Annotated in this window: 56 protein-coding genes and 1 tRNA gene (2 of these 57 running past the window's edge); 30 read left to right on the forward strand and 27 right to left on the reverse strand. The window is 71.9% G+C overall.

Annotated elements, in window-relative coordinates; translation table 11 throughout:
* Positions 1-442: the 5' portion of an alpha/beta fold hydrolase gene (locus ROJ8625_RS11365; RefSeq protein WP_085792013.1), read on the reverse strand. 269 nt of this gene lie to the left of the window's left edge; only the first 442 of its 711 coding nucleotides appear in the window; the start codon lies at positions 440-442; its stop codon lies off the left edge, out of view.
* A 272-nt stretch (positions 443-714) separates the two neighbouring features.
* Here ROJ8625_RS11365 and ROJ8625_RS11370 point away from each other — a divergent pair, with 272 nt between their 5' ends.
* Positions 715-1896 (forward strand): BaiN/RdsA family NAD(P)/FAD-dependent oxidoreductase, encoded by a 1182-nt coding sequence (locus ROJ8625_RS11370; RefSeq protein ID WP_085792014.1) that lies wholly within the window; start codon positions 715-717, stop codon positions 1894-1896.
* 67 nt (positions 1897-1963) lie between these two features.
* Positions 1964-2626, forward strand: a complete 663-nt coding sequence (locus ROJ8625_RS11375) for a hypothetical protein (RefSeq protein ID WP_143535104.1) — start codon at positions 1964-1966, stop codon at positions 2624-2626.
* A gap of 28 nt (positions 2627-2654) precedes the next feature.
* On the opposite strand, the gene ROJ8625_RS11380 is transcribed toward ROJ8625_RS11375, so the two are convergent.
* Complete coding sequence (locus ROJ8625_RS11380; protein WP_085792016.1) at positions 2655-3230, reverse strand: YqgE/AlgH family protein; 576 nt, start codon at positions 3228-3230, stop codon at positions 2655-2657.
* Between the two features lie 190 nt (positions 3231-3420).
* On the opposite strand from ROJ8625_RS11380, the gene ROJ8625_RS11385 reads away from it, so the two are divergent.
* From ROJ8625_RS11385 to plsY, 10 genes are all read left to right on the forward strand, one after another.
* Positions 3421-4221: a protein-disulfide reductase DsbD domain-containing protein gene (locus ROJ8625_RS11385; RefSeq protein WP_085792017.1), complete on the forward strand. Its 801-nt coding sequence runs from the start codon at positions 3421-3423 to the stop codon at positions 4219-4221.
* A 54-nt stretch (positions 4222-4275) separates the two neighbouring features.
* Positions 4276-5097 carry a uracil-DNA glycosylase gene (locus ROJ8625_RS11390; protein ID WP_085792427.1) on the forward strand — a complete coding sequence of 274 codons (822 nt, stop codon included), beginning with the start codon at positions 4276-4278 and terminating at the stop codon, positions 5095-5097.
* The gene (locus tag ROJ8625_RS11395) at positions 5094-5513 is read left to right on the forward strand and encodes a hypothetical protein (RefSeq protein ID WP_085792018.1); all 420 of its coding nucleotides are present in this window, start codon (positions 5094-5096) and stop codon (positions 5511-5513) included. The genes ROJ8625_RS11390 and ROJ8625_RS11395 overlap by 4 nt, the downstream gene beginning before the upstream one ends.
* Complete coding sequence (gene moaB / locus ROJ8625_RS11400) at positions 5510-6052, forward strand: molybdenum cofactor biosynthesis protein B (protein ID WP_085792019.1); 543 nt, start codon at positions 5510-5512, stop codon at positions 6050-6052. The genes ROJ8625_RS11395 and moaB overlap by 4 nt, the downstream gene beginning before the upstream one ends.
* A gap of 96 nt (positions 6053-6148) precedes the next feature.
* Positions 6149-7627, forward strand: a complete 1479-nt coding sequence (locus ROJ8625_RS11405; RefSeq protein WP_085792020.1) for an efflux RND transporter periplasmic adaptor subunit — start codon at positions 6149-6151, stop codon at positions 7625-7627.
* Positions 7628-7632: 5 nt separating this feature from the next.
* On the forward strand, positions 7633-11025 hold the full coding sequence (locus tag ROJ8625_RS11410) for an efflux RND transporter permease subunit (RefSeq protein WP_085792021.1): 3393 nt from the start codon (positions 7633-7635) through the stop codon (positions 11023-11025).
* A gap of 71 nt (positions 11026-11096) precedes the next feature.
* Positions 11097-12047, forward strand: coding sequence for an aspartate carbamoyltransferase catalytic subunit (locus tag ROJ8625_RS11415; protein WP_085792428.1), 951 nt, complete (start codon positions 11097-11099; stop codon positions 12045-12047).
* Positions 12044-12595 carry a hypothetical protein gene (locus tag ROJ8625_RS11420; RefSeq protein ID WP_085792022.1) on the forward strand — a complete coding sequence of 184 codons (552 nt, stop codon included), beginning with the start codon at positions 12044-12046 and terminating at the stop codon, positions 12593-12595. Before ROJ8625_RS11415 ends, ROJ8625_RS11420 begins: the two co-directional genes overlap by 4 nt.
* Before the next feature lie 17 nt (positions 12596-12612).
* Positions 12613-13911 (forward strand): dihydroorotase, encoded by a 1299-nt coding sequence (gene pyrC, locus ROJ8625_RS11425; protein ID WP_085792023.1) that lies wholly within the window; start codon positions 12613-12615, stop codon positions 13909-13911.
* The gene (gene plsY, locus ROJ8625_RS11430) at positions 13912-14520 is read left to right on the forward strand and encodes a glycerol-3-phosphate 1-O-acyltransferase PlsY (RefSeq protein ID WP_085792024.1); all 609 of its coding nucleotides are present in this window, start codon (positions 13912-13914) and stop codon (positions 14518-14520) included.
* 183 nt (positions 14521-14703) lie between these two features.
* On the opposite strand, the gene ROJ8625_RS11435 is transcribed toward plsY, so the two are convergent.
* Together ROJ8625_RS11435 and ROJ8625_RS11440 are read right to left on the reverse strand one after the other, a co-directional pair.
* Positions 14704-15306, reverse strand: a complete 603-nt coding sequence (locus tag ROJ8625_RS11435) for an inner membrane-spanning protein YciB (RefSeq protein WP_085792025.1) — start codon at positions 15304-15306, stop codon at positions 14704-14706.
* A gap of 30 nt (positions 15307-15336) precedes the next feature.
* The gene (locus ROJ8625_RS11440; RefSeq protein WP_085792026.1) at positions 15337-16236 is read right to left on the reverse strand and encodes an EamA family transporter; all 900 of its coding nucleotides are present in this window, start codon (positions 16234-16236) and stop codon (positions 15337-15339) included.
* Positions 16237-16404: 168 nt separating this feature from the next.
* Between ROJ8625_RS11440 and ROJ8625_RS11445 the strand changes: the two genes are divergently transcribed.
* The gene (locus ROJ8625_RS11445; protein ID WP_085792027.1) at positions 16405-16893 is read left to right on the forward strand and encodes an MgtC/SapB family protein; all 489 of its coding nucleotides are present in this window, start codon (positions 16405-16407) and stop codon (positions 16891-16893) included.
* A gap of 13 nt (positions 16894-16906) precedes the next feature.
* Here ROJ8625_RS11445 and ROJ8625_RS11450 read toward each other — a convergent pair whose 3' ends face one another.
* Entirely contained in the window at positions 16907-17302 is a 396-nt protein-coding gene (locus ROJ8625_RS11450) for a GNAT family N-acetyltransferase (RefSeq protein ID WP_085792028.1), read from the reverse strand.
* A complete protein-coding gene (gene ftsY, locus ROJ8625_RS11455) occupies positions 17299-18639 on the reverse strand; it encodes a signal recognition particle-docking protein FtsY (RefSeq protein ID WP_085792029.1) in 1341 nt (446 codons plus the stop codon). The genes ROJ8625_RS11450 and ftsY overlap by 4 nt, the downstream gene beginning before the upstream one ends.
* 62 nt (positions 18640-18701) lie before the next feature.
* Here ftsY and ROJ8625_RS11460 point away from each other — a divergent pair, with 62 nt between their 5' ends.
* The 3 genes from ROJ8625_RS11460 (at position 18702) to ROJ8625_RS11470 (ending at position 20877) form a co-directional block, all read left to right on the forward strand.
* The gene (locus ROJ8625_RS11460; RefSeq protein ID WP_234984249.1) at positions 18702-19634 is read left to right on the forward strand and encodes a lytic transglycosylase domain-containing protein; all 933 of its coding nucleotides are present in this window, start codon (positions 18702-18704) and stop codon (positions 19632-19634) included.
* Between the two features lie 125 nt (positions 19635-19759).
* A complete protein-coding gene (locus ROJ8625_RS11465; RefSeq protein ID WP_085792030.1) occupies positions 19760-20248 on the forward strand; it encodes a twin-arginine translocation signal domain-containing protein in 489 nt (162 codons plus the stop codon).
* Positions 20249-20259: 11 nt separating this feature from the next.
* The gene (locus tag ROJ8625_RS11470; RefSeq protein WP_085792031.1) at positions 20260-20877 is read left to right on the forward strand and encodes a ferric reductase-like transmembrane domain-containing protein; all 618 of its coding nucleotides are present in this window, start codon (positions 20260-20262) and stop codon (positions 20875-20877) included.
* A 12-nt stretch (positions 20878-20889) separates the two neighbouring features.
* Here the strand turns inward: ROJ8625_RS11470 and ROJ8625_RS11475 are convergent, their stop codons facing one another.
* The 14 genes from ROJ8625_RS11475 to ROJ8625_RS21200 all read right to left on the reverse strand — a co-directional run bounded on the left by ROJ8625_RS11475 (position 20890) and on the right by ROJ8625_RS21200 (position 31056).
* Positions 20890-22116, reverse strand: coding sequence for an aminotransferase class V-fold PLP-dependent enzyme (locus tag ROJ8625_RS11475; protein ID WP_085792032.1), 1227 nt, complete (start codon positions 22114-22116; stop codon positions 20890-20892).
* A 20-nt stretch (positions 22117-22136) separates the two neighbouring features.
* A complete protein-coding gene (locus tag ROJ8625_RS11480) occupies positions 22137-22328 on the reverse strand; it encodes a DNA gyrase inhibitor YacG (protein WP_085792033.1) in 192 nt (63 codons plus the stop codon).
* A complete protein-coding gene (locus tag ROJ8625_RS11485; RefSeq protein ID WP_085792034.1) occupies positions 22325-23365 on the reverse strand; it encodes a ribonuclease E/G in 1041 nt (346 codons plus the stop codon). Before ROJ8625_RS11485 ends, ROJ8625_RS11480 begins: the two co-directional genes overlap by 4 nt.
* On the reverse strand, positions 23362-23937 hold the full coding sequence (locus tag ROJ8625_RS11490; RefSeq protein WP_085792035.1) for a Maf family protein: 576 nt from the start codon (positions 23935-23937) through the stop codon (positions 23362-23364). The genes ROJ8625_RS11485 and ROJ8625_RS11490 overlap by 4 nt, the downstream gene beginning before the upstream one ends.
* A gap of 61 nt (positions 23938-23998) precedes the next feature.
* Positions 23999-24217 carry a translation initiation factor IF-1 gene (infA, locus tag ROJ8625_RS11495; RefSeq protein ID WP_005978431.1) on the reverse strand — a complete coding sequence of 73 codons (219 nt, stop codon included), beginning with the start codon at positions 24215-24217 and terminating at the stop codon, positions 23999-24001.
* 98 nt (positions 24218-24315) lie between these two features.
* Complete coding sequence (locus ROJ8625_RS11500) at positions 24316-25200, reverse strand: carbon-nitrogen hydrolase family protein (protein WP_085792036.1); 885 nt, start codon at positions 25198-25200, stop codon at positions 24316-24318.
* A 410-nt stretch (positions 25201-25610) separates the two neighbouring features.
* Complete coding sequence (locus tag ROJ8625_RS11505) at positions 25611-26192, reverse strand: GNAT family N-acetyltransferase (protein WP_085792037.1); 582 nt, start codon at positions 26190-26192, stop codon at positions 25611-25613.
* Positions 26189-26587: a ketosteroid isomerase-related protein gene (locus tag ROJ8625_RS11510; protein ID WP_085792038.1), complete on the reverse strand. Its 399-nt coding sequence runs from the start codon at positions 26585-26587 to the stop codon at positions 26189-26191. The genes ROJ8625_RS11505 and ROJ8625_RS11510 overlap by 4 nt, the downstream gene beginning before the upstream one ends.
* Positions 26588-26647: 60 nt before the next feature.
* Complete coding sequence (locus ROJ8625_RS11515) at positions 26648-27097, reverse strand: arsenate-mycothiol transferase ArsC (RefSeq protein ID WP_085792039.1); 450 nt, start codon at positions 27095-27097, stop codon at positions 26648-26650.
* Positions 27098-27100: 3 nt separating this feature from the next.
* Positions 27101-27580, reverse strand: a complete 480-nt coding sequence (locus tag ROJ8625_RS11520; protein WP_085792040.1) for a UPF0262 family protein — start codon at positions 27578-27580, stop codon at positions 27101-27103.
* A gap of 179 nt (positions 27581-27759) precedes the next feature.
* Positions 27760-29067, reverse strand: a complete 1308-nt coding sequence (gene hisD, locus ROJ8625_RS11525) for a histidinol dehydrogenase (RefSeq protein ID WP_085792041.1) — start codon at positions 29065-29067, stop codon at positions 27760-27762.
* Positions 29068-29149: 82 nt separating this feature from the next.
* Entirely contained in the window at positions 29150-29617 is a 468-nt protein-coding gene (locus ROJ8625_RS11530) for a DUF2948 family protein (protein WP_085792042.1), read from the reverse strand.
* Positions 29614-30885, reverse strand: coding sequence for a UDP-N-acetylglucosamine 1-carboxyvinyltransferase (gene murA, locus ROJ8625_RS11535; protein WP_085792043.1), 1272 nt, complete (start codon positions 30883-30885; stop codon positions 29614-29616). The genes ROJ8625_RS11530 and murA overlap by 4 nt, the downstream gene beginning before the upstream one ends.
* Positions 30886-31056: a hypothetical protein gene (locus tag ROJ8625_RS21200; protein WP_200813312.1), complete on the reverse strand. Its 171-nt coding sequence runs from the start codon at positions 31054-31056 to the stop codon at positions 30886-30888. It lies immediately after the preceding gene.
* Positions 31057-31156: 100 nt separating this feature from the next.
* Between ROJ8625_RS21200 and ROJ8625_RS11540 the strand changes: the two genes are divergently transcribed.
* The 6 genes from ROJ8625_RS11540 to ptsP all read left to right on the forward strand — a co-directional run bounded on the left by ROJ8625_RS11540 (position 31157) and on the right by ptsP (position 38295).
* Positions 31157-31231: transfer RNA gene (locus ROJ8625_RS11540), tRNA-Thr, on the forward strand.
* 260 nt (positions 31232-31491) lie between these two features.
* Positions 31492-32631, forward strand: coding sequence for a glycosyltransferase (locus ROJ8625_RS11545; protein ID WP_085792044.1), 1140 nt, complete (start codon positions 31492-31494; stop codon positions 32629-32631).
* Between the two features lie 202 nt (positions 32632-32833).
* Positions 32834-34066: a 3-deoxy-D-manno-octulosonic acid transferase gene (locus tag ROJ8625_RS11550; RefSeq protein ID WP_085792045.1), complete on the forward strand. Its 1233-nt coding sequence runs from the start codon at positions 32834-32836 to the stop codon at positions 34064-34066.
* A gap of 65 nt (positions 34067-34131) precedes the next feature.
* A complete protein-coding gene (locus ROJ8625_RS11555; RefSeq protein WP_085792046.1) occupies positions 34132-34593 on the forward strand; it encodes a DUF1178 family protein in 462 nt (153 codons plus the stop codon).
* A gap of 91 nt (positions 34594-34684) precedes the next feature.
* Positions 34685-35941, forward strand: a complete 1257-nt coding sequence (locus tag ROJ8625_RS11560; protein ID WP_085792047.1) for an aspartate kinase — start codon at positions 34685-34687, stop codon at positions 35939-35941.
* A gap of 110 nt (positions 35942-36051) precedes the next feature.
* Positions 36052-38295, forward strand: a complete 2244-nt coding sequence (gene ptsP, locus ROJ8625_RS11565) for a phosphoenolpyruvate--protein phosphotransferase (protein ID WP_085792048.1) — start codon at positions 36052-36054, stop codon at positions 38293-38295.
* Positions 38296-38328: 33 nt separating this feature from the next.
* On the opposite strand, the gene ROJ8625_RS11570 is transcribed toward ptsP, so the two are convergent.
* From ROJ8625_RS11570 to ROJ8625_RS11580, 3 genes are all read right to left on the reverse strand, one after another.
* Complete coding sequence (locus tag ROJ8625_RS11570; RefSeq protein WP_085792049.1) at positions 38329-39213, reverse strand: DUF2189 domain-containing protein; 885 nt, start codon at positions 39211-39213, stop codon at positions 38329-38331.
* A 555-nt stretch (positions 39214-39768) separates the two neighbouring features.
* The gene (locus ROJ8625_RS11575) at positions 39769-40503 is read right to left on the reverse strand and encodes an EcsC family protein (RefSeq protein ID WP_143535121.1); all 735 of its coding nucleotides are present in this window, start codon (positions 40501-40503) and stop codon (positions 39769-39771) included.
* A 70-nt stretch (positions 40504-40573) separates the two neighbouring features.
* Positions 40574-41068 (reverse strand): GNAT family N-acetyltransferase, encoded by a 495-nt coding sequence (locus tag ROJ8625_RS11580; RefSeq protein WP_085792051.1) that lies wholly within the window; start codon positions 41066-41068, stop codon positions 40574-40576.
* Positions 41069-41193: 125 nt separating this feature from the next.
* Here ROJ8625_RS11580 and ROJ8625_RS11585 point away from each other — a divergent pair, with 125 nt between their 5' ends.
* Positions 41194-41799, forward strand: coding sequence for a flavin reductase family protein (locus ROJ8625_RS11585; RefSeq protein WP_085792052.1), 606 nt, complete (start codon positions 41194-41196; stop codon positions 41797-41799).
* Between the two features lie 344 nt (positions 41800-42143).
* Positions 42144-42791 (forward strand): CatB-related O-acetyltransferase, encoded by a 648-nt coding sequence (locus ROJ8625_RS11590; protein ID WP_085792053.1) that lies wholly within the window; start codon positions 42144-42146, stop codon positions 42789-42791.
* Positions 42792-42929: 138 nt separating this feature from the next.
* On the opposite strand, the gene ROJ8625_RS11595 is transcribed toward ROJ8625_RS11590, so the two are convergent.
* Positions 42930-44561, reverse strand: a complete 1632-nt coding sequence (locus tag ROJ8625_RS11595) for a SulP family inorganic anion transporter (protein WP_085792054.1) — start codon at positions 44559-44561, stop codon at positions 42930-42932.
* A gap of 908 nt (positions 44562-45469) precedes the next feature.
* On the opposite strand from ROJ8625_RS11595, the gene ROJ8625_RS11600 reads away from it, so the two are divergent.
* Positions 45470-46333 carry an S-methyl-5'-thioadenosine phosphorylase gene (locus ROJ8625_RS11600; protein WP_085792055.1) on the forward strand — a complete coding sequence of 288 codons (864 nt, stop codon included), beginning with the start codon at positions 45470-45472 and terminating at the stop codon, positions 46331-46333.
* Between the two features lie 147 nt (positions 46334-46480).
* Here ROJ8625_RS11600 and ROJ8625_RS11605 read toward each other — a convergent pair whose 3' ends face one another.
* A complete protein-coding gene (locus tag ROJ8625_RS11605; protein WP_085792056.1) occupies positions 46481-47224 on the reverse strand; it encodes a hypothetical protein in 744 nt (247 codons plus the stop codon).
* 656 nt (positions 47225-47880) lie between these two features.
* On the opposite strand from ROJ8625_RS11605, the gene ROJ8625_RS11610 reads away from it, so the two are divergent.
* Positions 47881-48411, forward strand: coding sequence for an adenine phosphoribosyltransferase (locus ROJ8625_RS11610; protein ID WP_085792057.1), 531 nt, complete (start codon positions 47881-47883; stop codon positions 48409-48411).
* A gap of 337 nt (positions 48412-48748) precedes the next feature.
* Here the strand turns inward: ROJ8625_RS11610 and ROJ8625_RS11615 are convergent, their stop codons facing one another.
* Positions 48749-50494 carry an NAD(P)H-dependent oxidoreductase subunit E gene (locus tag ROJ8625_RS11615; RefSeq protein WP_085792058.1) on the reverse strand — a complete coding sequence of 582 codons (1746 nt, stop codon included), beginning with the start codon at positions 50492-50494 and terminating at the stop codon, positions 48749-48751.
* Between the two features lie 245 nt (positions 50495-50739).
* Here ROJ8625_RS11615 and ROJ8625_RS11620 point away from each other — a divergent pair, with 245 nt between their 5' ends.
* Positions 50740-51153, forward strand: coding sequence for a hypothetical protein (locus ROJ8625_RS11620; RefSeq protein ID WP_085792059.1), 414 nt, complete (start codon positions 50740-50742; stop codon positions 51151-51153).
* A gap of 165 nt (positions 51154-51318) precedes the next feature.
* Here ROJ8625_RS11620 and ROJ8625_RS11625 read toward each other — a convergent pair whose 3' ends face one another.
* On the reverse strand, positions 51319-51972 hold the full coding sequence (locus tag ROJ8625_RS11625; protein WP_085792060.1) for a sulfotransferase family protein: 654 nt from the start codon (positions 51970-51972) through the stop codon (positions 51319-51321).
* Positions 51973-52090: 118 nt separating this feature from the next.
* Between ROJ8625_RS11625 and ROJ8625_RS11630 the strand changes: the two genes are divergently transcribed.
* The 3 genes from ROJ8625_RS11630 to ROJ8625_RS11635 form a co-directional block, all read left to right on the forward strand.
* Entirely contained in the window at positions 52091-53722 is a 1632-nt protein-coding gene (locus ROJ8625_RS11630) for an AMP-binding protein (protein WP_085792061.1), read from the forward strand.
* Between the two features lie 641 nt (positions 53723-54363).
* The gene (locus ROJ8625_RS21010) at positions 54364-54525 is read left to right on the forward strand and encodes a hypothetical protein (RefSeq protein ID WP_159456758.1); all 162 of its coding nucleotides are present in this window, start codon (positions 54364-54366) and stop codon (positions 54523-54525) included.
* A gap of 384 nt (positions 54526-54909) precedes the next feature.
* Positions 54910-54948, forward strand: the 5' portion of a protein-coding gene (locus tag ROJ8625_RS11635; protein ID WP_085792062.1) for a serine/threonine-protein kinase. 993 nt of this gene lie beyond the right edge of the window; the window shows 39 of its 1032 coding nt (coding positions 1-39); it begins with the start codon at positions 54910-54912; its stop codon lies off the right edge, out of view.

Consider the following 54948-nt stretch of genomic DNA (forward strand, 5'->3'; position numbering starts at 1 on the left):
CGCCGAGGTCGCGCGCCATCTGCCGGAAGAGCGCCAGCCGCGCCGCCCGGTCGGGCCCCGGCGCGAGCGCGCCCGGCGGCACCTCCTCGGCGATGGCGTCGTCGAAGCGGCCGGCCTTGGCGCCGATGATGCGCGGCTCGCGCGCCGCCGCCTCGGCCGGCGTGTCGGCGAGAGGCGCCGTCGAGATCAGCGCCAGCCGCAGCACCCGGTCGGGCGCCCGGCGCAGCATCTCCATCGCCACCATGCCGCCGAAGCCGTGCCCGGCCAGCGCGAACTTCGCCGGCAGATGCGGCAGCGCCTGGCTCGCGATCTCCTCGATCCGCTCGCCCTGCGCCGACGGCAGGACCGTCACCGGCCCGCGCCGCGACAGCACCTCGATCTGCGGCGCGAAAAGGCGCGCATCGCAGCCGAGGCCGGGAACGAGCACGAGCGGGTCGGGCATGGACAATCCAGTTCAGGGCCGGCGCCTCGGGCCGGAACATGGGAAATGCGGCGCCACGTCCTTCTGTAGCAGAGCCGTCGGCAGGGAAAAGCCCGGCGGCGCGGCGGGCTGCGCGGATCAGCGGGCGGGCACCCCGCGCCACGGCGGCGCCCGGTGCCGCCGCGACGGCACGGCGGCGCCCAACGCCGCTCCAACGGCACGGCGGCGCCCAACGCCGACGCGACGCCGCGGCCCCTTGCGCCGGCGCCGATCGCGTGCTCACCCCTGCGGGCATGGAGAACGTCGCCACCCTCATCCTCGGCGCCGGCGCCGCCGGCATGATGTGCGCCGCGCAGACCGGGCCGGACACGCTCGTGATCGACCACGCGAAGGCGCCGGGCGAGAAGATCCGCATTTCCGGCGGCGGCCGCTGCAACTTCACGAACCTCGACATCCGGCCCGAGCGGTTCCTCGGGGAGAACCCGCATTTCCACAAGTCGGCGCTCGCCCGCTACACTCAATGGGACTTCATCGAGGCGGTCTCGCGCCACGGCATCGCCTGGCACGAGAAGACGCTGGGCCAGCTCTTCTGCGACGACAGCGCGAAACAGATCATCGCCATGCTGCGGGCCGAGATGGGCGGCGCCGAACTGGCGCTGCGCACCCGGCTCGTGGATCTGACCCATGACGGCGATTTCGTCGCAACGCTCGAACATCCCGGCGGGCGCCGCGTGGTGCGCGCGCACCGGCTCGTGGTGGCGACCGGTGGCAAGTCGATCCCGAAGATGGGCGCGACCGGCCTCGCCTACGACATCGCGCGCCGCTTCGGCCACCGGGTGACCGACACCCGTCCCGCGCTGGTGCCGCTGACCTTTCCCGACGGCCGCTTCGGCGCCATCGCCGGGGTGTCGGCCCCCGCGACCGTGCGCGCGGGCGACACCGCCTTCGACGAGGGCATGCTCTTCACCCATCGCGGGATCTCGGGGCCGGCCGTCCTGCAGGCGTCGAGCTACTGGCGCGAGGGCGCGGCGCTCGAGATCGACCTCTTGCCCGGCACCGACCTTGCTGCGCACCTGGCCGAGGGCCGCCGCAGCGCCGGCAAACGCGCGCTGGTCACCGAACTGGCTCGCCTCCTGCCGCAGCGGCTGGTCGAGCTTCTCGCATCCGAGATCGACCTGACCGGCCGGCTGGGCGATCTGTCGGACACCCGCATCGCCGCGCTCGCCGCGACGCTCGGCGGTTGGGAACTCCGCCCCACCGGGTCCGAGGGCTACCGCACCGCCGAGGTCACGCTCGGAGGCGTCGCGACCGACGGGCTGTCGTCCAAGACGATGGAATCGAAACACGTGCCGGGCCTCTACTTCATCGGCGAAGCGGTGGACGTGACCGGCTGGCTCGGCGGATACAACTTCCAGTGGGCCTGGTCCTCGGGCTGGGCGGCGGGCCAGGCGATCACGGCCGCGCGACAAGGCTGATCGACGGCCTTGCGGGCCGTCATGAAACGGTTACATTTCGCTGCCGTACGCAGTATCGAAGCCTTCCATGACCCAAGACCGCTCCCGCATCCGCCGCATGATCGAGGCCGGCGTCCCGCGCAAGGCGTTGCGCGACCTCGGCAATCTCGTGCGCTACGGGCGCGGCCGGCCGCTGTCGGACGAGTGCATCTGGATCGATCCGCGACTCGCCTCCGAGCGCTACAGCCGCCCCGAGACCGGCCCGGCCTACCGCCGCCGCCACAGCGGCGTGGTGGCCGATGGCGATTGGGATCTCAGCCGCGCCCCCATCGAGAGCGGGGTCAAGATCCGTGCCTGCCGGTCGCATTTCGTCGACGGGCTGAGCTGGGAAGACACTGGCATCGTCGAGGTGATGATGCGCCGGATCGAGCGGCACGGCATCTTCGACGGCTGCCGGTCGCGCGACGACGTGCTCGCCCGGTATCAGGACATCGACCGCATGTTCGACGAGGTCTCGCGGAACAGGCGCATCGACCCGGTCAGCAAGCGGGCCGAACGTTTCCGTCGCGAACATGGCGGCGTGCTGGTGCATATCGACCGCAACGGCCTGCCGATGCTGGCCGGAAACGGCAATCACCGCATGGCGATCGCGCGCATCCTCGGGCTCGAACGCATTCCCGCGCAGCTCGGGGCGCTGCACCGCACAGCCTTCGATAACGGTATCCTGCAGGAACTGCGGCGGCCGAACTGACCGCGCGACGGCCCCGGCGCCGGACGCCCTAGGCCCGCCCCCCCTCGGACGACAGCGACAGCGCCTCGACCCCCATGGAGGCGAGCGCGGCCCGCCACTTGTCGGGGTTCGGCGTGCCGAAGACGAGGTCGGTCGTCGCGTCGCAGGCCAGCCACCCGTTCGCGGCGAACTCGGATTCGAGCTGCCCCGGGCCCCATCCCGCGTAGCCGAGGCACATCAGCCGCCGCGACGGCCCCTGCCCGCGGCCGATCTCCTCGAGGATGTCGAGCGTCGCGGTCATGTGAAACCGGTCATCCACCTCGAGCGTCGTCACGACCGACGTGTAATCCGGCGAATGCAGCACGAATCCCCGCCCCGTCTCGACCGGGCCGCCGAAATGCACCGGCTCGCTGCCGACATCGGGCTCCGCCTCGATGTCGAGCTGTTCGAGCAGCATGCCGAGGTCGATCTCGGGGGTCGGCTTGTTGACGATCAGCCCCATCGCGCCGTCGCTCGAATGCGCACACATGAAGACCACGGCGTTCGCGAACCGCTGGTCGCCCATGCCCGGCATGGCGATCAGCAGCTTGCCCGTCAGGTCTGTGGCGCTGTCGGGCGCGGGCATGGTGTCTTCCGTCGGGCTCTGAGCCATGAGGCCGAGTGTGACGGCTCGCCCGGGACGGTGCAAGGGCGCCCGCGCCGCGACAGGGTGCCACCGCACGGCGCCCGTGCGGTGCGTCGGCGCCGCCACGCCGGCGTGCTCGTCGCCCGAACGTGACTTCCCATTTCAGCGCGGGCGCGCCAATCGTCGCCCCATGATCAGACGCGCCCTCCTCGCCCTCGCCCTGTGCCTCTCCGCCGTGCCGGTTCCGGCCGAACAGCCGTCCGAGGTCGTGTCCGCAACGCTGCGCCCGGGCTGGCGGCAGGCCGACGGCACCCATGTCGCCGCGCTGCACCTGCGTCTCGCCCCCGGGTGGAAGACATACTGGCGCGCGCCGGGCGACGCCGGCATCCCGCCCGAGTTCGACTGGTCGGGCTCGGACAACCTCGCCTCGGTCGACGTGAACTGGCCGACGCCGCACGTCTTTCACCAGTCCGGGATGCGCTCCGTCGGCTACGCCTCCGAGGTCGTGCTGCCGCTGACCATCGCCGCGCGCGGCCGCGGCGACATCGCCCTCTCGGGCACGGTGAATATCGGCGTGTGCGAGGATATCTGCCTGCCGGCCACGCTCGCCGTGTCGGGCGCGCTCCCGGCCGAGGGTGGCGCGATCGATCCGGTGATCGCCGCCGCACTGGCCGAGCGTCCGCTGTCCGCCGCCGAGGCCGGGGTCGGCGCCGTGCGCTGCCGCGTCGCACCCGGCGCGGACGGCGCGCTCGGGCTCGTCGCCGAGATCGAGATGCCGTCCCTCGGCCGGCAGGAGGCGGTGGTGATCGAGACCGCCAATCCCGCCATCTGGGTGGCCGAGCCCGACGCCACCCGGCGCGGTTCGCGCCTGCAGGCCGAAACCCGGCTCGTGCACGTGGACGGCCGACCGGTATCGCTCGACCGCTCGCGCCTGCGCTTCACCATCCTCGGCGACGATCGCGCGGTCGAGATCACGGGCTGCCGCGGCTGATCCGCGTCACGCGGCGCGTTGGCCGCCGCCACCGCACTTTGTATGGTCACGGTCATGGAATCGGCTCTGGACTGGCACGCCGCGCGCGCGGCGCTCGAATGGCAGCTCGACATGGGCGTGACCGAGGCGATCTCGGATGCGCCGGTCGACCGCTTCGCCGTGTCCGAAGCGCCCGCCGCCCGCCCCGTGGCGGCGCCCGCACCGGCCGCGGCGGCAGCCCCGGCGACGGAACCCCGCGCCGCCGAAGATCCGGTCGCGGCGGCGCGCGACGCAGCCAAAGCCGCGTCCGACCTTGCCGCCCTGCGCGCCGCGATCGACGCCTACCCGCATTGCGAGCTGCGCCGCGGCGCGCGCAATCTCGTCTTCTGCGACGGCGCCCCGTCCGCGCGTGTGATGATCATCGGCGAAGCGCCCGGCCGCGAGGAAGACCTCGAGGGCCGGCCCTTCGTCGGACGCGCCGGGCGGCTGCTCGACCGGATGCTCGGCGCGATCGGCCTGTCGCGACAGGCCGAGGGTGCGGACGCCGTCTACATCACCAACGTGCTGCCGTGGCGGCCGCCGCAGAACCGCGATCCGCAGGCCGACGAGATTGCGATGATGCTGCCCTTCCTCGAACGCCACGTCGCGCTCGCCGATCCCGACCTGATCGTTCTCATGGGCAACGTGGCCGCGGGCGCGGTGCTCGGCCGGCGCGGCATCACGCGCCTGCGCGGCACCTGGACCGAGGCGATGGGCCGGCCCGTCCTGCCCATGCTGCACCCGGCCTACCTGCTGCGGCACACACCGTCCAAGCGCGAGGCATGGGCCGACCTTCTCAGCCTCTCCGCCCGCCTGTCCGATACGCCCTCGAAAAAGACCTCGGAGACCGCGCCATGAGCCTTTCGCCGCGCCGTTCCCGCCCGATCCCGGCCGATCCCGGGCCCGCGCTCGGGGCGATGAGCCTCGTCGTCGCCGCCGTCGCGCTGTCCCGCGACGCCGCGAGCCAGCTTCTGCCCAGCGACATCCTGACCGGTGCGCTTCTCGTCGCGGCGGTGCTGGCGCTCCGCGCGCTGCCGATGCCGAATGTCGCGGCCCGGGTGGCGCTCGCCATCGCGATGGGCCACGGGCTCTGGCTCATCCTGGCCGGCGCGGCCTTCGCGCTGGCCGGGCTGCCCGGCCCGGGCCCGTCGCTGCTGTCGCTGTTCGAATGGATCGAGACGGCCGTTCCGGCCGATTACTGGGCCGCGCTCGGCTGGGCGCTGCTGTCGGTCCTGTCGCTGCCGATCGCCGCGCGGCGCGAGCCCCGCACATGAGCCGGATCGACGAGAGCCGCGATTTCCTGCCGGTCCGCATCGCCGTCCTGACCGTCAGCGACACGCGCTCCACCTCGGACGATCGGTCCGGCGACACGCTGGTCGACCGCCTCACCGAAGCGGGGCACAGTCTTGCCGCGCGCGAGATCGTCCGTGACGAGCGCGATGCCATCGCGGCGATCCTGCGCCGCTGGTGCGCGGATGACGCGATCGACGTGGTCATCTCGACCGGCGGTACCGGCCTCACCGGCCGTGACGTGACGGTCGAGGCGCACCGCGACGTCTACGAAAAGGAGATCCACGCCTTCGGCACGATCTTCACCATCGTGTCGATGAACAAGATCGGGACCTCCGCCGTCCAGTCGCGCGCCACCGCCGGCGTCGCCGGCGGCACCTACCTTTTCGCGCTCCCCGGCTCGCCCTCGGCCTGCCGCGACGCGTGGGACGAGATCCTCGCCGCGCAGCTCGACTACCGCCACCGTCCCTGCAATTTCGTGGAAATCTTCCCGCGATTGTCGGAACATCAGCGGCGGAAATAGCGCATCGCCGCGTAAAAGGGACGTGAGCGCGACTGGCCCCGTCCGGCGCGCATCTCAGATTGTGCGGCGACACCGACCGGCGAGGTCAGAACCACGATGCGATACCTGCGGCGAAGCCTCACCGGGCTTGTCCTGACGGCGTTGACGCTGGGCCTTCTGGTCTATGCGGGCGCGCTGGTGCGCGACGCGGTCGAGGCGCGGCTGACCGACGAGCCCGCGATCCCCGAGCGGCGCGAGCGGGTGTTCTCGGTCAACGTCGTCGCCGCCGAGGCCGAAACGATCACCCCCGTGCTGACGGCCTACGGCGAGGTGCGCAGCGCGCGCGAGCTCGAGATCCGCGCCGGCGCGTCCGGCCGGCTCGTCGAACTCGCCCCCGAAATGCAGGAGGGCGGACGGGTCGAGGCCGGACAGCTCCTCGCGCGCATCAATCCCGCCGACGCCGAGGCCGCGCTCGACCGCGCCGAGGCCGACCTGCAGGACGCCATGTCCGAGGAACGTGACGCCACCCGCGCGCTCGACCTCGCCGAAGCGAACCTCGAGGCGGCGGAGGCGCAGATCGCGCTATACGAGCGCGCGCTCGCACGGCAGACCGACCTGTCCGACCGTGGCGTCGGGTCGGCCGCCGCCGTCGAGGAGGCCGAGCTTCAGCTGGCCACCGGGCGCTCCGCCGTGATCCAGCGCCGGCAGGCGCTGGCCGAGGCCGAGGCGCGCCTGAACGCGACCGAGACCGCGATCCGTCGCGCGCGCCTCGCCGTCGCGGAGGCCGAGCGCGCGATCGAGGACACCGAGATCCGCGCGGGCTTCGCCGGCACGCTGGCCGAGGTCAGCGTCGTCGAGGGCCGGCTCGTGTCCGAAAGCGAACAGGTCGCCCGGCTGATCGATCCCGACGCCCTCGAGGTGGCATTCCGTGTCTCGACCGACGGCTATGCCCGCCTGATCGGCGACGACGGCGCGCTCGGACCGCTGCCGGTCACCGCCCGGCTCGACGTCTACGGCACCGACCTCACTGCGGACGGCCGGATCGACCGCTCCGCCGCCGCCGTGGCCGAGGGCGAGACCGGGCGCATGATCTACGCCGCGCTCGACCGCGCGCCGGGCTTCCGGCCGGGCGATTTCGTCACCGTCGAGGTCGCCGAGACCCCGATCGCCGACCTTGCCCGGCTGCCGGCCACCGCGCTCGACGCCGCCGGCACGGTCCTGGCGATCGGCCCCGACGACCGGCTGGAGCTGGTGCCGGTCACCCTCCGCCGCCGGCAGGGCGACGACGTGCTGGTCGATGCCGGCCCGGTCGCCGACAGGCTCGTGGTGGCGCAGCGCACGCCGCTTCTCGGACCAGGGATCAAGGCGCGCCCGCTCGGCATCGCCGACCCGGAGACGACCGCCGCGGCGGAGGACGCGCCCGGCGCCGACACGCTCGTCGAACTGAGCGAGGAACGGCGCCAGCGCCTCGTGGCGTTTGTCGAATCGAACGGGCGGATGCCCGAGGACGCCAAGGCGCGCATCCTCGCCCAGCTTTCCGCGCCCGAGGTGCCCGCCGAGGTCGTCGCGCGGATCGAAGCCCGGATCGGGGGCTGAGCCACGTGGCCCGGTCCACCCCCGGCCCGCTCGGCGGCCTCTTCGGCTACTTCGTCCGCCACCGGACGATCGCCAACCTGCTTCTGGTGCTGATGCTTGCCGCCGGTGCGCTCGCCGTGCCCAACATGCGCGCGCAGTTCTTCCCCGATGTCGTGATCGACGAGATCGACGTCGACGTGAGATGGGAGGGCGCGGGCGCCGAAGACATCGACGCCGGCATCGTGCAGGTGCTCGATCCCGCGCTCGCCGCGGTCGAGGGCGTGACCCGCACGGAGGCCGAGAGCCGCGAGGGCAGCGCCGAGATCGAGGTCGAATTCGAACCGGGCTGGGACATGGCGCGGGCCGCCAACGACCTGCAACAGGCCGTGGACAGCGTCACCGAACTGCCCGACGACGCCGAGGATCCCGAAGTCAGCCGCAACAACTGGTTCGACCGCGTCACCGACGTCGTCGTGACCGGCCCGCTCGCGCCCGAGCAGATCGCCGGGATCGCCGACACCTTCGTGCAGCGCCTCTTCGAGGAGGGGATCACCGCCACCACGATCCGCGGGCTGTCGGCGCCGCGCACGGTGATCGAGGTGCCCTCGGCCAACCTCATCGCCTACGACGTCACGCTCGAGGAGATCGCGGCAGCCATCGGCGCCGAGGTCGACGCCGCCCCGGCCGGCGAGGTCACCGGCGCCAACGCCCGCGTGCGCGCCGGGACCGAGAAACGCGCCGCCGACCAGATCGCCGGGATCGTCCTGCGCTCGAACCGCGACGGCACCAACCTGACCGTCGGCGACGTGGCCCGGATCCGGGTCGAGGGCGTGGACCGGGTGCGCAGCTACTTCGTGGGCGAGAATCCCGCGATCTCGATCCGCATCGACCGCTCGGCCCGCGGCGACGCCATCGCGATCCAGCGACAGGCCGAGGAGATCGCCGCGGAGCTGAACGCCGAATTGCCCGCCGGCGCCGAGATCCAGCTGATCCGCACCCGCGCGCAGGAGATCTCCGACCGGCTCGACATCCTCGTGGACAACGGGCTCGCCGGGCTCGCGCTGGTGGTGCTTCTGCTGTTTCTGTTCCTGAACGCGCGGGTCGCGTTCTGGGTGGCGGCCGGCATCCCGACGGCGATGTTCGCCGCGGTGGCGCTGATGTACGCCGCCGGGATCACGTTCAACATGATCTCGCTCTTCGCGCTGATCATCACGCTCGGCATCGTGGTCGACGACGCCATCGTCGTCGGCGAACACGCCGACCACCTGGTGCGCAAGGGACTGTCCCCCGAAGACGCGGCGACCCGCGCGGCACAGCGCATGGCGATGCCGGTCTTCTGCGCGACGCTGACCACCGTCATCGCGTTCTTCGGCCTGACCGCCATCGGCGGCCGGTTCGGGGAAATGATTGCCGACATCCCCTTCACGGTGATCGTCGTGCTGATCGCCAGCCTCTTCGAGTGCTTCCTGATCCTGCCGAACCACATGGCCCACGCGCTCAAGCACTCGGACAAGCGGCACTGGTACGACTGGCCGTCGCGGCAGGTCGACCGCGGCTTCCGCTGGGTCCGGGCGCAGCTCTTCCGCCCGCTGATGGCGGGCGTCATCGCCGGTCGCTACGTGGTGCTCGCCGGCGTCGTCGTGCTGCTGGCCGCGCAGGCGGCGCTGTTGATCCGCGGCGACGTGCCGTGGCGCTTCTTCAACGCGCCGGAACAGCCCTCGATCTCGGGCAATTTCGCGATGGCCCCGGGCGCGAGCCGCGAGGACAGCATCGCGATGATGCGCGAGATGCAGCGCGCCACCGCCGCCGTCGGCGCGCGCTATGCCGAAGAGCACGGCGCGGACCCCGTCGCCTTCGTGATGACCGAGATCGGCGGCACCACCGGCCGCGGCCTGTCGGGCACCGAGAGCAAGGATCCCGACCTTCTGGGCGCCATCACGATCGAGCTGATCCCGCGCGACGACCGCCCCTATTCGAGCTTCGCCTTCCTTGCCGACCTGCAGGACGAGGTCGAGGAACACCCCCTCGCCGAGACCGTCAGCTTCCGCGGCTGGCGCTCCGGGCCGCAGGGCGACGCGCTCGACGTGCAGTTCTCGGGCGCCGACGCGGCGACGCTCAAGGCCGCGTCCGAGGACCTCAAGTCAGCGCTCGCGCGCTTTCCCGAGGTCTCGGCGGTCGAGGACAACCTGCCCTACGACCAGGAAGAGCTGATCCTCGACCTGACGCCGCAGGGCGCCGCGCTCGGCTTCGATATCGACAGCCTCGGCCGTACCCTGCGCGCGCGGCTGGGCGGGATCGAGGCGGCGACCTATCCGCTCGGCCCGCGCTCGGCCGAGATCCGCGTCGCGCTGCCCGAGGACGAGCTGACCGCCGATTTCCTCGAACGCACGCAGCTGCGCATGCCCTCGGGCGGCTACGTGGCGCTCGCCGATATCGTCGAGGTCGAGCGGCGCACCGGCTTTTCCACCGTGCGGCGCGAGAACGGCGTGCGGATGATCTCGGTCATCGGCGACATCTCCGAGGACGATCCCGCCCGCGCCGCCGACATCAACCGCGCGCTCGAGGACGAGATCCTGCCGAGGATCGCGGCCGAGCGGCAGGTGGACTACACGCTGGCGGGCCTGTCAGAGGACGAAGCCGAGTTCCTCAGCGACGCGGCGACGGGCCTGATCCTCGTCCTTCTCGGGATCTACCTCGTGCTGGCCTGGGTCTTCGCCAGCTGGGCGCGGCCGCTCGTGGTGATGGCGATCATCCCCTTCGGCCTCGTGGGCACGATCTGGGGTCACAATGTCTGGGACGTGCCGTTATCCATGTTCACCGTCGTCGGCCTGCTCGGCATGACCGGGATCATCATCAACGACTCGATCGTGCTCGTGACCACGATCGACGACTACGCCGAGGATCGCGGGATGATCCCGGCCATCATCGACGGCGCCGCCGACCGCCTGCGCCCGGTCCTGCTCACCACGCTGACGACCGTGCTCGGCCTCGCGCCGCTGCTCTACGAAGGCTCGAGCCAGGCGGAGTTCCTCAAGCCCACGGTCATCACGCTCTGCTACGGGCTGGGCTTCGGCATGGTGCTGGTCCTGCTCGTGGTGCCGGCGCTCCTGGCGATGGGCGAGGATTTCGCGCGCGCCCGCGCGGCCTTCCGGCGCGGGCTGCGGCACCGGGCCCGTCCGGCGCGGCTCGGCCATGTTGCGGGATTCGCGCTCGTGCTGGGCTGGCTCGCGGTGACGCTGGGCTGGGCGGCGGTGACCGGCGGTCTGCCCGGCCCGCTGGCGGGGCTGGTGCCCGGCATGGGCCCGCTCGGCGCCGGATTCGCGCTCTTCGCGGCGGGAACGCTGGCGCTCGCGGCGGTGTTCTACCTCGCGGCGGCCCTCTGGATCGGCCTTGTCCGCCGGGCCGGCGCGGGCGCCTGAGCCCCGGCCTTGCCGCTCCGGCGCCCGGTCGCTACAACCTTGCCGACCCGATGCCGGAGACCGCGCCGACCATGCGTTTCGACCACCGCCACCTGCTCGGCATCGAGGCCCTGCGCCCCGACGAGATCGCGACGCTCCTGGACCTCGCCGACCGCTACGTCACCCTCGGCCGCCAGCAGGAAAAACACGCGAGCCTCCTGGCCGGGCGCACGCAGATCAACATGTTCTTCGAGGCGTCGACGCGCACGCAGGCGAGCTTCGAGCTCGCCGGCAAGCGCATGGGCGCCGACGTGATGTCGATGCCGATGCAGGCCTCGTCGATCAAGAAGGGCGAGACGCTGATCGACACCGCGCTCACGCTCAACGCGATGCATCCCGATCTCCTGGTCGTGCGCCACCCGCATTCCGGCGCGGTCGCGCTGCTGTCGCAGAAGGTCAACTGCGCCGTCATCAATGCCGGGGACGGCCGGCACGAGCACCCGACGCAGGCCCTGCTCGACGCGCTGACCATCCGCCGCCGCAAGGGACGGCTGCACCGCCTGACCGTGGCGATCTGCGGCGACATCGCCCACAGCCGCGTCGCGCGCTCCAACATCCTGCTTCTGCACAAGATGGAGAACCGCGTGCGCCTCGTCGGTCCGCCCACGCTGATGCCCGCGGGGATCGAGGATTTCGGTGTCGAGGTCACCCACGACATGGCCCGCGGGCTCGAGGGCGCGGACGTGGTGATGATGCTGCGCCTCCAGCGCGAGCGCATGGACGGCGGCTTCATCCCGTCCGAACGCGAATACTACCACCGCTACGGGCTCGACGCCGAAAAGCTCGCCGCCGCCAAGGAGGACGCCATCGTGATGCATCCCGGCCCGATGAACCGCGGCGTGGAAATCGACGGCACGCTTGCCGACGACATCAACCGCTCGGTGATCCAGGAACAGGTCGAGATGGGCGTTGCCGTGCGGATGGCGGCGATGGACGTGCTCGCCCGCAACCTGCGCGCCCGCCCCTCCGAGGTGATGGCATGAGCACCGAGATCGAGATCCGTGCCGGCGAGACCGGGATCACCCGCGTCTTCCACCTCGACCTGCCGGCCGAGGCGATCGCCCGCTTCACCGACCAGGCCGGGACCGGCGAATGGCCGGTCAAGTACGCACTCGGCGCCGACGCACTGCGCGCCGACTTCGTCGAGCTTGTATCGATCCGCGATCTGGGCCCGATGCCGCTCTCGGCCTACCTCGCCGAGGCGCACGACCTCTCCGCTCCCGAACGCGACCGCGCCGCACGCGAGCTCGACGGGCTGCGGGGGCATGTCCTGATCCTGCCCTCGCAGGCCTTCGACCGCACCGCGCAGACGCTGCGGGTCGGCTCGCCGCTGCGCTTCGTCGGCGCCTTCGGCGAACACGACCGCTCGCCGGCCGCCGCGCCCCTGCGCAGCGCCGCCGCCGAGGGCAGCGCCGCGGCCGAGACCGGCGCGGCCCAGCCGGACCAGCGTTCGCCGCTCCTGCGGGCGCTCGCGATCGTGGTCCTCGCGCTCTTGCTCGGCGTTGTCGCCGTCCTCCTGGTCCCGGCATGACCCCGACAGAGCTTCGCGTGACCCCGACCCTCATCACCGACGCCCGGCTGATCGACCCGGAGGCCGACACCATCCGCGAGGGGGCCGTGCTGATCGAGCGCGGCGCCATCGCCGAGGTGTTCGACACCCCCGAGCCCGACATCCCGACCGATCGCGTGCCGTCCGAGGCCCGCCGCGACGCCCGCGGGCGCTTTCTCGCGCCCGGCATCGTCGATATCGGCGTGAAGGTCTGCGAACCCGGCGAACGCCACAAGGAAAGCTACAAGACCGCCGGCGACGCCGCGGCGGCCGGCGGCGTGACCACCATCGTCACCCGCCCCGACACCGATCCGGCCATCGACACGCCCGAGACGCTGGAGTTCATCCGCCGCCGGGCGCGCGAGGTCGCGCGCGTCCACGTGCTTCCGATGGCCGCGCTCACCAAGGGGCGCGAGGGCCGGGAAATGACCGAGATCGGCTTCCTGATGGATGCCGGCGCGGTGGCCTTCACCGATTGCGACCGCGTGGTGACCGACACCAAGGTGCTGTCGCGCGCGATGACCTACGCCGCCGGGCTCGGCGCGCTGATCGTCAGCCATCCGCAAGAGCCCGGGCTCAGCCGCGGCGCGGCGGCGACGTCGGGCAAGTTCGCCTCGCTCCGCGGCCTGCCCACGGTGTCGCCGATGGCCGAACGCATGGGCCTCGACCGCGACATCGCCCTGGTGGAGATGACCGGCGCGCGGCTCCACGCCGACCAGATCACCGCGGCCCGCGCCCTGCCCTCGCTGCAGCGGGCCAAGCGCAACGGCTTCGACGTCACCGCCGGCACCTCGATGCACCACCTGACGTTGAACGAGCTCGACGTCGCGGACTACCGCACCTTCTTCAAGGTGAAGCCGCCGCTTCGGTCCGAGGACGACCGGCAGGCGATCATCGACGCGGTGAAGACCGGCCTGATCGACACGGTGTCGTCGATGCACACCCCGCAGGACGAGGAATCCAAGCGCCTGCCGTTCGAGGAGGCCGCCTCCGGCGCCGTCGGGCTCGAGACGATGCTGCCCGTGCTCCTGCGTCTCTACCATTCCGAAGAGCTGCCCCTGCCCGCGCTGTTCCGCGCGCTGTCGCTGAACCCGGCGCGTCGGCTGGGGCTCGACACCGGGCGCCTCGCCGCCGGGGCGCCGGCCGATCTCGTGCTCTTCGACGCCGACAAGCCCTTCATCCTCGACCGGTTCAAGCTGCGCTCGAAGTCCAAGAACACGCCATTTGACGGGGCGCGGCTGCAGGGTAAGGTGCTCGCGACCTACGTCGCCGGATCCCCTGTCTTCGAGGCCGACTGAATGCCAGCGATCGACTCCGCGCCGCTGATCCTCGTTCTCTGGGCATGCATCGGCTATCTCCTCGGGTCGGTGCCCTTCGGCCTCGTCATCACGCGGGCGATGGGGCTGACCGATCCGCGCACGATCGGCTCGGGCAATATCGGCGCGACGAACGTGCTGCGCACCGGATCGAAACTCGCAGGCGCGTCCACGCTGATCCTCGATGCGGTGAAGGGCGCGGTCGCGGTGCTGCTCGCGCGCTTTGCGGCGGGCGACGACAGCGCGCAGATCGCCGGGCTCGCGGCGTTCATAGGGCATTGCTACCCGGTCTGGCTGCGCTTCGTCGGCGGCAAGGGCGTGGCGACCTTCCTCGGCGTAATGCTGGCGATGATCTGGCCCGTGGGGCTGCTCACCTGTGCGACCTGGATCGCCGGCGTTGCGCTGACCCGCGTATCGAGCGTCGGCGCGCTGACGGCGGCGATCCTGTCGGCCGGCTGGGCGATGCTGATCGGCCGCTTCGATGCGGTGCTGGTGATCGTGCTGATGACGCTCCTGATGATCTGGCGTCACCGCCAGAACATCGCGCGCCTGCGCGCCGGCACCGAACCGCGGCTTGGCGAACGGCCCTAGCCGCGGCGATCCGGCACCCCTAACGCTCGGCAGGCGTCAGCCGATCCACGGCCCGTGTGAGAGCGGCAGAAATAGCCCGAGCGCCATCGGGTGCACGCCGCCGCGTCGCGGACGCGACGCGTACACCGCCGCCCAGGATCGCAAGCGTGACCGGCCCCTCGCATTCAGGCGAAAGATGCGCGCTCAGGCCTCGTCGTCGCTCGTGCCGTAGCGCTGGAACAGGCCGCCCTGCGTCATGAAGAACAGGAACAGCGCCGCCGTCAGTCCGAAGGTCTTGAAGTAGACCCAAGCCTCGGTCGACATCGTGCGCCACACGATCTCGTTCGCGAGCGCCAGCGCGAAGAAGAAGACCGTGACCCGCTTGGTCAGGATCATCCAGCCCTCGTCGCGCAGCGGGACCATTCCCTCCATCACCACGCGCAGCCAGCTCTGCCCGCGCAGGAGCCCCGCGCCGAGAATACCGCCGAAGATCAGGTAGATGAGCGTCGGCTTCATCTTGAAGAACCGCTCGTCGTTGAGCCAGACCGACAGCCCGCCGAACACCACGATCAGCACGACGGTGACCACCTGCATCCGGCTCAGGTGCCCCGTCAGCCACCACAGAACGCCGGTCGCGGCCACCATCACCGGCACGAAACCCGCGGTCACCACGATGAACCCGTCATAGGCCGTGCCGCCGATGTCGAAGGTGCGGTCCTTCAGCAGCAGGTAGGCGACGAAGAAGGCCACCACCGGCCCGAGCTCGAGCGCGCTCTTGAGAAACGGGGAAATCTCGCGGTTCTGCATGTCTCACCTCCGGATGGCGATATGGGGCACTCAGCCGCCGAACTCAACGATCACCGCACCGAGCGCGATCAGTGCCATCAGCGCGATGCGGCGCGGGCCCACCGTCTCGCCCAGCGCGAGCCAGCCGATCAGCGCCGCGAAGACGGTCGAGGTCTCGCGCAGCACCGCCGCCTCGCCCACCTTGTCGAGCCGGGTCGCCAGCATGATCGAGCCGAAGCTGGCGAAGGCCACGAGCCCGCCCACGACCCCGCGCAGTGCCAGCGGGCGCCACGGCACCGCCGCCATCGTGCGCCCGCGCCGGAGCGCGACAAGCGGCATCACGATCCCGTCGAGCATGAAGAACCACGCGAGGAACGTGAACGGATCGGCTGTCGCGCGGATGCCGTAGGCGTCGTAGGTCGTGTAGAGCGCGACGAAGCCCCCCGTCGCCACGGCAAAGGCCAGAGCGGGCCCGAGCGTCGCGCGGTCCTGCACCAGGAACAGGTAGTTGTAGACCGCGAGGCCGAAGATCCCGCTCATCAGCACGGCGATGCCGAGCCATTGCAGCGGCGCGAACGTCTCGCCGAAGATCAGATAGGCGCCGATCACCGCGAAGAACGGTCCCGTGCCGCGCACGACCGGGTACACGACGGTGTAGGCACCGCGGCTGTAGGCGAGCGCCTGCAGGAACTTGTAGAGCGTGTGGATCACGAAGGCGCCGGCGAAGATCGGCCACATGTGCGGCTCGGGCCACGGCACCACGAAGAACGCGAACGGCGCGGCCATCAGCCCGTAGGAGGCGTCGATCGCCCCACGCGACAGCCACGGGTCGTGCCGCCCTTTCTGCAGCGCGCCGAACACCGCGTGCAGGAACGCCGCCGCAAGCGCCAGCACCATCGCCAGGGTGCGCCCGGCCTCCGTGCCCTCCAGCGAGACGAGCCAGGCACTCATGCTTGCGCCACCGCCACGCGTCCGTCCGCTCCGCGGAGGACGGTACGATCGTCCGCTCTTGCGGGGCCGGCGCCCGCCGCGACATGACGTTTATGTGACGCGCGGTGGAAACGCCCGCGCGGTGCCGGCGTTGAGCACCAAACGCTCCCCACACCACGGAGGCGCCGGGTGCCCGAGTTCATCCGCGACGAACTGCTCACCACCTTCACGGCAACGCCGCTGCCGACCGCGATCTTCCGCCTGTCCTGCGCCGTCGTCCTCGGCGCGCTGATCGGGTGGGAGCGCGAGGCGCACAGCAAGCCCGCGGGCCTCAGGACCCACATCCTGATCGCGATTGCCGCCTGTCTCTTCACGCTGATCGCGTTCGACCTGATGGAACTGCGCGAGACCGACACCGGCTCGCTCCGCGTCGATCCGATCCGCGTGATCGAGGCGGTGACGGCGGGTGTCGCCTTCCTCGCCGCCGGGTCGATCATCACCCACGGCGCGCGGGTCGAGGGCCTGACGACCGGCGCGGGCATGTGGATGGCCGGCGCGGTCGGGCTCTGTTGCGGCACCGGCAACGTGCCCCTCGCGGCGATCGCGACGGTGCTGGCACTGGCGGTGCTGTGGATGCTGCGCAAGCTGATGGGCGACACGTCAGGATCCGACGCCTGAACCGGCGCGTCGCTCACGCCTGCGTCCGGATCATGCCGGTGCGGATCTCGAACCCCGCGCGGCGGTAGAGATCGAACGCGCCCGGATCGGCGATCAGCGTGATCTGCGCGGTCGCGGGCAACTCGGCGTCGGCCCAGTCCAGCAGGCGCGTCAGCACCTCGGTCGCGACGCCCTGACCACGGAATTCCGGGTCGGTGGCGATGTCGACCACCTGCGCAAAGCAGCCGCCGTCGCCCACCAGCCGCCCGAGCCCCACGAGCCGCCCGCGCGCCCGCGCCGTCACGATGTGAAGCGAGTTCTCCAACCCGCGCGCCGCCGCGGCAGGCGCGCGCCGCGACAGCCCCGCGAGACGCCGCAACTCCAGGTATTCGCCCACCGAGGGCGCGTCGCCGTCCCAGGTCAGGCTCACTGCTCGAGCCCCGTCAGCGCCGCGGCGAACTCCTCGGGGTCGAACGGGGCGAGGTCGTCGATCTGCTCGCCCACGCCGATGGCATGGATCGGCAGGCCGAACTTGTCGGCGAGCGCCACCAGCACGCCGCCCTTCGCGGTGCCGTCGAGCTTGGTCATCACGAGGCCCGACACGTCGGCCAGCTTGCGGAAGATCTCCACCTGCTGGAGCGCGTTCTGCCCCGTCGTCGCGTCGAGCACGAGCAGCGTGTTGTGCGGCGCATCGGGATCCTTCTTGCGGATCACCCGCACGATCTTGGCCAGTTCCTCCATCAGGTCCTGGCGGTTCTGCAGCCGCCCCGCCGTGTCGATCAAAAGCAGGTCCGCGCCGTCCGCCTGCGCCTTCGTCATCGCGTCGAAGGCCAGCGACGCGGGGTCGGACCCCTCGGGCGCGGTCAGCACCGGCACCCCGGCGCGGTCGCCCCAGATCTGAAGCTGTTCGACCGCCGCGGCGCGGAACGTGTCTCCGGCGGCGATCACCACACTCTTGCCGGCCTCGCGGAACTGGCTGGCGAGCTTGCCGATCGTCGTGGTCTTGCCCGATCCGTTCACCCCGACGACGAGCACGACCTGCGGCGTCGTGCGGTAGAGCGGCAGCGGCTTGGCCACCGGCTCCATGATCCGGGTGATCTCGGCGGCCAGGAGCTCCTTGATCTCGCGCGTCGACACGCGGCGGCCATAGCGCCCCTCGGCCATGTTGGCGGCCACGCGCAGCGACGTGTCGACCCCCATGTCGGCGGCGATCAGCAGCTCTTCGAGGCTCTCGACCATTTCGTCGTCGAGCACGCGGCGCATGACCGGCGCCTCGGACGGTCCGCGCCCGAACAGGCGGCCGAAGAACCCGCCGCCGCGGGTCTCCGGCGTGCCGTCGCCGGGCACCTCGGTCGGGGGCGGCACTTCGTCCGGCAGATCCTCCTGCGGGATCTCCAGCGGCGTCAGCGGCACGGTCTCGGACGGCCGCTCCGGCACAGGGTCCGAAGGCACGGGTGCATCCGGCGCATCGGGCTCCGGCTCGACCGGCGGGGCCGGCAGATCGGCGGGATCCTCCGGCACCGGCGCCTCGTCCGGCGCGTCCGGTGGCACCTCGTCGGGCGCCGTCGGCGCCTCCTCGGGCGGCTCCGGCACCGGGTCGTCCGGCGGCGGCGCGTCGGGCGCCGGGCCGGGCTCGGGCTCGGCCGGCGGGGTGTCGGGTGTATCCGGATCGGCGCTGCCACCCTCCTCGACGATCGCTTCGAGGCCCTCCTCCAGCTTGGAGGACGACTTGAACAGGCGGGACTTGAGCTTGCCGAAGAAGGACACGAAAGGGCTCCCGAAACAGGTGCTCCTCACCTAATCGCGATGGGCGGCAAGGGAAAGTCCCGTTGACCGGGCGCCGCCTGCGCGGTCACACCAAGGGCATGCGCCTGCTTGTTGTCCTGCTCGTGTCGATCCTGTCCCTGCCCGCCGTCGGCGCGCCGGTTTCCGCCGAGCCCGGGCGCATGTGCTCTTCGGGCAGCTACGGGCGCGTGATGTGCATCCGGCCCGCGCATTTCGTCTTCGACACCTGCCAGGCGATCGAGCACTTCGCAGAAACCAACGGCCTCGCACCCGGCTTCTTCGCCCGGCTCATCTGGCAGGAAAGCCGTTTCGACCCGAACGCGCTGTCGCCGGCGGATGCGCGCGGCATCGCCCAGTTCATCGATTCGACCGCCGAGATGCGCGGCCTCGTCGACAGCTACAATCCGGCCCTCGCGCTCGAATACTCCGCCCGCTACCTGGGCGAGATGAGCCGCGCCTACGGCAATCCCGGCCTCGCCGCGGTCGGCTACAACGGCGGCGAGGCGCGCGCCGAGGGCCTGATCGCCCAGACCGGCGGATTGGCGCGCGAAACGGTGCAATACGTCCGCATCATCACCGGGCTGACGGCGGAGACATGGCGCGACGACCCGCCCGAGGATCACGACTGGCGGCTACAGGGTGACATGCCCTTCGCCGACGCCTGCCACGACCTCGCGCGCAACCGCCGGATGACCCGCTATCCGCCGCCCGAGCCCGACCACGCGCCCTTCGGCGTGCAGCTTGCCTACGGGCTCAGCCCGGACGCCGCGCGCGCCGCCTTTGCCGAGCGCAGCCGCGCCTGCCGGTCGGGCGTGGAGGGCGTGCCGCTCGACATCGTGTTCGTGCGCAACCGCGTCTCGGGGCGCAAGGGGTACTACATGGCGCGCCTCGGCCGGGACACGGCGCAAAGCGCCCACCAATTGTGCAACGCCCTGCGCCGCCAGGGCTGCGTCTGCGCGGTCTATCCCAACGGCTAGGCGCGCTGACGCGCGTGTCACGCGATCGTGCGGGGCCCGGGGCCGCCCGGGGCATTCATCGGATCGCCCGACGCGTGTTAGTGTCATTCCAGACATTGCCTGCCTTTCCGAAGGAGACAGCACGCATGCAGACACCGTTCACCTCCCGCCGGTCCTTTCTGGCCAGCGCCGGCGCCACCGGCGTGGCGCTCGCCGCTGCCGGTCTGCCGATGCCGGCCATCGCGCAGGGCCTCGCGCCGACGCAGACGATGCGCGGCGGATCGAACAACTACCGTCCCGGCGCGCCGCTCGTCGATCGCCTCGGCAGCGGCTTCTGGGTGCGCGGCCGTGTCCGCCGCGCCGGCGACGGCGCACTGCTGCAGAACGTCCGGATCCAGATCTGGGCCGCCACCACGCTCGGCGGAGAGCGCGAGCCCGCGAACCACGGCAGCGTCATGACCGATTCCGAGGGCCGCTTCGCCCTCGAGATGGAACAGATCGTTCCCAATTTCGGCCAGCCGCACGCGCATCTCGCCTACGACGACGCCGATTTCCAGACGGTGTTCCTGCGGCCCGTGATGCCGAGCCCGAGCGACACGTCGCTGGCCACCGAATTCGTGCTCGCGCCGGCCTGAGGCGGGCGCGCATGTCCCGACTGCGCGCCACCGGCGTCGCGATCTGGGCCGGTCTCGCGCTTCTCGCGGTCGGCCCGGTGGTGCTCGCCGCGTTCAGCCCCTACCTCGCCTATCGCGGCCCGCTCTACATCCTCGGCGGGTTCGCGGGCATCGTCGGGCTGTCGCTGCTGCTGACGCAACCGCTCCTCGCGGCCGGCGATCTGCCCGGGGCGCGCGGCCCCGACGGCCGGCGCTGGCACCGCTGGATGGGCTGGGGCCTCGTGGCCTGCGTCGCCGCGCATATCGTCGGGCTCTTTGTCACGAGCCCGCCCGACACGATCGACGCGCTCCTCCTGGTGGCGCCCACACCGTTCTCCGTGTGGGGCGTGATCGCGCTCTGGTCCACCGTCGCCACCGCGATCCTCGTGGCGCTGCGGCGCCGGATGGAGGCGCGGATCTGGCGGGTCGCGCACAACGCGGTGGCGCTTCTCCTCGTCGTCGCGACGGTGATCCATGCCGTCCAGATCGAGGGCGCGATGGAGCAGGTGTCGAAATGGGCGCTCGGACTGGCGGCCATCGCCGCCAGCGCGCTCGCCGTCGCGCGGCTCAGGATCCTGCGCCCGCTCCTGCGGCGGCGCGCCCGCGCCTAGTCGCCAGGACGCCTAGAGGATCGACCGCATCGCCGCGAGGAAGGCGCGCACCTCCTCGAGCGTGTTGTAATGCGCCAGCGACACCCGGACGCACCCCGCCTGCCCCAGCGGCTCGAGGATATTGCCCGAATAGTGATCGGCCTTGCGCAGATGCGTGCGGATCCCCGCTGCGTTGAGCGCATCCACGATGTCCGCCGCGGGCCGACCGTCGGCCCAGAACGACACCAGCCCCTCGCGCGCGGGATTGTCGGCGCCGCCGACGACATGAACGCCGGGCATCGACGCCAGCCCGGGCAGGTTGTCCGTGCCGCGCAGCATCGCGTCGGTCAGCGCGCGCTCGTGCGCATGGATCGCGTCCGCCGCCGCCTCGATCCGGGCGCGCGGTTCGGCCGCGTCCGACACCTGCGACCCGAGCCAGTCGAAATGCGCCACCACGTCCGACAGCGTCGCGTAGGCGCCGGTGTCGCGGGTGCCGAGCTCCCACGTGCCGTCCGGCCCGCCGACCAGCGCGTCGTGCCCGAGCGCGGTCAGCCGGTCCGACGCCCACGCCAGCCCGAACCCGTGCCGCGAAAACAGCTTGTAGGGAGAGATCGCGTAGCCGTCGACGTCGCAGGCGGCGATGTCGATACCGCCGTGACAGGCATGCTGGATCCCGTCGACAACGATCAGCGCCCCGGGCGCCACCGCGCGGATCGCCCGCGCGATCCCGGCCACGTCCATCGCCATGCCGGTCACCGGCGACGTGTGCAGGATCGTGGCCACCCGCACCTCCGGCGTGACGACCGCGGCATAGGCCTCGGGCGTCACCCGGCCGGTGGCGTCGTCGTGGCGCACCCACACATGCTCGCGCCCCGTGACCTCGGCCCAGCGCGCCGCGGCCGAACGCGACGCCGGGTGCTCCACCGTCGATCCCAGTACGACACCGCCCGGCGCCGCGCCGAGGCAGGCGTCGCGGATCATCCGGAACAGCAGCTCCGTGCCACTCTCGCCCACGAAGATCCGCCCGCCCGGCGCGTTCAGGAACAGCGCCATGTCGGCGCGCGCCCGCTCGATCGTCGCCATCAGCGCGCGGCTCGCGGCGTTCGCCCGGCCCTGGTTGTCGGGAATCGCGGCATAGCGGGCCGAGGTCTCGACCACCGAGTTCAGCGTCAGCGCCCCGCCGGCGTTCTCGAAGAAGATCCGTTCGCCCTCGAACGGGCACGTCGCGACATGCGCGAACCGCGCGCGCACCGCCGCCATCAGGTCCGGTGCGAAGACGCTCAATGCGGCTGCTCCGGGCCGCTTTCGCCGCGCATCGCCGCGTCGAGCGCCTCCTCCACGTCCTCGGGATCGGTCGAGGGCACCGCGTAGGCGCCCGTCATCCACTTGGCGAGGTCCACGTCCGCGCAGCGGCGCGAACAGAACGGACGATAGCGTCCGTCGGTCGGCTTCGAACAGATCGGGCAGCTCATCGTGCGGCCTCCTCCTTCAGGATGTCGGCGAGCGCCGGGCGGTCGCGCTTGCGCTGCAACTCGATGTTGCCCATCGGCGTCCAGCCGGCAAAGATCGTCTCCACGCTGTCGCTCTTCAGCGCCGCGCGCAAGGCGCCCTCGATCTGGCGGCGGTCCTTCTTGGGCACCGGCGCGGGGTCGATCGTCACCAGCCCGCCCAGACCGCGCAGGCGCAGCTCCCGCGGCAGCGCCCTCAGCGCCGCGAGCGTCGCCTTCAGGCCCGCGGCCGGCGACGTGTCTCCGCCGGTGTTCACGTCCACCGCGACGAGCGCGCGCGTGACCTCCACCGACATCGACGCGCGCGCCCCGAGCGCAACGTGCGGGGAGGCCAGCGCATCGATCGCCTCCCAAACACCCAGCCGGTCGAACGCGCCCGGCTCGCCGTCGATCGTCGCCGGCATGCTCCACTCGCGCCACGCGCGCGCATGCGCGCCGTCCCCGGCGACGAGCAACTCCGCCGCACCCTCGGTGTCGGCCATCACCGCCGCCGCCAGCGCGCGCATCTCCGCGATATCCTCGGCCACCGCGTCCTCCGCCGCCCCGGCGCAGGAGGAGCGCAGGATCAGCCCGAAGCCGTCCGCGTCCTCGACGATGTCGTGGGCGAGCGCGAGCAGCGCCTCGCGCATGTCGTCGTTGCGGATCGCCCGGGACACGTTGATCCCCGGCGCTCCGGGCGTGACGATCGCGTAGCGGCTCTTGAACAGCACCCGGTCGGTCACCGGGATCGCCTTGCCGGGCTCGGCGTAGCCCGTCACCTGCAGGATCCGGCGCTCGGCCGGCGACACGCCCTTGATCTGCCGCAGGTAGGCGGGCCCGTCGGGCGTGTCGAAGAACACGCCGCCCTGCCCCTTCATCGGCCGGCCCGCGATGCCGCGATAGATCGCGCCGGGCAGCGCCGCCGCCCCGTCGAGGAACAGGTCCTCCACGATCCCGTCGACGATCAGCGCCGCGGCCTCGCGGTCGCCGATCCGGTCGAGCGCGATGCTCGCCCCCTTCATGCCGGCCCCCAGACCGGCCAGCCCGCGCTGGCCAGAAGCTGCGCCGTCTCGGCCAGCGGCAGGCCCACGACCGCGGTGAACGACCCCGAGATCCACGGCACCAGCGCTCCGGCCGGCCCCTGGATCCCGTAGCCGCCGGCCTTGCCCTGCCAGTCGCCGGTGGCGAGGTATCCGCGGATCTCGTCCTCGGACAGGGGCTTCATCTTCACGCGGGTGATCACGTCACGCTCCCACATCCGGGGGCCCCGGCGCACGGCGACGGCGGTCACCACGCGGTGCCGCCGGCCCGACAGCGCGCGCAGGAACGCCTCCGCCTCGCCCGCGTCCGCGGGCTTGCCGAGGATCCGCCGGCCGAGCGCCACGGTGCTGTCCGCCGACAGCACCACGTCGCCGTCGTCCGCCGCGACCGCCGCCGCCTTCTCGCGCGCCATGCGCACGCAGTAGGGCCGCGGCAGCTCGCCCGCCGCCGGCGTCTCGTCGATGTCCGGCGGACGCACGGCGTCGGCCGTGATGCCGATCTGGCCCAGCAGCTCGCGCCGCCGCGGCGATCCCGATCCGAGAATGAGCTTCATGGGCAGGCGCCCCGCATGCGAACGGGGCCCGCAGGCCCCGCCGTGTCCGCCCGGGGCGGGGTCACTTGAAGCGATAGTTGATGCGGCCCTTCGTCAGATCGTAGGGCGTCATCTCCACCTGCACCTTGTCGCCGGCCAGAACCCGGATGCGGTTCTTCCGCATCTTCCCTGCCGTGTGCGCGATGATCTCATGGCCATTCTCGAGCTCGACCCGGAACGTCGCGTTGGGCAGGAGTTCCTTCACGACACCGGGAAATTCGAGCGTATCTTCCTTGGCCATGGTCTCTCCTGAATTGCGTCTCGGGGCGGCGCAGCGCACCCCCCGTCGGTGCTGCGGTATTTGCGCCAAACGCGCCGATTTTCAAGCCCTATCTGCACTCAGCGCAGCGTCATGCGCGGCGGCGGCCCCGCGCGGAGCCCCTGTTCGTCCCAATGCAGCCTGTTGCGCACCACACCCGAGCGCCGCACCTCGGCCACGTGGCCGAGGTCGATCTCGGCATAGGTCCAGCCCGGCTGGTCGAGCGGGCCCTCCGCGAGCACCCCGGTCGGCGGAAAGCCGGTATCGGGCGGGCCGAAGACGCCGCCGGCCCCGCGGTTGGTGTCGACCGCCTCCGACCACGGCGCCGCGCCCACGGTCGAGGCCATGACGGTGACGCATTGCGCCTCGAGCGCGCGCGCCATCGCCCCGATCCGCACCCGCCAGTAGCCCGCCAGCGCCTCGGTGCACGACGGCACGAGCAGCAGGTCCGCCTCCGCCAGCGCCCGCGCCAGCAGCGGATACTCGGCATCGTAGCAGATCAGCACGCCGATCGTGCCGAGCGCGGTATCGAAGAGCCGCAGCGGCCCGCCCGGCGCCACGCCCCAGGGCGCGCGCTCGAACATGGTCATGATCTGCTTGTCCTGCACGCCGACGCCGCCGCCCGGCGCGAACAGCCGCGCGCGGTTGACCGGGCGCCCGCCCAGCGCCGGATCGAAGACCGGCGCCGAGGCCGCGAGGATGTGAACCCCGTGCCGCGCCGCCAGCGCGGCGTGACAGGCATCGGCCGCCGGGATCCGCGCCGACACCGCGGCGAGCGAGGCCTCGAGATCGCCGGCCACCGTCGGCCCGTCGAGCGTCGCGAGCTCCATCGCGCCGTATTCGGGAAAGACGAGCAGCTCCGCGCCCGCCTCGGCCGCCTCGGCGACCCAGGCGCCCAGCTTGGCCTCGAAGGCCGCCCAGTCCGCCAGCTCGTCCATCGGGTAGGCCGCCGTCGCCACCTTCATGCCGCTCTCCTCGTTTCCGCCACGCAGCGACCGTACGGATCTCCGGACGCCCGTCCAGCCGACCGCCGCGCCCGCGCGCGCCCCGTCTCATGCCTCACGCAGGGCCGGCGCACGCCGCCAGCCCCGTCATTCCGTCCGGCGCGGCCCCGCGCCGCCCACCTCACGGCCCTCCGGCGCTCCTCGCCCGCCTCGTCATCTTGCCGAGCGCGACCCCGCGCCGCTCGCCTCACGACAATCCGGCGCACGCCGCCCGCCTCTTCATCTTGCCGATAAACCCCGGGGAGCGCGAGGGGCTGGCCCCTCGCTTCCGGGGTTGGGGAGGGGCTCCCCCAGCCGACATGCAGGATCGACGCTCGCCGCCGACCCGAACGGCAGATCCCCACCCCCCACCGGATCACGCCGGCTCCCGCTCAAAGCGGGCGCATCCAGAACTGCAGCGCGTGGTCGGTCTCCGCGCTCCGGTCCACGTCCCGCCAGCGAAAGGTGGCCGTGACCCCGGGCAGCGGCGCGTAGCCGCGCTTGCGCCAGAACGCGTCGAGCGGCACGTAGCCCTCGGGCCGCAGCGGATGATCGTCCGGCCGCATGACCGCGCAGAAGCACGAATGTCCGTGCCCCAGCTGCCGCGCATGGGCCTCGCGCCGGTCGAAGAACGCGTGCCCGATCCCGCGTCCGCGATACGCCGGCAACAGCACCGATTCGGCGCAGTAGAAAAGGTCGCCGAGGTCGTGGCCGGTGCCCGTGAACGCCGCCGCGAAATCCTCCGCGTGGTCCTCCATCGGCGTGCCGGTCGCCGCCCCGACGAGCCGGTCGCCGTCGAACGCGCCGACCACGATCGCGCCGGCGCTGTCGCGGTAGGTCTGAAGGTAGTCCCGCTCGTAGTCGAACGACCCGTCATAGAGGTAGGGCCAGTCGCGGAACACCGCGATCCTCAGCCGCGCCACGTCGTCCAGCGCCGCCTCGAGGTCCCCGCCCGTCAGCGCCTCCACCCTCATGCGGAGACCTGCCGAATCCAGTCCGAGAGGTTGTAGTAGGTCACGACCCGCGAAATCCGCCCGTTGACGAAGGAAAAGAACGACCCCGCCGGGAGGCGGTAGGTCTGTCCGTCGGCGTCGGGCGAGCCGGAATCGGTCTCGAGGTACACGCCGTTGACCATGTATTCCGCCGCGCCGCGCGCACCGTCCTCGGCCGAGAACAGCACCAGTTCGGTCAGCGTTTCGTCGTAGCACCGCGCCATGTGGCCGCAGAACTCGGCGAAGGCCTCGCGCCCGATCCGCACATCGCCCTCGTTGACGTGGTGGGCGACATCCTCGGACAGGCAGTCGAGCATGCCGTCGATGTCCTTGCGGTTGAAGGCGTCGAAATACCGGGTAAGCGTCTGCATGGTCATGTGATCCGTCCTTTCACGGGCAGTGGCACGGGAGCGGCGCAACGGGCGCGGGCGCCGCCGTCAGCGGCGGCCCCATCGCCCCTTCAGGTGGTCGTGGATCTGGTCGCGGGTCTGGCGGTAGGCGTTGAGCTTGGTCTCGCGGTCCTCGCCGATGCCCGTGGGGTCCATCACCGGCCAGTATTCCACCGACAGGTGGTAGAGCCGCGTCAGCGCCAGCGCGCGGCGCTGCGCCGCCGGGCTCATCGCGACGATCAGGTCGAAACCCGACAGCGCCTCGCCGATCTCCTCGAGCTCCTCGAAGCTGCGCGCGCGATGACGGGCGAGTTCCACGCCGATCTCGGCGCAGACGGCGATGGCGAAGCCGTCGATCTCGAGGTCGTTCAGCACGCCCACCGACTGCACGTAGGTGTCCTGCCCGTAAAGCCGCTTCATGATGCCCTCGGCCATCGGCGAGCGGACGGCGTTGTGATCGCAGGCGAAGAGGATCGATTGCGGCAGCCGCTCCGGCAATCCTCAGCCTCCGAAATGCAGCACGCAGACGAGCGTGAACAGGCGCCGCGCGGTATCCTCGTCGATCTCGGCCTTGCCCTCGAGCCGTTCGCGCAGGATCCGCGCGCCCTCGTCGTGGATGCCGCGGCGCGCCATGTCGATCGTCTCGATCTGCGACGGCGGCAGCGTCTTCACCGCATCGTAGTAGCTCTTGCAGATCGAGAAGTAGTCCTTGACCACCTGCCGGAACGGCGACAGCGACAAATGGAACTCGGCCGCGGGCTGTCCGCCCTCGGTCGCGACGCCGAACACCAGCCGCTTTTCGCGGATCGCCAGCGACACCGCGTAGGGCCCCGGCGGCACGTCGTGACCGTTGCGCGCGGGCAGCGCGAAGGAATTGCGCTCCATCAGGTCGAACATCGCGACCCGACGCTCCTGCTCGATCTCCGGTGTGGGCGGCGGCAGCGCGGCGTCGTCCAGTTCGATATGCGCGATATGGCTCATGGGCCATTCCTCCGGCGTGGTGAGCGAGAGCCTAATCCGCTCCGGCGGCGCGGGCAATGCCGCGGCGCAGCATCACGCTGTGGCTCACCGTCACGCATGTCGGGCCCCGGCGACGCCCGCACCGGCGGCACGGGCGACCGGCACCGTTCGACCCGGCCTGTCGCCACCGGCCCGCATCGTCACTCCGACCTGTTCAGCGTCTCGCGCCGCGCGGCCACCGACAATCCGTGCGCCTCGAGGCTTTCGGCCGCGGCCAGCCGTTCGGCGGCCGGCCCGATCGCCGCCAGCGCCTCGGGCGTCAGCTCGGCCAGTGTCGTGCGCTTGAGGAAATCCATCACCGAAAGGCCCGAGGAGAACCGCGCCGAGCGCGCCGTCGGCAAAACGTGGTTCGGCCCGCCGACGTAGTCGCCGATCGCCTCGGGCGTCCAGTGCCCGAGAAAGATCGCCCCGGCATGGCGGATCCGCGCGGCCAGCGGGCGCGGCTCGGCCACGCACAGCTCCAGGTGCTCGGGCGCGATCCGGTCGGACAGCGCCGCCGCCTCGTCGAGGTCGCGCACGGTGATGACGGCGCCGAAGTCGCGCCAGCTCGCGCCCGCGATCGCGCGGCGCTCCAGCGTGCCCAGCCGCGCCTCCACCGCATCGGCGACCTGCCGGCCGAACGCGGCATCGGTCGTCACGAGAATCGACTGCGCGCTCTCGTCGTGCTCGGCCTGGCTCATCAGGTCGAGCGCGATCCAGTCGGGATCCGAAGTGCCGTCGGCGATCACCAGGATCTCGGACGGCCCCGCGATCATGTCGATGCCGACGCGGCCGAAGACGCGCCGCTTGGCGGCCGCGACGTAGGCGTTCCCGGGGCCGGTGATCTTGTCCACCGGCGCGATCGTCTCGGTGCCGTAGGCCAGCGCCGCGATCGCCTGCGCGCCGCCGACGCGGTAGATCTCGTCCACACCGGCGGTCCGCGCGGCGTACATCACCAGCGGGTTGATGACGCCGTCGGGCGTCGGCACGCAGATCGCCAGCCGCTCGACCCCCGCAACCTTGGCCGGGATCGCGTTCATCAGGACCGACGACGGATACGAGGCGAGCCCCCCGGGCACGTAGAGGCCCGCCGCCTCCACCGGCGTCCAGCGCCAGCCGAGCGTCGCGCCCTCGGGATCGGTCCACTCCGCGTCGGGCGGCATCTGCCGCGCGTGATAGGCGCGGATGCGCTCGGCGGCGCGGTCGAGCGCGGCGCGATCTTCGGGCGCGACCTTGGCGATCTCGGCGTCGACCTCGGCACGGCTCAGCGCCAGCCGGCCCGCGGACAGCTCCAGCCGGTCGAACTTCTTGGTCAGCTCGACGAGCGCCGCGTCGCCCTTTTCCCGCACATGCGCGATGATCGCTCCGACGGTGTCGTCCACGTCGGGGCTGTCCTCGCGCTTCGCGGTCAGCAACGCGCGGAACCGCGTCTCGAAATCCGCGTCGGTCGTGTCCAGAAAGTCGGGCATCGCGCTCTCCTTGCTCGCGCCCGCACTTACGGCGCGCGGCCGGCAGGCTCAAGAGCGTCGGGACTGTCCGGAAAGGCCGGGCTCAGGCGCCGTGATCGGGCGCCTTGCCCGACACCGCGGCGTAGGGCCGGGTCACGTCCTTCAACGTGACCTCCAGCGCCTCGACCTCCGCGCGGATCAGGCCGTCTCCCGCCAGCGTGATCTCGACCGCGCCGGCGGCATCCTCGCCCGGATCGAAGGCGATCGACAGAATCTGCAGGATCGTGTCGGGATCGCCCCGGGTCACGCCCTGGCTCGCCACGCGCACCGCGTGGTCGATCACCAGGAGCGCCCGAACCCGCTCGACCCCGCCGCGCGCGGTCTCCTCCTCGCGGCGCAGCCGGTTGACGAGCAGAACCAGCCGCCGCTCACCCTTCAGCCAGCGCATCTCGGAGGATGGCAGCACGGCATCCTGCGCCAGAGCGGACAGCACCGACAGGTCGTCGGGATCCATCGCGCCCAGGTAGATCGGGCGCCCGCCGGCATCCTCGAACCGCGCGTCCTCGGTCATGCGGTCGCGACCCGCTCGATCTTGGCGCCCACGGCGGCGAGCTTCTCGACAACGCGCTCGTAGCCGCGATCGAGGTGATAGACCCGGTTGACCACCGTCTCTCCCTCGGCGGCGAGGCCGGCGAGGATGAGCGACACGCTCGCGCGCAGATCGGTCGCCATCACCGGCGCCCCCTTCAGGTTCTCGACTCCATGCACGTGCGCGGTCCCTCCGGAAACGTCGATCCGCGCGCCCATCCGCATGAGCTCGGGCGCGTGCATGAACCTGTTCTCGAAGATCTTCTCTTCAAGCACCGATGTGCCCTCGGCGGTGCACAGAAGCGCCATCATCTGCGCCTGCAGGTCGGTCGGAAAGCCCGGGAACGGCTCCGTCGTGACATCGACGGCCTGGATCCGGTTCGACCGGCGCGACACCCTGAGGCCGGTGTCGGTCTCCTCGACCGCCACGCCCGCGGCGTCGAGCCGCTCGCAGAACGACTGGACCAGCGCGATGCTGCCGCCGAGGCACTCGACCTCGCCGCCGCAGATCGCCGGGGCCAGCATGTAGGTCCCGAGCTCGATCCGGTCGGTGACGACCTTGTGCGTCGCCCCGCCGAGCCGGTCGACCCCGTCGATGGTGATGGTCGACGTGCCCTCGCCCTCGATCTGCGCGCCCATCGCCCGCAGGCACCGGGCCAGGTCGACGATCTCGGGCTCGCGCGCGGCGTTCTCGATCACCGTGGTGCCCTTGGCCAGCGTCGCGGCCATCAGCGCGTTCTCGGTCGCGCCGACCGACACCAGCGGGAAATGCACCGTGCCGCCGCGCAGCCCGCCCGCGGGCGCCTTGGCGTAGACATAGCCCTCGCGCAGGTCGAGCTGCGCCCCCAGCGCCTCGAGCGCGCGCAGGTGCAGGTCGACCGGTCGCGCGCCGATGGCGCAGCCGCCGGGCAGCGACACCTCGGCATAGCCGTCGCGCGCCAGCATCGGCCCCAGCACGAGGATCGAGGCGCGCATCTTGCGCACGATGTCGTAGTCGGCGCGGTGGTTGTCGAGCGCGTGGCTCGACATCGCCAGCACCTTGCCGTCGTTCAGCGCGCTGACCTCCGCCCCGAGCGACTGCAGCAGCGTCGTCATCGTGCGGATATCCGACAGCCGCGGCGCGTTCAGCAGCGTCAGCGGCTCCTCGGTCAGCAATGTCGCCGGCATCAGCGTGAGGCAGGCGTTCTTGGCGCCCGCGATCGGGATCTGCCCCGACAGCGGGCCGTTTCCGGTCACGACGATCGAATCCATTCAGTCACTGTCCTTGTCCTGCTCGTCCCCGCTGTCGCCGTCGTCGCCCGGGCCCGTCGCGCGGGCCTTTGCCTGCGCCTTCCGCTTCGCCAGGTTCGACTTCAGCGCCGCCTTCAGCCGGTCCTCTCGGGACCCGTCGCCGGCGCGCGAGGTGCCTCGTTTGCGCTCCATGAACCGGTCTCTACAGGAGGCGGGAAAATGCGTCCAGATTGCGCTTGCATGGCTCAGGCGATCTGGGTAGAGAGCCGCCCACACCGCGCCCGGTGCCGGCGCTGCTGTAGCTCAGTGGTAGAGCACTCCCTTGGTAAGGGAGAGGTCGACAGTTCAATCCTGTCCAGCAGCACCATCTTTCCGCTCACGACACCTTCCGCGCCGTCAGGCCGTCGACCGGTCGGGAACATTCGGCGGCGTTCGGGCATTGGTCCGCAAGACTGATTTCACAGGAGCGTGAGCCGTGCACAATATCATCTATCTCGTCGGACTCGTTGTCATCGTCGTGGCCATCGTCGGCTTCGTCCTCTGATACGACGCCGGCCCGAAGCGGCCGGACTTGTCCGACCCCCGCCCCCTTGCTAAGCGGCTCCGACCGCCAGCGAGGGGGCCGGGATGCGCGCAGCGATCGCGACCAGCGACTATCACGTGATGGGCGAGACCTTCGTCAACCGCCACATCGCGCATCTGTTCGGCGGCGACACCGTGATCGTTGCCGGACGCTTCAACGGTGACGACCCCTATCAGAAGCCGCTCTTCGTGCGTCGCCGCCGTCTCGGGGTCGCGGGCCTCGCCGCCTTGCCGGTCATGGCGGCCCGGAACCGCATCCTTCATGCCACCTCCCGCCTGCCCTATGGCGCCGACCGCCGCGCCCTGGCCGAGTTCCTTCGCGCCGAACGGGTGGAGGTCATCCTCGCGGAGTTCGGGACGCAGGCGCTCGCCCTCGCCCCGCTCGCCAACGACCTGCAGATCCCGATCTTCAGCTATTTCCGCGGCACCGACGCGTCGAAGCAGCTGCGGCTGGCCCGGATCCGACGCGCCTACCGCCTGATGATGCCGCGCCTTGCCGGGATAGTGTCGGTCTCGCGCTTTCTGCTCGATAACCTCGCGGCCGCCGGCGTCACGCACCCCAACGCCCATGTCATTCCATCGGGCGTCGACGTGCGCCGCTTCCGCCCCGGCGACAAGGCGCCCGGCTCGTGCCTCGCCGTCGGACGCTTCGTCGAGAAGAAGGCGCCGCTGACGACGCTGCGCAGCTTCGTGGAGGCGACGCGCGACCGACCCGCCGCGCGGCTCGACTTCGTCGGCGACGGCCCCCTCCTGGAGCCCGCGCGCGCCCTCGCGGCCGACCTCGGCGCCGCGGATCGGGTCCGCTTTCACGGCGCGCAGCCGCACGCCTTCGTCCGCGACCGGCTCGAGACCACGCAGTTCTTCCTGCAGCACTCGGTGACCGCCGCGGACGGCAACACCGAGGGGCTGCCAACCGCGATCCAGGAGGCGATGGCCGCCGGCTGCATCACCGTGTCGACCCGCCACGCCGGCATCCCCGAGGCCATCGACGAGGGCGAGACCGGCTTTCTCGTCGACGAGCGCGACGCGGCCGGCTTCACCCGCGCGGTGGACGCCGCGATGTCGGTGTCCGACGCGCCCGCGATGGCCGCGCGCGCCCGCGCCGTCGCCGAAGCCCGGTTCGACAACGATCGCCTGCTCGCGCGGCTTGAGACGGTGATCCGCGACACACTCGCCGCGCGATGACGCCGGACGCGGGATGGAGACCGGGCCGGGATCGGGCAGGATGTTCGATTTTCGATAGAGATGTCGGAGATTCTGCGCCGATTCACGACCCAAAGATCGCGAATGTGAAAGCCTCGCATGACCACGCAGGCGCCGGAACCCGCTCCTGTCCCGCGCCGGCGCCCCGGTCTCTTTGCGAGGCCCGTCAATCGGATACCCGCCCGTGCTGATCTATCGCGTCCTCATTTCGCTCTTCGCAGCCGCCGTGCTGGCGCGGCTTGCGCTGCGGGGGGACGCCGACGCGCTCAGGGCCCGGCTCGGCGCGGGGCCGGCCGATCCCGGCCGCCATGTCTGGCTGCACGCCGCGTCGAACGGCGAACTGGCCTCCGCCCGACCGATTGTCGCGGCGTGGCAGGCGGCGCGCCCCGATCTGCCGCTCGTGGTGACATGCAATTCCGAAAGCGGCGTCGCCCTCGCGCGCGACATGGGATGCGCCGCCGCGCTCGCCCCGCTCGATCTGAAGCACGCGGTTGGCCGCTTTGCCCGACGCTGGGGCGTGAACGGACATATCGCTCTTGAATCAGAGCTTTGGCCGCACCGCTTCACGCGCGTTCCCGGCCCTGTGGCGCTGCTCGGGGCGCGGATGTCGGCGCGCACCGCACGGCTCTGGGCACGGCTGCCCGGGCTCGCGCGCCGCACTCTCGGCGCGGTAAAGTTCGCCTCGGCGCAGGATCCGGCCTCCCGCGATCGGCTGCGGGCGCTCGGCCTGCCGCGCGCGGCCGAAGGCCCCGTCGTCGACCTGAAGGCCTTCTATCAATCCCCTGAAATCGCGAGCGACGATCCCGCCGGCGCCGCGTTCGACAGGGTGCGGACGTGGCTCGCCGCCTCGACCCACGAGGGTGAAGAGGAGATCGTCCTCGACGCCCATGTCCGGGCGCAGGCCGCGCGCCCCGACCTCGCGCTCATCCTCGCGCCGCGCCATCCGCGCCGGGGCGACACGGTGGCGGAGATGATCGCCGCGCGCGGGCTCGCCGTCCGCCGCCGGTCGCGCGGCGAGGCGCCCGCGCCGTGCGCGGTCTACCTCGCCGACACGCTGGGCGAAATGCCGTTGTGGTACGCCGCGGCCGGCATCGTTTTCGTCGGCGGCACGCTCGGCAACCGCGGGGGTCACACGCCCTACGAGCCCGCGGCCTTCGGCGCGGCGCTCCTGCACGGACCGGACACCCGGAACTTCGCCGCGCCCTTCGCGGCGCTCGCCGCGGCCGACGCCGCGCGCCCGGTCCGCGAAGCGGCCGACCTTGCCGCGGCGCTGACCGACCTCGCAGATCCGGAGCGCCAGTGTGAGGCCGGCCGCGCGGCGCAGCACGCGCTGCGCCCCGTTGCGGGTCCGGAAACGCTTGTCGCGGCATTGCTGGCAACCTTCGAGGGCGATGCGCGGAACGCCGCAGCGCATTGACTTTGTCTTGATTTCGCCGACCTGATGCTGCGGTTCTGCCGCCCGCTTCAGATACACTCAGGCCGATGATTCGATACGCGCTCCGCTGTGCCGACGGGCACGAATTCGACAGCTGGTTCCAGTCCGCCGCCGCGTTCGACACGCTTGCGGCGGCCGGGCACCTGTCCTGCGCGGTGTGCGGATCCGGCGAGGTCCAGAAGACGCTGATGGCCCCGCGCGTCGCCGGCGACGCGAAGGCGCCGCAGCCCGAGGCGCAGACGGAGACCCCCGCCGAGCCGTCGGCCCGGCCGCTCGCCGCGCCCCGCTCTCCGGCGGAACAGGCGATGGCTGCCCTGCGCGCGCATCTGGAGGCCAATTCCACCTTCGTGGGCAGGGATTTCGCCCGCGACGCCCGCGCGATGCACCTTGGCGAGGCCGAGGAGCGCCCGATCTGGGGCGAGGCCACCGGCGAGGAGGCGCGCGACCTGTTGGAGGACGGCGTGCCCGTCCTGCCGCTGCCGATCCGCCGCGAAGGTGGGCGCAACTGAGCCACGCCGGCCCCCTGCCGCGGCGCAGCCATCTTGCGCGCCCCGGCCGGCGCGCCTAGAGAGCCGCGAAGGTCGGCTCGGGAGGCGACAGATGCCCGTTCTGGTGATGAAATTCGGCGGCACCTCCGTCGCCACGCTCGACCGGATCCGGCGCGCGGCCAAACGCGTCGGCATCGAGGTGGCCAAGGGCTACGACGTCATCGTCATCGTCTCGGCCATGGCCGGCAAGACCAACGAGCTGGTCGGCTGGGTCAACGAGACCTCGCCGTTCTACGACGCCCGCGAATACGACGCCGTTGTCAGCTCCGGCGAGAACGTCACCGCCGGGCTGATGGCGCTCACGCTGCAGGAGATGGAGGTGCCGGCGCGCTCGTGGCAGGGCTGGCAGGTGCCGCTTCGCACGACCTCCGCGCATTCGGCCGCGCGGATCGAGGAGATCCCCCCCGACAACATCCTGCAGAAGTTCGACGAGGGCATGCGCGTCGCCGTCGTCGCCGGCTTCCAGGGCATCTCGCCCGAGGGCCGGATCACCACGCTCGGGCGCGGCGGGTCGGACACCACCGCCGTCGCCTTCGCGGCCGCCTTCGACGCCGAGCGCTGCGACATCTACACCGACGTCGACGGCGTCTACACCACCGACCCGCGGGTCTGCGAGAAGGCGCGCAAGCTCGACCGCATCGCCTTCGAGGAAATGCTGGAGCTCGCCAGCCTCGGCGCCAAGGTGCTGCAGACCCGTTCGGTCGAGCTCGCGATGCGCTACAACGTGAAGCTCAGGGTGCTGTCGAGTTTCGAGGAACCATCCGACGAGGCCGGAACCCTCGTCTGCGGAGAGGATCAGATCATGGAATCGAACGTCGTCTCTGGGGTCGCCTTCTCGCGCGACGAGGCCAAGGTAACCATCGTCACCGTCGCCGACCGGCCGGGCATCGCGGCCACGATCTTCGGCACGCTGTCCGAGGCCGGCGTGAACGTCGACATGATCGTGCAGAACGTGTCGGAATCCGACTATCACGGCCACGAGGGCAAGGTCACCGACATGACCTTCTCCTGCCCCGTCGACCAGCTCAAGCGCGCAGAGAAGGCGCTGGAGACCGCGCGCGAGGCCGGCGGCCTCGCTTTCGAGCGGCTCGAGACGCAGACAGACGTCGCCAAGGTCTCGGTCGTCGGCATCGGCATGCGCTCGCAATCGGGTGTCGCGGCGCGGATGTTCCAGACGCTCGCGCAGGAAGGCATCAACATCAAGGTGATCGCCACCTCGGAGATCAAGATCTCGGTGCTGGTCGACCGCAAGTACATGGAACTCGCGGTGCAGGCGCTGCACGACGCCTTCGAACTCGAAAAGGCCTGACCCTGCCGCGCCGGCTCCACCCGCGCGATTGTTTCCAACCTCTACGGGTTCTTTGCCACGCCCGCGCACGTGCCCTATAGCTGGTGCGCCGGACGGAAGGGACAGACGAGATGTCGGATCGCACCGAAAGCGAGAGCCGCAAGCTGCTCGGTCGCCTGCGCGACACGATGGCCGACGAGGCCGCCGGCCAGGCGCGTCTGGACAAGATCACCCACCTGACCGCGGATTCGATGGGCACCGAGGTGTGCTCGATCTACCTTTTCCGCGACGAGGAGACGCTCGAGCTTTGCGCGACCGAGGGCCTGAAGGCCGAGGCCGTCCACCAGACCCGCATGCGGCTGGGCGAGGGCCTCGTCGGCCGCGTCGCCCGCTCCGGCAAGATCGTCAACACCGCCGACGCCCCCTCGGCACGCGGCTTCCGCTACATGCCCGAGACCGGCGAGGAGATCTATTCCTCCTTCCTCGGCGTGCCGATCCAGCGTCTGGGCGAAAAGCTCGGCGTGCTCGTGGTGCAGTCGCGCCAGGCGCGCGAGTTCACCGCCGATGAGGTCTACGCGCTCGAGGTGGTGGCGATGGTCCTGGCCGAGATGGCCGAGCTCGGCGCCTTCGTCGGCGAGGGCGCGGCACTCAAGGCGCGGCACACCCAGCCGGTGATGCTGCGCGGCACCCAGGGACAGGAAGGCGCGGCCGAGGGCCATGTCTGGCTGCACGAGCCGCGCGTCGTCGTGACCAACCTCGTCGCCGACGACCCCGAGACCGAGCGCGAACGCCTCAACAAGGCGGTCGAATCCCTGCGCGTGTCCGTCGACCAGATCCTCGCCTCGGCGTCCGATCCCGAACAGGTGCAGGTGCTCGAGGCCTACCGCATGTTCGCCAACTCCAAGGGCTGGCAGAAGCGCATGCAGGAGGACATCGAGCGCGGCCTGTCGGCCGAGGCCGCGGTCGAGAAGGAACAGTCGAACGCGCGCGCGCGGATGGCCCAGGTCACCGACGCCTACCTGCGCGAACGGCTGCAGGATCTCGACGACCTGTCCAACAGGCTTCTGCGGATTCTCACCGGCCAGGGCGCCGAAACCGGCGCCGAACTGCCGCCCGATCCGGTTCTGGTCGCGCGCAATATCGGGCCGGGCGAACTTCTGGAATACGGGCGCTCTCTCAAGGGCGTGGTGCTCGAGGAGGGGTCGGTCGGCAGCCACGCGGCCATCGTGGCGCGCGCGCTGGCGATCCCGCTCGTGATCCATGCCGGGCGGATCACGACCGAGGCACTCAATGGCGATCACATCATGGTCGACGGCGATCAGGGCATCGTCCATCTGCGCCCAGACGACAGCGTCGTGACCGCCTTCCGCGACAAGATGGCGATGCAGGCCGAGGCGCTCGAACGCTACGCCTCGATCCGCGAGACACCCTGCGTCACCGGCTGCGGCAGCCGGATCGGGCTGTTCATGAACGCCGGCCTCATGGCCGACCTGCCCTCGCTGCAGAATTCCGGCGCCGAGGGCGTGGGCCTGTTCCGCACCGAGCTTCAGTTCCTGATCCGCAACCAGATGCCGCGCCGGACCGAGCTCGCCGCGCTCTACGCCCGCGTCCTCGACGCCGCCGACGGCAAGCGCGTGATCTTCCGCACGCTCGACATCGGGTCGGACAAGGTCCTGCCCTACATGAAGCCCAACGACGAGCCGAACCCCGCGCTTGGCTGGCGGGCGATCCGGGTGGGCCTCGACAAGCCCGGCGTCCTGCGGATGCAGCTGCAGGCCCTGCTGCGCGCCGCGCGCGGCCGGCCGCTGACGGTCATGTTTCCGTTCATCGCGCAGGCCGGAGAGTACCGTGCCGCCCGCGCCGAGATGGACAAGGCCATCGCGCGCGAGGAGCGTCTCGGCCACGTCCTCCCCGAGACGATCGAGGTCGGCACGATGCTCGAGACGCCGAGCCTCGCCTACGCGCCCGACACGTTCTTCCGCGAGGTCGATTTCGTGTCGATCGGCGGCAACGATCTCAAGCAGTTCTTCTTCGCCGCCGACCGCGAGAACGAACGCGTGCGCCGCCGCTACGACACGCTCAACACGTCGTTCCTGAGCTTCATCGAGCGCATCGCCGAGCGCTGCAACGCCGCCGGCACGCCGCTGTCCTTCTGCGGCGAGGATGCCGGCCGCCCGGTCGAGGCGCTGTGTCTCGCCGCGATCGGCCTGCGCCAGCTGTCGATGCGCGCGCCGTCGATCGGCCCGGTCAAGCACCTGTTGCTGCGCTCGGATCTCGCCGAGGTCTACGACGTCATCGACACCGCGCGCCAACGGGGCGACCAGTCGGTGCGCCCCGCCGTCATGGAGTATCTGCGCGGCCGCAGCGCCCGCTGAGGCGGGCGCCGCTCCGGCACGTCCCGCGCCGCGTCAGGCCCGCGGGATCGCCCGGCGATAGAGATGCCAGCTTGCGTGTCCTAGCAGCGGCAGCGCCACCGCCAGCCCCACGAGCGCCGGCAGCGCCCCGAGAAACAGGATGCCGGCGACGATCGCGCCCCAGGTCAGGATCACCCGCGGGTTCTTCGCCGTGACCCGAAGCGACGTGACCACCGCGTTCGGCACGCCGACCTTGCGATCGAGCAGGAGCGGGAAGGACACGACCGAGGTCGCCAGCACCAGCGCCGCGAAGGCCGCGCCGACGGCGATGCCGACGACCCCCATCGCCCAGCCCGCCGGCGTGGTCAGCGCTTGCGTCGCGAAGGCGCCGAGCGATGCCGGAAGCTCCGGCCCCATGGTCACCGCGAAGATGAGCCGCGCGGTCAGCAGCCAGACGAACATCACCGCCGCGAGGTAGAGCCCGAGGACCACGATCGCGCCGAAGGACGGCGACAGCGCCACGTCGAAGGCCGAGGTCCAGCGGACCGGCCGCCCGGCCTCGCGCTGTCGGCTCATCTCGTAGAGCCCCAGCGCGGCCAGCGGCCCGACCAGAACGAAGCCGGTCAGCAGCGGAAAGATCAGCGGCATCAGGCTCTGCGTCAGCGCCGCGTAGACCAGAACCGCCCCGAGGATCGGGTAAAGCAGACACAGCACCAGCGCGTCGGCGCGCGAGGACAGCAGATCCTCCCAACCCGCGCGCAGCGCGTCGCGCAGATCCGCCTGCGTGAGCGTGGCCAGCGCCTCGCGCGGGACGGGACGCGCGTCCTCGCCGCCCCCGACCGCCTGCGCGCTTTCGCTCACATGCGCCGAGGCGCCCACGAGCCGATGCCCGAGCCAGGACAGCGGGTTGCCAATGGTTCTGTCGGCGGTGTCCTTCATGGTGTCCGACCTCCGGATGTCCGGGCGCGGGGATGCCGGACCCGCAGCCGCCCGGAGGCCGCGCGGCCCGCCTGTGACCAGATGCCGCGCGTTCACTCTAGCAGACCGCGCGCCACACGTCGCACACGAAGCGGAGAGCCGCCGGCGCGCGCCCGCGCGATGCGCGCAGGGCCGCCATGTGCGGGCTCATACGCTCGCGCCGCGATGCGGCGCGCCCCGGATCGCCGGCCTGCCGTGCTGCAAGAGGCGGCGCGAAACCGCTGATCCGCCGCCATTTTTGCGGTAGCCGATTCGGTGGACGCGACACGCGAAAACGCCCGGCGCGGCGGTTCACCGCGGCCGGGCGCCAGTTCCCTGCGCGGTCCGGTGCTGCGGCCCTTCTGACCTGCGCCACCGCCGCATCTGACATCCGCCCCGGTCCAGGGCGGTCCGGCGGCATTCGCCCCCCGGCAGCACACCGCGCCGCGCTTGGCGGGTGCGCCCGGACCTGCCCTAGCGCAACGTCGTGAAGCACAGGTTAACGAAAGCGGCGCGCCGGCCTCGCGCGCACGAGCCTCACGCACGCGTGAGCGCCGCGCGGAAGTCGGCCACCACCTCGTCGCGCGGGCGCCCCGCGCGCTCGGCCAGCCGCTTCAGGCCGAAATGCACGGCCGCCATTTCCTGGTAATACGAGGTGTAGGCATAGTTCGTGGCCGCGCCCGCCGCCGCCCCGAGGACCGGGACGGTCTGCGCGGCGAGCTTCTGGCCCAGCACCGTCGCCAGCCGCGGCGCGACCCGCGCCATGATGCCGTGCACCGTCGCCCCGGTCAGCGTGATCCGCGCCGACAGGAACGCCATGTCGACCCCGTCGTCGGCCTCGAGCGGCCCGGCCGAGCCGAACACCGCGAGGCATTCCTTGGCGATCTCGGGATCGGCGGGGTCGTAGCCGTGCTCCCACGCAACCCCCTGGATCGCCCGCAGCAGCACCGTGGTCGTGACCGGCAGTTCGGCCAGCGCGGTCGGCAGCCCCCCGGCGCCGCCGGCGGCGCCCATCGCGGTCGTCAGCGCCGTGTTGAGCCAGCCCCGCTGGTCCGGCACCACCCCGCGCGACTGCTGCGCCGCCGCCATGGCCGCCTCGAGCGCGCGCAAGGTGGCGCTCTCCAGCCGGGTCTTCACGCGGTCGGGCAGCCGCTCCAGCAGGTTCTCGGCCTGGCTGCCGATGACGTTCAGCACCTGAAGGCCGACGCCGCCGGCGCGCCGGTGCCGCCGGGCAAGCGCCATCAGCTCGTGATCGTTGTCGATGGTGACCATCTCGCGGCTCACCTGCGGTCTCTCGCGCGTCTCGTCCATGGTCCGAAGATCGGCATGCCGCGCCCCGCTTTCAATCCCGCGCGTCGCCCGCCGTCACCACCCCGGCGATCCCGTCCCACGCTCCCGGCTCCAGCGCGAGGCCGAGGACGCGCTCGGGGTTGGTCGGCGGCGGCATCTCGATATCGGGCAACCGCTCGAACCCGAACCGCCCGTAATAGGGCGCATCGCCCACCAGCAGCACCCGCGCCCAGCGCGCCCGCGCGCCGTGCAGGCTCTCGCGGATGAGCGCCGCGCCCAGCCCCTCGCCCTGCGCCGTCGGATGCACCGCGATCGGCCCGAGCAGCAGCGCCGGCGCGCCCCCGGCCTCGACCGACCAGTACCGGATCGCCCCGCCGAGGAACCCGCCTTCCGCGTACCGCGCCACGCGACACAGCTCGGAGACCGGCGCGCGCCCCTCGCGCAGCCGGTAGGACGACAGCGCCTCGCGCCCCGGCGCGAAGCACAGGTCGTAGAGCGCCTCCACCTCGGCGGCGTCGCCGGGCCGCTCCACGGTGATCTCGTACATGCGGCGGCCCCGCTGCAGGTTGAACTCGGGCGGAGGCGGTGCATTCTGTCCCCCGGCTCGGGCGCGTAGCACCTGCGCCCCCCGCCTGCAAAGTCCCGCCGCCGCGATCTCAGGAGCCCCGCGCGATGTTCTACCGCCCCGAAGACGGCCACGGCCTGCCGCACAACCCCTTCAACGCCGTGGTCACGCCGCGCCCGATCGGCTGGATCTCGACGCGCGCCTCCGACGGATCGGAGAACCTCGCGCCCTATTCGTTCTTCAACGCCGTCGCCTACGTGCCGCCGCAGGTCATGTTCGCCTCGACCTCGGCCAAGCCCGACCGCGGCGACACCAAGGACAGCGTCGCCAATATCCGCGACACCGAGGTCTTCTGCGTCAACATCGTCGAATACGCGATGCGCGACGTGATGAACCAGACCTCCGGCCCCTGGGACCGCGACACAGACGAGTTCAAACTCTCGGGCGCCGAGAAGGCCCCGTGCGAGACCATCGCCTGCTCGCGCGTCGCCGGCGCGCCGGCCAACCTCGAGTGCCGCCTCACGGAGATCCTGCAGCTCCCGGGCGAGGCCAACTTCGCCGTGTTCGGCGAGGTCGTGGGCGTTCACCTGCGCGACGACTGCCTCGTCGACGGCATCTTCGACGTGCTGCGCTTCAACCCGCTCTCGCGGATGGGCTACCGCGACTACACCGTGGTGCGCGAGAAGTTCGCGCTGAAGCGCCCGGGCGAGTGAGGCCCGCCGCGCCCGGCCCCGCCATCGGCGTCGCCCGTCGCGGCCGCGGCGCCGGGGTCACCGGGCCGCTCTCCCGCTCCCGGCGCGGCCCCGCGCCCGCCCGCGGACCGCGCCGGCATCGCCACGATCCCGCCGGCCAGTCCCACGCCGGACCCGACCGGCCCGCACGCGCCCCGCGAACCGCACCGCCGCGCGCTTTCTGAGCACGCCGCCCTCCCCGGACCCCACGCGCTTTGACGCGGGGCCCGCGCCGTGCCATACCCGTCGTCACGCCGATGGAGGGAGCGATGGACCACACTCTTTGACCGATACGCCCTGACCCGTTTCGTCAAAGGAGGTCCGCCATGCCGGTCCCGTTTCCCGATGCCCGCGCGGTGCATCCCATCACCCTGCCCGACGGCTCCGTCCACGCCGGCACCGTGTTCCTCAACACCGTGATCGACCATCCCCGGATGGAGATCGGCGACTACACCTACGCGTCGGATTTCGACCCACCGCCACCCGATGGCTGGGCCGCGCGGCTCGCGCCCTATCTCTTCGATTTCGCCGAGGAAAGGCTCGTCATCGGGCGCTTCTGCCAGATCGCCCACGGCGTGCGCTTCATCGGCGCCGCCGCGAACCACGCCACGCGGGCCCTCACGAGCTTCCCGTTCCAGGTCTTCGCGCCCGAGCAGATGCACGGATACGCGCCCGACCGGCGCGACACGGTGGTCGGCAACGACGTCTGGCTGGGCTACGGCGCGCTCGTGGCGCCCGGCGCGCGGATCGGCAACGGCGTCTTCGTCGGCGCCGGCGCCGTGGTGCGCGGCGAGGTCCCGGACTATGCCGTGGTCACCGGCAATCCCGCCCGCGTGGTGCGGATGCGCTTCGCGGACGACGAGCTCGCCACGCTCGGCCGCCTCGCCTGGTGGGACTGGCCGGTCGAGCGCATCGCCCGGGCGCGGCCCGCGCTGGAGGCCGGCGACGTCGCCGCGCTGGCCGCCCTCGCCTGACCCGGCCCCCGGCCCCGGGCCCTGCCGGCGCGCCACCAGCCGGGCGCGTCGGCCCCGGCGGATGCGCGGCACGCCGCACCGAATGAAGCGAAGACGCCGGCCCCGGCGGATGAGCGGCCTCCGCCCCGGCCGCCGCCTTCAGTGCCCGCCGATGATCCCGGTGCGCACGCCGTAATCCACCGCCAGCCCGTAATCGGGGTCGTCGTCGGAATCGAGCACGAGATGCCCCGCCCGCTTCAGGAGCCGGTGACAGTCGCGCGACAGGTGGCGCAGCTGCAGCCGCTTGCCGGCGTCCTCGTATTTCGCGGCCACCGCCTCGATCGCCTGCAGCGCGGACTGGTCGACCACCCGGCTGTCGGCGAAATCGACGATCACCACCGCCGGGTCCCTGGCGGCATCGAACATCTCGGCAAAGCCCTCGGCCGAGCCGAAGAAGAGCGGCCCCTGCACCTGGTAGACCTTGGCGCCCTCGGGCGTGACGTAGCTCTTGGCGTGGATCCGCCGCGCGTTGTTCCACGCGTAGGCGAGCGCCGAGACGATCACGCCCACGACCACCGCGACCGCAAGGTCCTCGAGCACCGTCACCACCGTCACCAGCAGGATGACGAAGGCGTCGGTGCGCGGCACCCGGGCGAGGATCCGCACCGAGTTCCACGCGAAGGTGCCGATCACCACCATGAACATCACGCCCACAAGCGCGGCGAGCGGGATCAGCTCGATCAGCGGCGCCGCGACCAGGATGAAGCTCAGCAGGAACAGCGCCGCGGCGATCCCCGCGACCCGCGTCCGCCCGCCCGAGCGCACGTTGATCATCGACTGGCCGATCATCGCGCAGCCGCCCATGCCGCCGAACACGCCGGTCACCGTGTTGGCGACGCCCTGCGCCACGCATTCCTGGCTCGCGCCGCCGCGCTGCCCGGTGATCTCGCCCACGAGGTTCAGCGTCAGCAGGCTCTCGATCAGCCCGATCGCCGCGAGGATCACCGCGTAGGGCAGGATGATCTGCAGCGTCTCGAGCGTGAACGGCACCGCCGGGATGTGGAACGCGGGCAGCCCGCCCTGGATCGAGGCCAGGTCGCCCACCCGCGGCACGTCGATCCCGAAGGCGATCACCACCGCCGCGGTCACCGCGATCCCCACGAGCGGCGCCGGCACCGCCCGGGTCAACCGCGGCAGGAGCCAGATCACCGCCATGGTCAGCGCCACCAGCGCCAGCATCGGCACCAGTTGCGCCGGCGGCAGCCACGTGCCCCCCGACGCGCCGTGTCCGGTGATCTCCGCCGAGCCCGGCACCTGGAACTGCGACAGCTGCGCGAGGAAGATGACGATCGCCAGCCCGTTGACGAAGCCCAGCATCACCGGGTGCGGCACCAGCCGGATGAACTTGCCCCAGCGCAGGACCCCCGCGGCGATCTGCAGGATCCCCATCAGCACCACGGTCGCGAACAGGTACTCGACCCCGTGCTCGGCCACCAGCGCCACCATCACCACCGCCAGCGCGCCGGTCGCCCCCGAGATCATCCCCGGCCGGCCGCCGATCGCCGCCGTGATCAGCCCGACGAGGAATGCCGCGTAGAGCCCGACGAGCGGGTTCACCCCGGCGACGAAGGAGAACGCCACCGCCTCCGGCACCAGCGCCAGCGCGACGGTCAGCCCCGAGAGGACCTCGGTCTTGATCCGCTCCGGCGTCAGCCGGCCGGTGGTCGGCGCAAGCGCCAGGTCGGGCATGGTGAAGCGTCTGGCGGTGCGCGCCATGAGCGATTGGGCCATTTCCGGGCCTCCGGGTCCTTGGGTGGGCTGAGGGTGGTGAACCCCGCGCGATACTGCAGTGCAGCATGAAGCGCCACCCGCGCACGCCCATGCCCGCTATGCGCTCCGCGCATGGCCGCCGCCCGCGCCCCGCGCGCAACCGCCCGGCGCCCCGCGCCCCTGACCAGGCGACGCCGCCACTCCACGCGCCGGTCCCGTCCCGGGCGCACCGCACCCCCCGCCCAGCTCCGCCACACCCCGAACCGCGCCCGCCGCACCGCTCACGCCGGACCCGCCCGGGGTCTCTGTCCCGCCTCGACACCGCGCGCCCCCTGTCACGCCCCGTCGGCGCGCTCACCGGCGCCCGCGACCGCCGCCGCCGTCGCGTCGCCTCGACCCGCAACGACGCGTCTCCCACCGGGCCGCAGCCCCGCCGGTCCCGGAGGGCCGCCGTCCATCCCTTCATCTTGCCCGAAAACCCCGGGGGTGAATTGGCCGCAGGCCAAGAGGGGGCAGCGCCCCCAGCCACCGTTCGAACCTTCGCACGGTGGAGTCAGAGAGCGAGCCGCGCGGGTTTGAGGCCATCGGGGCGAACTGCAACTGTCGACCAAGCAGCGCCCCCTGCCACCGTTCGAAACCGTCGCAGCGTCGGGTCGACAGGTCCGACGTCGAGCCACTCGCACCGCCGAAGCATCGGGGCACTGCGGATATCGGCGACGCCGGGCCCCCACGCCCCGCGACGACCGCGCGCACCGATCACGGCCGCCACCGGCTCGGACCGGCAGGCTTGCGCGCCTCCCGACCGGCGACCGCCCGATGCACGTGTCGCAGGCATGCGCCCGGACCATCGGCCGCCGGCGCCCGGTCCGCCGTTGCCATGCCCCGCGCGCTCTGCTTGTCTCCTCCATCAGCGGCAGCCAGGAGACGACATGACCATCGGCATCATCGGCGGCTCCGGCCTCTACGACCTCGACGGCCTCGCCGGGGCCCGCTGGCAGGAGGTCGACACGCCCTGGGGCCGGCCCTCCGACGCGATCCTCACCGGCACGCTCGACGGCGTGGCCATGGCCTTCCTGCCGCGTCACGGCCGCGGCCACGTCAATGCCCCGTCCGAGATTCCCTACCGCGCCAATATCGACGCGATGAAGCGGCTCGGCGTGACCGATCTGGTCTCGGTCTCCGCCTGCGGGTCGTTCCGCGAGGAGATGGCCCCGGGCGACATCGTGCTCGTCGACCAGTTCGTCGACCGCACCCGCGACCGGCCGTCGAGCTTCTTCGGCACCGGCTGCGTCGCGCATGTCTCGCTCGCGCATCCGACCTGCGCGCGGCTGCGCGCGGTCGTCGCCGACGCCGCGGGCGCCACCGGCCTGCGGGTGCACGCGGGCGGCACCTATCTGGCGATGGAGGGCCCGCAATTCTCCACCCGCGCCGAAAGCGTGATGTACCGCGACACGCTCGGCGCCGACGTGATCGGCATGACCAACATGCCCGAGGCCCGCCTCGCCCGCGAGGCCGAGCTCTGCTACGCGCCGGTCGCCATGGTCACCGACTACGATTGCTGGCATCCCGGTCACGAGGCCGTGGACGTCGCCGCGGTGATCGCGACGCTGACCGCGAACGCCGCCGCGGCGCGCACGCTCGTGGCGGGCCTGCCGGGGCGGCTGGCCGGGGCGCGCGGCGCCTGTGGTGCCGGCTGCGACCGCGCGCTCGACCACGCGATCATCACCGCGCCGGAGGCGCGCGATCCCGCGGTCCTGGCCCGCCTCGACGCGGTCGCGGCGCGCGTGCTCTGAGGATCCTCCGGCCCGGCGACGACGAAGCGCGCGGGACGCCCCCCGGCCCTCCCGCGCGCCCGCGACCCGGCCCGAGCCCTCCCCCGAGCGCCCGCAATTCGGTCCGCGCCCTTGACCGCCCGGCGCCGCCCGACCGCGCCCGGCCCGTCAGTCGAGCGGCGCCTCCCGGATCACGCCAACGAGCCCCCGGGCCCGCACATCGAAGCTGAACCCCGACGACCCGCCGCAACTCTGCTCCGGCGGCGCCACGGCCGCGACGTTCAGACCGGGGCAGAGCGGCGCCAGCGCCGCCGGATCGGCGATCCAGATCGCGTCCGGCCGGAACGAGATGCCCATGGTGGTGCGTGTCTCGAACCGCCCCGCCGCGGTCTCCTCGAGCGTCGTGCGCACCAGCGACTTCTCGACCACGCAGGCCTTCTGCCGGCGCTCCAGCACCGCGCGGCCGATGTCGCACCAGCATGCCCCCGGCACCCGCGTCTCGATCCGCCCCACAACGCGGCTCACCTCGCCGGTGAAGGGCAGGCCGCCCAGGGCCGCGGCCCCGGGCCCGGCCGTCGCACGCGACAGCCCGACGAGCCGCAGCGCACCATGCGCGAAGGCGAAGAAATCGTCCTGCATCTCGTCGAAGAGGTTGTAGTACCGCGCCGACACCCCGCTGTCGCTGCGCGACGCCTCCGGCAGGTCGAGCGCGCAGAGCAGCCCGCCAAGGCTCTGGCCGTCGGGCGACAACGCGACGATGTCCCCGGCGTCGAACGGCTCGGCGACGACATGGCGCTGCATCCGGTGCTTGGCGGAAATGTCCATCGCGCTCACCCCCATCAGAAAGGAGAACACCACCAGGCACACGAAGACCGCCGCGAGCGCCCTCAGAACGGTCGGCAGCGGCGGCACGCTCCGGCGCCCGGGCTCCGATCCCCCGCCCATCGCCTAGCGAGGACAGCAGATGCCGGGGCCGCAGGCATAATGGCTCTGCGGGCACGACGGCGTGGGATCAGGGGGGGAGAGCGGATCGGGCGCGGGCTGCCCGGCGGCGCCGACCGCGACCAGCAGGGCGGCAAGCGCCGCGACACCCGGAACGGCTACATATCTCATGGCAAAGGATCCGTGATGCTGAAAATGGCTCGAGGTGAATGCAACCTAAGATACCACGAATATCGAAAAATGCAATCAAGGGTAGATGGTCACGTGATCGTCGCCCCCCATACCCCCGTGCGCCGAGCCCTTGAAGACACGCCGCGACGCTGTATCGTCTCGCGCGATCCGGCACGGTCTGGCACGGGCGGGAAGCGACAGGAGGCCGTCATGGCATACGATCCCGGCCCCACGGCAGCAGGGATGCAGCGCGCCCTTGGCTCGTCGAGCCGACCGGCGACCCGGCGCCCGTCCACTCCGTGCTCCGCCGTCGAAGGGCCCGGCGCGGCCCTCCGACCCTCCGTCGGTACGCCCGACCGCGCCCGCCACGCGGCAGACCGAATCGACCGCCACGCCCCCGCTCCCGCGCGGCCCGCACCGGCACCTCCCGCGCGACGCCCCCTCAGGAGACCCGCATGACCACCGTCCGCGACTACATCCGCACCATCGCCGACTTCCCCCACGAGGGGATCATGTTTCGCGACGTGACGACGCTCTTCGCCGATCCGCGCGGCTTCCGAATGGCCATCGACCAGCTCCTCCACCCCTATGCCGGCACCCGCTTCGACACCGTCGTCGGCCTCGAGGCGCGCGGCTTCATCCTCGGCGGCGCGGTGGCACACCAGCTCTCGGCCGGGTTCGTGCCGGTCCGGAAGAAGGGAAAGCTACCCGGCGCGGTGATCTCGGAAAGCTACACGCTCGAATACGGCGAGGCGGTGGTCGAGGTCCACGACGACGCGATCACGCCCGGCGATCGCATCCTGCTCGTCGACGACCTCCTCGCCACCGGCGGGACGGCCGAGGCGGGCATCCGCCTGATGGAACGCCTCGGTGCCGAGATCATCGGCTGCGCCTTCATCATCGACCTGCCCGATCTCGGCGGCCGCACCCGGCTGGAGGCGCTCGGCATGGACGTGCACGCGCTCTGCAGCTTCGAAGGCGACTGACCCCGCCCGCGTCTTCATCTTGCCCGGAAACCCCGGGGGAGTCGCCGCAGGCGACGGGGGCGGAGCCCCCCCCCTCTCTCCCGCAACGCCTGCCCCGAGGCTCGGGAACGTGCGACGTGCGCGACACGACCCGGCACCAACGGAGCCGGTATCGACGCCCGATTGCAACACGGCACGCAGGCGCTCGGGACCGATCATCGGTCAGCATGGCTAGCCGCGGAGTGGGGGCCAGCCCCCACACCCCCGGAGTATTGCGGCCAAGAAGAAGCGGCGCGGGCGCGAAGAAAAGGCGCCGCGCCCGCGAGGACGACCGAAGGGCGGAGCGAGCCGCGTCTCCTCAGACCTCGTCCGGGAAATGCCGCATCACGGACCGGATCGGGTTCGGCGCGGCCTGGCCGAGGCCACAGATCGAGGCGTCGACCATCACCGTCGACAGCGCTTCCAGAAGATCGCGATCCCAGCGATCCGCCTGCATCAGCTTCACCGCCTTCTCGCATCCCACGCGGCACGGCGTGCACTGACCGCAGCTTTCATCCTCGAAGAACCGCAGCATGTTGAGCGCGGCGTCGCGCGCGCTGTCGGCCTGCGACAGCACCACCACGGCCGCCGAGCCGATGAACGTTCCGTGCGCCTGCAGCGTGTCGAAATCGAGCGCAATGTCATCGAGCGTGGCCGGCAGCAGACCCGAGGACGGCCCGCCCGGCTGGTAGGCCTTGAGCTCGTGGCCGTCCGCCATTCCGCCCGCGGCCGCGATGACGTCGCGGATCGTCGATCCCGCCGGCAGCAGGTAGACACCCGGCGTCGCCACCCGGCCCGAGACCGAGTAGGAGCGCAGGCCGCGCCGGCCGTTGCGCTCGGTCCCGGTCAGGATCTCAGGCCCCTCGCGGCACACCCGCGCGATCCAGTGAAGTGTCTCCACGTTGTGCACCAATGTCGGACGGCCGAACACGCCCACCTGCGCGACGTAGGGCGGCCGGTGGCGCGGCAGCCCCCGCTTGCCCTCGATCGACTCGATCATCGCGCTCTCCTCGCCGCAGATATAGGCGCCCGCGCCGCGCCGCAGAACGACGTGCCCCGGCGCGACCGTTCCCGCGGCCTCGAGCGCGGCGATCTCGCGGCGCAGGATCTCCAGCACCGCCGGGTACTCGTCGCGCATGTAGATGAAGCAGGTCTCTGCCTTGACGGCCCAGGCGGCGATCAGCATGCCCTCGAGAAAGAGATGCGGCGCGCGCTCGAGGTAGTACCGGTCCTTGAACGTGCCCGGCTCGCCCTCGTCGCCGTTCACCGCGAGGTAGCGCGGCCCAGCCGCGGCGCGCACGAAGCTCCATTTCTTTCCCGCCGGGAACCCCGCCCCGCCGAGCCCGCGGATCCCCGCCGCCAGCACCGCCTCCTGCACCGCCTCCGGGTCGCCCTCGGCGCGCAGGTCCGCGAGCGTCGCGTAGCCCCCCGCTGCGACGTAGGCCGCGTGATCCTCGTAGGCCGGGATCTTCGCGTGGGTCGCGCCCGCCTCGATCGCCGCGCGCACCGCCTCCGGCGTCGCGTGATCGACATGGCCATGGCCCACCTCGCAGGTCGGCGCGGTGTCGCAGCGGCCCATGCACGGCGCGCGCACGACCCGCACGTCCGCCGGGTCCAGTCCCGCCTCCAGGCCGGCGCGCAGCGCCTCGGCGCCGGCAAGCTGGCACGACAGCCCGTCGCAGACCCGCACGGTCAGCGCCGGCGGGGGCGTCTCGCCCTCGGCCACGACGTCGAAATGCGCGTAGAACGTGGCGACCTCGTAGACCTCCGCCTCGGACAGGCGCATCTCTTCGGCCAGCGCGCGCAGATGCGCGGCCGACAGGTGGCCGTGCGAGTCCTGCACGAGGTGAAGATGCTCGATCAGCAGGTCGCGCCGGCGCGGCCGGTCGCCCAGCAGAGCGCGGATCTCGGCCAGCGCGGCGTCGTCGAGCGGTCGGCCCTTGGGCACCGGGCGCCCCTTGCGCCGTCCGCCAGCGGCGGCGTCGGCCCCGCCGCGCCCCGGCGCACCGCCCGGTCCGTCCGGCCGTGCGCCGCCCCGCTTTCCCTTGCCGTCGTCGAGTGCCATAGCGCGTCCGTCCCTCCTGCCCGGGTCCGCTGCCCGGCGCCCCCTGTCTAGCCGCTTGCACCGGGCGCGCGACATGGGAAAAGCGACGGGTTCGGCCAGACTTGCGGCACCGGCCGCGCCGAAAGGGCACGGCGCGTTCCGATCGGCGCAGGCCGGGCCGCGCTCACCCGGCCCGGCCGCGCGTGCCGCCGCACTCCGTCCGCGCCCGGCCTTGCGCCGCCGCCCGGCTCTGTCACGCTCGACACATGATTCGCGCCCTTCTCGTCCTTGTCGCCCTGGCCGCGCCCGCCGCCGCCGCCGATCCCGATCCCGCGGGCGGCGCCCTCTCGGCGGCGGAGTTCGAAGCCTACACGCAGGGCAAGACGCTCTATTTCGGCCAGAACGGCACCGCCTACGGGGTCGAGCGCTACCTCCCCGACCGCCGCGTGGTGTGGTCCTTCCTCGACGGCGACTGCAAGGAGGGCCGCTGGTACGAGTCCGGCGACCAGATCTGCTTCGTCTACGAGGACTCGGACGCGCCGCAATGCTGGAGCTTCTTCCGCGCGCCCGGCGGCGGCCTCCGCGCGGTCTTCCGCAACGACCCGTCGCAGACGACGCTCTACGAGGCGCGCCAGGACGAGGAACCGATGGTCTGCACCGGCCCGCGCGTCGGCGCCTGACCGCCCCGAACCGCCCCCCTTCTTCTTGGCGGCAATACTCCGGGGAGCGCGAGGGGCCGCGCCCCTCGCTCCCGCATCATCCACCCGCGCGCCGCGTCCGCCCCGGCCCGCATCGGCCTCGTCCCGCAGGCACCGCGCGCGCTGGCCGGACGACGCGCCGCCCCCTCAGCCGGGATCGAACCGATACCCGAACCGCGCGATGTCCTCGGCGCAGATCCGCGCCACCCGCGCCGCGCCCGCGTCGTCGTAATAGCCGCGCCAGTCCGCCCTCCGGCCGGAGCGGTTGACGTGCGGCATCTCCGGCACGAAGCCCAGATGCGCCGCCAGGGGCGCCATGTCGGCGTCGAGATGCTCGAGCCGCAGCACCAGCGCGTCGCGCTCGCGCCCGTCCGACCCCCGCAGATACGCGCCGTAGGGATGCGCCCGGAGGCTCGCCTCGATCCGCGGATCGGCGAGGAAGCCCGCGAAGTCTGTCGCCTTCGCGATCGCGACCGCAGGGTGCGCGAAACTCTGCGCACGCAGCCAATGGTAGTAGCTGACCATCCGGTCCCACGGATTGCGCACCAGCGTCACCGGCCGCAGCGCGCCCAGCACCTCGGGCGGCAGGATCCCCTCGATATCGGCCAGTGTCGCGTGCTTCCACAGCCGACCGCGCGGGCGCAGTCCGGCCAGCCGCCGGCGCCGGCGCAGCGCCTTGGGCGTGTCGCCGATCAGGATGTCGTCGGCCATCGCCCGCGCCTCGAGCGCGAGCGACAGCGAGGTGCCGCCGGTCTTGGGGATGTGCACGAAGACGTAGCCGCGCCCGGGCGAAACGATCATGGGCGCGAGCCTATCCGCGCGGTCCGGCGGGGAAAATCCGCATGCGCCGCGCGGCCTTTACGGCGTGGCGCGCGCAGCGCATGCTGCGGGCAGGCGACCTGCGGAGGAGGAGAGGGTCATGGGCTGGCTGGCCGACGAGACCGGACTGGAAAAGTGCCGAGCGAACCACACCCCGCTCACGCCCCTGTCCTTCCTGAGCCGCGCCGCGGACGTCTTCGCCGAGGACATTGCGGTGGTCTACGGCGCGACGCGGCGCAGCTACGCGGAGTACCACGCCCGCTGCAGCCGCCTCGCCTCGGGCCTCGCCGCGCTCGGCGTGGCGCCGGGCGACGTGGTCGCGACGCTGCTGCCGAACGTGCCGGCCCATGCGGAGGCGCATTTCGGCGTGCCGGCCGCGGGCGCGGTGCTCAACGCGATCAACACCCGCCTCGACGTCTCGACGGTCGCCTACATCCTCGGCCACGGCGGCGCCAGGGTGCTGCTCTGCGACGCCGAACTGATCGGTCCCGCGACCGAGGCGATCGCGGCGATGGAGGAGGGCGATCCGCCGATCCTCGTCGAGGTGCCCGATCCGGAGGCCGGCATCCCCGCCTCGGGCGCGCACATGACCTACGACGACCTGCTCGCGCGCGGCGATCCGGAGGCGCCCTGGGTCCTGCCCGAGGACGAGTGGGAGAGCCTCGCGCTCAACTACACCTCCGGCACGACGGGCCGCCCCAAGGGCGTGGTCTACCATCACCGCGGCGCGTATCTGAACGCGATGGGCCAGGTGCTGTCGTGGCGCATGGTGCTGCGGCCGGTCTACCTGACCATCGTGCCGCTCTTCCACTGCAACGGCTGGTGCCACACCTGGATGATGCCGGCGGTCGGCGGCACGCTGGTGTGCTGCCGCGAGATCCGCGCCAAGCCGATCTTCGACGCCATCGCCGACGAGACCGTCACCCATTTTGGCGGCGCGCCGATCGTGCTCAACACCCTCATCAACGCGCCCGAGCACGAGCGCCGCGCCTTCGACCACGTGGTCGAGATCTTCACCGCCGGCGCACCGCCGGCGCCGACGACCCTGGCGGCGATCGAGCCGATGGGCTTCAATGTCACCCATGTCTACGGCCTGACCGAGACCTACGGCCCGGCGACCGAATGCCTCTGGCATCCCCGCTGGGACGGGCTCGACGCCGACGAGCGCGCCGCCTGCAAGGCGCGCCAGGGCGTCGGCATGCCGTTCATCGAGCACGTCACGGTGATGGAGGCCGAGACCATGCGCGAGGTGCCGCGCTCCGGCAGCGACCAGGGCGAGATCATGTTCCGCGGCAACGGCGTGATGAAGGGCTACTACAAGAACCCCGAGGAGACCGAGAAGAGCTTCGCCGGCGGCTACTACCACACCGGCGATCTCGCGCTTCTCGAACCCGACGGCTATCTCCGGATCGCCGACCGCGCCAAGGACATCATCATCTCCGGCGGCGAGAACATCTCCTCGATCGAGGTCGAGGGCGTGCTGATGAAGCACGACGCCGTCAGCCTCTGCGCGGTTGTTGCCAAGCCCGACGACAAATGGGGCGAGGTGCCCTGCGCCTTCGTCGAGACCAAGCCCGGTGCCGAGGTGACCGAGGCCGACCTGATCGCCTTCGCACGGCAGACGCTGGCCGGCTTCAAGACGCCCAAGGCGGTGATCTTCGAGGATCTGCCCAAGACCTCGACAGGCAAGATCCAGAAATTCCAGCTCCGCGAGCGCGCCCGGTCGCTCTGAACCACCGGCCGGGCGCCCGGCCCGGCACCGCGCGCTGCGGCCCGCGTCGCCCGGCGCGCCACGTCCCGACGTCGCCCGGCCGCCGCGCACCGGCCGGGCCCACCGCATGGCGGCCCCGCGCGCTCCGCCGGGCCGCGCTCCGGCCCGCCGGACCCGGACGCCGCGATCCGCGCGCCCGGCCTGGCGCCCCGAGACCTGCCCCCTTCCCCCGGGCCCCGCGCCACGATCCCCGCGCCACGATCCCCGCGCCCATGCAACGCGCCGCGACACCAGCCCCTCGACCCGGCGCCGCGACACCGGCGCCCGGACACCTGCGCCCCTGCCGATCGCCCCACGCCCGCGGCCCTGCCCGGCGCCTGTGTCCTGCGCGGCCATCCCGCCCGCCGTGTCGTGTCTGCCCATCCCGGACATGTCACGGCGGCCCGGCCCCACCGATCACGGGACACGGCCCACGATGCGCCGCGGCGGCCGCGGCGTCGCGCCGGCCGGCGGGGCACGCGGGACCGCCCGGCGACGACGTGCGCCCGCGACACTCCGCCTCGCCCGCCACCGCTTCCCGCACCACCGCGCGGGCCTAGGTCCCTCTGCACCGGCCGGCACCGCCCGCCGGTCCGCCCGCCACGTGACCTGGAGGCTTCGCCATGACGACACGGACACCGACCACGCTTCAGCCCGAAGAGACGCGCCCCGACGCCCCGCGCCAGCCCGGCACGGCCGAGGATCTGCGCGGCCGCACAACGACGCGCGGCGATCTCTCCGAACACCGGCGCTTCGCCTGGCTCTACGAGGACCTCCTCGCCTGACGCCCCGGCGCGCCCCGCCGCGGCACACGGCCCCCGCCCCCCATCTCTTCTTCTTGGCGCGACATACTCCGGGCAGCGCGAGGGGCAGCGCCCCTCGCCGGCCCCCACCGACACGACCCGCGCCGCGGATGCTGTGCCGCAGCACCACGATCACCGGCGATCCCCCACTCTCCTCGCTCGCCCAACGCCCCGAGGACCATCGCACCCGCTCCCACGACCCCAATCTCCCGGCCTTCTTCTTGGCCGAAATACTCCGGGGAGCGCGAGGGGCAGCGCCCCTCGCCCATCCCGCACACCCGCGGCGATCCTGACCGTCTCGCCCTGATCGACACTCTCACATCGCCGTGCTAGCATCTGCCGACCAGAGGCAGAGCAGCCCCGAGGATGACAGCGCTACACGAATACCAGCGGCTCGAGGCCACG

Origin of the sequence: Roseivivax jejudonensis, from assembly GCF_900172265.1 — a bacterium.
Classification (GTDB): domain Bacteria; phylum Pseudomonadota; class Alphaproteobacteria; order Rhodobacterales; family Rhodobacteraceae; genus Roseivivax; species Roseivivax jejudonensis.

What these genes read in the sequence shown, in the direction of transcription:
- infA (WP_005978431.1), bottom strand. Translation starts at nt 24,217, where the DNA reads ATGGCCAAGGAAGATACGCTCGAATTTCCCGGTGTCGTGAAGGAACTC.
- ROJ8625_RS11375 (WP_143535104.1), top strand. Translation starts at nt 1,964, where the DNA reads ATGACCCAAGACCGCTCCCGCATCCGCCGCATGATCGAGGCCGGCGTC.
- ROJ8625_RS11465 (WP_085792030.1), top strand. Translation starts at nt 19,760, where the DNA reads ATGCAGACACCGTTCACCTCCCGCCGGTCCTTTCTGGCCAGCGCCGGC.
- hisD (WP_085792041.1), bottom strand. Translation starts at nt 29,067, where the DNA reads ATGCCCGACTTTCTGGACACGACCGACGCGGATTTCGAGACGCGGTTC.
- ROJ8625_RS11590 (WP_085792053.1), top strand. Translation starts at nt 42,144, where the DNA reads ATGCCGGTCCCGTTTCCCGATGCCCGCGCGGTGCATCCCATCACCCTG.
- ROJ8625_RS11555 (WP_085792046.1), top strand. Translation starts at nt 34,132, where the DNA reads ATGATTCGATACGCGCTCCGCTGTGCCGACGGGCACGAATTCGACAGC.
- ROJ8625_RS11615 (WP_085792058.1), bottom strand. Translation starts at nt 50,494, where the DNA reads ATGGCACTCGACGACGGCAAGGGAAAGCGGGGCGGCGCACGGCCGGAC.
- ROJ8625_RS11490 (WP_085792035.1), bottom strand. Translation starts at nt 23,937, where the DNA reads ATGAAGCTCATTCTCGGATCGGGATCGCCGCGGCGGCGCGAGCTGCTG.
- ROJ8625_RS11625 (WP_085792060.1), bottom strand. Translation starts at nt 51,972, where the DNA reads ATGATCGTTTCGCCCGGGCGCGGCTACGTCTTCGTGCACATCCCCAAG.
- ROJ8625_RS11530 (WP_085792042.1), bottom strand. Translation starts at nt 29,617, where the DNA reads ATGACCGAGGACGCGCGGTTCGAGGATGCCGGCGGGCGCCCGATCTAC.
- ROJ8625_RS11395 (WP_085792018.1), top strand. Translation starts at nt 5,094, where the DNA reads ATGAGCCTTTCGCCGCGCCGTTCCCGCCCGATCCCGGCCGATCCCGGG.
- ROJ8625_RS11420 (WP_085792022.1), top strand. Translation starts at nt 12,044, where the DNA reads ATGAGCACCGAGATCGAGATCCGTGCCGGCGAGACCGGGATCACCCGC.
- ROJ8625_RS11610 (WP_085792057.1), top strand. Translation starts at nt 47,881, where the DNA reads ATGACCACCGTCCGCGACTACATCCGCACCATCGCCGACTTCCCCCAC.
- ROJ8625_RS11620 (WP_085792059.1), top strand. Translation starts at nt 50,740, where the DNA reads ATGATTCGCGCCCTTCTCGTCCTTGTCGCCCTGGCCGCGCCCGCCGCC.
- ROJ8625_RS11435 (WP_085792025.1), bottom strand. Translation starts at nt 15,306, where the DNA reads ATGCAGAACCGCGAGATTTCCCCGTTTCTCAAGAGCGCGCTCGAGCTC.
- ROJ8625_RS11560 (WP_085792047.1), top strand. Translation starts at nt 34,685, where the DNA reads ATGCCCGTTCTGGTGATGAAATTCGGCGGCACCTCCGTCGCCACGCTC.
- ROJ8625_RS11570 (WP_085792049.1), bottom strand. Translation starts at nt 39,213, where the DNA reads ATGAAGGACACCGCCGACAGAACCATTGGCAACCCGCTGTCCTGGCTC.
- ROJ8625_RS11505 (WP_085792037.1), bottom strand. Translation starts at nt 26,192, where the DNA reads ATGAGGGTGGAGGCGCTGACGGGCGGGGACCTCGAGGCGGCGCTGGAC.
- ROJ8625_RS11470 (WP_085792031.1), top strand. Translation starts at nt 20,260, where the DNA reads ATGTCCCGACTGCGCGCCACCGGCGTCGCGATCTGGGCCGGTCTCGCG.
- ROJ8625_RS11480 (WP_085792033.1), bottom strand. Translation starts at nt 22,328, where the DNA reads ATGAGCTGCCCGATCTGTTCGAAGCCGACCGACGGACGCTATCGTCCG.
- ROJ8625_RS11545 (WP_085792044.1), top strand. Translation starts at nt 31,492, where the DNA reads ATGCGCGCAGCGATCGCGACCAGCGACTATCACGTGATGGGCGAGACC.
- murA (WP_085792043.1), bottom strand. Translation starts at nt 30,885, where the DNA reads ATGGATTCGATCGTCGTGACCGGAAACGGCCCGCTGTCGGGGCAGATC.
- plsY (WP_085792024.1), top strand. Translation starts at nt 13,912, where the DNA reads ATGCCAGCGATCGACTCCGCGCCGCTGATCCTCGTTCTCTGGGCATGC.
- ROJ8625_RS11415 (WP_085792428.1), top strand. Translation starts at nt 11,097, where the DNA reads ATGCGTTTCGACCACCGCCACCTGCTCGGCATCGAGGCCCTGCGCCCC.
- ROJ8625_RS11595 (WP_085792054.1), bottom strand. Translation starts at nt 44,561, where the DNA reads ATGGCCCAATCGCTCATGGCGCGCACCGCCAGACGCTTCACCATGCCC.
- ROJ8625_RS11600 (WP_085792055.1), top strand. Translation starts at nt 45,470, where the DNA reads ATGACCATCGGCATCATCGGCGGCTCCGGCCTCTACGACCTCGACGGC.
- ROJ8625_RS11370 (WP_085792014.1), top strand. Translation starts at nt 715, where the DNA reads ATGGAGAACGTCGCCACCCTCATCCTCGGCGCCGGCGCCGCCGGCATG.
- ROJ8625_RS21010 (WP_159456758.1), top strand. Translation starts at nt 54,364, where the DNA reads ATGACGACACGGACACCGACCACGCTTCAGCCCGAAGAGACGCGCCCC.
- ROJ8625_RS11485 (WP_085792034.1), bottom strand. Translation starts at nt 23,365, where the DNA reads ATGAAGGGGGCGAGCATCGCGCTCGACCGGATCGGCGACCGCGAGGCC.
- ROJ8625_RS11475 (WP_085792032.1), bottom strand. Translation starts at nt 22,116, where the DNA reads ATGGCGGCGGTGCGCGCGCGGTTCGCGCATGTCGCGACGTGCCCGTTC.
- ROJ8625_RS11500 (WP_085792036.1), bottom strand. Translation starts at nt 25,200, where the DNA reads ATGAAGGTGGCGACGGCGGCCTACCCGATGGACGAGCTGGCGGACTGG.
- ptsP (WP_085792048.1), top strand. Translation starts at nt 36,052, where the DNA reads ATGTCGGATCGCACCGAAAGCGAGAGCCGCAAGCTGCTCGGTCGCCTG.
- ROJ8625_RS11585 (WP_085792052.1), top strand. Translation starts at nt 41,194, where the DNA reads ATGTTCTACCGCCCCGAAGACGGCCACGGCCTGCCGCACAACCCCTTC.
- ROJ8625_RS21200 (WP_200813312.1), bottom strand. Translation starts at nt 31,056, where the DNA reads ATGGAGCGCAAACGAGGCACCTCGCGCGCCGGCGACGGGTCCCGAGAG.
- ROJ8625_RS11380 (WP_085792016.1), bottom strand. Translation starts at nt 3,230, where the DNA reads ATGCCCGCGCCCGACAGCGCCACAGACCTGACGGGCAAGCTGCTGATC.
- ROJ8625_RS11520 (WP_085792040.1), bottom strand. Translation starts at nt 27,580, where the DNA reads ATGAGCCATATCGCGCATATCGAACTGGACGACGCCGCGCTGCCGCCG.
- ROJ8625_RS11575 (WP_143535121.1), bottom strand. Translation starts at nt 40,503, where the DNA reads ATGGTCACCATCGACAACGATCACGAGCTGATGGCGCTTGCCCGGCGG.
- moaB (WP_085792019.1), top strand. Translation starts at nt 5,510, where the DNA reads ATGAGCCGGATCGACGAGAGCCGCGATTTCCTGCCGGTCCGCATCGCC.
- ROJ8625_RS11510 (WP_085792038.1), bottom strand. Translation starts at nt 26,587, where the DNA reads ATGACCATGCAGACGCTTACCCGGTATTTCGACGCCTTCAACCGCAAG.
- ROJ8625_RS11385 (WP_085792017.1), top strand. Translation starts at nt 3,421, where the DNA reads ATGATCAGACGCGCCCTCCTCGCCCTCGCCCTGTGCCTCTCCGCCGTG.
- ROJ8625_RS11580 (WP_085792051.1), bottom strand. Translation starts at nt 41,068, where the DNA reads ATGTACGAGATCACCGTGGAGCGGCCCGGCGACGCCGCCGAGGTGGAG.
- ROJ8625_RS11405 (WP_085792020.1), top strand. Translation starts at nt 6,149, where the DNA reads ATGCGATACCTGCGGCGAAGCCTCACCGGGCTTGTCCTGACGGCGTTG.
- ROJ8625_RS11440 (WP_085792026.1), bottom strand. Translation starts at nt 16,236, where the DNA reads ATGAGTGCCTGGCTCGTCTCGCTGGAGGGCACGGAGGCCGGGCGCACC.
- ROJ8625_RS11390 (WP_085792427.1), top strand. Translation starts at nt 4,276, where the DNA reads ATGGAATCGGCTCTGGACTGGCACGCCGCGCGCGCGGCGCTCGAATGG.
- ROJ8625_RS11630 (WP_085792061.1), top strand. Translation starts at nt 52,091, where the DNA reads ATGGGCTGGCTGGCCGACGAGACCGGACTGGAAAAGTGCCGAGCGAAC.